This is a genomic window from Desulfosporosinus cupriresistens (assembly GCF_001707885.1).
Taxonomy (GTDB): Bacteria; Bacillota; Desulfitobacteriia; order Desulfitobacteriales; family Desulfitobacteriaceae; genus Desulfosporosinus.
On sequence record NZ_MASS01000007.1, the window covers coordinates 1 to 57671 of the forward strand.

The 57671-nt window shown below is 42.1% G+C and carries 54 protein-coding genes and 3 riboswitches (1 of these 57 running past the window's edge); of the genes, 45 read left to right on the plus strand and 9 right to left on the minus strand.

Going from position 1 to position 57671, the window contains the following annotated elements:
• The first annotated feature begins 338 nt into the window (after nucleotides 1-338).
• The 31 genes from DSBG_RS04125 (at nucleotide 339) to DSBG_RS04280 (ending at nucleotide 37561) form a co-directional block, all read left to right on the plus strand.
• The gene (locus DSBG_RS04125; protein WP_068962960.1) at nucleotides 339-632 is read left to right on the plus strand and encodes an STAS domain-containing protein; all 294 of its coding nucleotides are present in this window, start codon (nucleotides 339-341) and stop codon (nucleotides 630-632) included.
• A gap of 430 nt (nucleotides 633-1062) precedes the next feature.
• Complete coding sequence (locus tag DSBG_RS04130; RefSeq protein ID WP_068962961.1) at nucleotides 1063-2775, plus strand: methyl-accepting chemotaxis protein; 1713 nt, start codon at nucleotides 1063-1065, stop codon at nucleotides 2773-2775.
• Complete coding sequence (locus DSBG_RS04135; protein WP_068962962.1) at nucleotides 2772-3074, plus strand: STAS domain-containing protein; 303 nt, start codon at nucleotides 2772-2774, stop codon at nucleotides 3072-3074. The genes DSBG_RS04130 and DSBG_RS04135 overlap by 4 nt, the downstream gene beginning before the upstream one ends.
• A gap of 290 nt (nucleotides 3075-3364) precedes the next feature.
• Complete coding sequence (locus DSBG_RS04140) at nucleotides 3365-6094, plus strand: PAS domain S-box protein (protein WP_068962963.1); 2730 nt, start codon at nucleotides 3365-3367, stop codon at nucleotides 6092-6094.
• Nucleotides 6095-6282: 188 nt separating this feature from the next.
• Nucleotides 6283-6453, plus strand: a complete 171-nt coding sequence (locus tag DSBG_RS04145; protein ID WP_009618635.1) for an aspartyl-phosphate phosphatase Spo0E family protein — start codon at nucleotides 6283-6285, stop codon at nucleotides 6451-6453.
• A gap of 206 nt (nucleotides 6454-6659) precedes the next feature.
• The gene (locus DSBG_RS04150; RefSeq protein WP_068962964.1) at nucleotides 6660-7484 is read left to right on the plus strand and encodes a 3'-5' exonuclease; all 825 of its coding nucleotides are present in this window, start codon (nucleotides 6660-6662) and stop codon (nucleotides 7482-7484) included.
• A gap of 85 nt (nucleotides 7485-7569) precedes the next feature.
• Nucleotides 7570-7750, plus strand: a riboswitch (cobalamin riboswitch).
• A 157-nt stretch (nucleotides 7751-7907) separates the two neighbouring features.
• Entirely contained in the window at nucleotides 7908-9185 is a 1278-nt protein-coding gene (gene thiC, locus DSBG_RS04155; protein WP_242877404.1) for a phosphomethylpyrimidine synthase ThiC, read from the plus strand.
• Nucleotides 9186-9385: 200 nt separating this feature from the next.
• Nucleotides 9386-10684, plus strand: a complete 1299-nt coding sequence (gene bzaB, locus DSBG_RS04160; RefSeq protein WP_068962966.1) for a B12 lower ligand biosynthesis ThiC-like protein BzaB — start codon at nucleotides 9386-9388, stop codon at nucleotides 10682-10684.
• Between the two features lie 24 nt (nucleotides 10685-10708).
• Nucleotides 10709-11209, plus strand: a complete 501-nt coding sequence (gene purE, locus DSBG_RS04165; protein WP_068962967.1) for a 5-(carboxyamino)imidazole ribonucleotide mutase — start codon at nucleotides 10709-10711, stop codon at nucleotides 11207-11209.
• Complete coding sequence (locus tag DSBG_RS04170; protein WP_068962968.1) at nucleotides 11206-12741, plus strand: DUF2284 domain-containing protein; 1536 nt, start codon at nucleotides 11206-11208, stop codon at nucleotides 12739-12741. Before purE (DSBG_RS04165) ends, DSBG_RS04170 begins: the two co-directional genes overlap by 4 nt.
• Nucleotides 12742-12746: 5 nt before the next feature.
• On the plus strand, nucleotides 12747-14069 hold the full coding sequence (gene bzaD, locus DSBG_RS04175; RefSeq protein ID WP_068962969.1) for a B12 lower ligand biosynthesis radical SAM protein BzaD: 1323 nt from the start codon (nucleotides 12747-12749) through the stop codon (nucleotides 14067-14069).
• Nucleotides 14070-14073: 4 nt separating this feature from the next.
• Complete coding sequence (locus DSBG_RS04180) at nucleotides 14074-15570, plus strand: B12-binding domain-containing radical SAM protein (protein ID WP_068962970.1); 1497 nt, start codon at nucleotides 14074-14076, stop codon at nucleotides 15568-15570.
• 235 nt (nucleotides 15571-15805) lie between these two features.
• On the plus strand, nucleotides 15806-16990 hold the full coding sequence (locus tag DSBG_RS04185; protein ID WP_068962971.1) for a pyridoxal phosphate-dependent aminotransferase: 1185 nt from the start codon (nucleotides 15806-15808) through the stop codon (nucleotides 16988-16990).
• A 450-nt stretch (nucleotides 16991-17440) separates the two neighbouring features.
• Nucleotides 17441-18922: a putative sulfate exporter family transporter gene (locus DSBG_RS04190; RefSeq protein WP_068962972.1), complete on the plus strand. Its 1482-nt coding sequence runs from the start codon at nucleotides 17441-17443 to the stop codon at nucleotides 18920-18922.
• 35 nt (nucleotides 18923-18957) lie between these two features.
• Nucleotides 18958-19137: a hypothetical protein gene (locus DSBG_RS04195; RefSeq protein WP_068962973.1), complete on the plus strand. Its 180-nt coding sequence runs from the start codon at nucleotides 18958-18960 to the stop codon at nucleotides 19135-19137.
• Between the two features lie 426 nt (nucleotides 19138-19563).
• Nucleotides 19564-20901 (plus strand): TrkH family potassium uptake protein, encoded by a 1338-nt coding sequence (locus tag DSBG_RS04200; RefSeq protein ID WP_242877402.1) that lies wholly within the window; start codon nucleotides 19564-19566, stop codon nucleotides 20899-20901.
• Nucleotides 20902-20914: 13 nt separating this feature from the next.
• Nucleotides 20915-21565: a potassium channel family protein gene (locus DSBG_RS04205; protein ID WP_068962974.1), complete on the plus strand. Its 651-nt coding sequence runs from the start codon at nucleotides 20915-20917 to the stop codon at nucleotides 21563-21565.
• A 200-nt stretch (nucleotides 21566-21765) separates the two neighbouring features.
• Nucleotides 21766-22410, plus strand: coding sequence for a TetR/AcrR family transcriptional regulator (locus tag DSBG_RS04210; RefSeq protein WP_068962975.1), 645 nt, complete (start codon nucleotides 21766-21768; stop codon nucleotides 22408-22410).
• A 12-nt stretch (nucleotides 22411-22422) separates the two neighbouring features.
• Nucleotides 22423-23127, plus strand: coding sequence for an ABC transporter ATP-binding protein (locus tag DSBG_RS04215; protein WP_068962976.1), 705 nt, complete (start codon nucleotides 22423-22425; stop codon nucleotides 23125-23127).
• On the plus strand, nucleotides 23121-25499 hold the full coding sequence (locus tag DSBG_RS04220) for an ABC transporter permease (protein WP_068962977.1): 2379 nt from the start codon (nucleotides 23121-23123) through the stop codon (nucleotides 25497-25499). The genes DSBG_RS04215 and DSBG_RS04220 overlap by 7 nt, the downstream gene beginning before the upstream one ends.
• 16 nt (nucleotides 25500-25515) lie before the next feature.
• Nucleotides 25516-26832: an efflux RND transporter periplasmic adaptor subunit gene (locus DSBG_RS04225; protein WP_068962978.1), complete on the plus strand. Its 1317-nt coding sequence runs from the start codon at nucleotides 25516-25518 to the stop codon at nucleotides 26830-26832.
• Nucleotides 26833-27230: 398 nt separating this feature from the next.
• A riboswitch (purine riboswitch) is annotated at nucleotides 27231-27332 on the plus strand.
• Between the two features lie 207 nt (nucleotides 27333-27539).
• Nucleotides 27540-28061 (plus strand): 5-(carboxyamino)imidazole ribonucleotide mutase, encoded by a 522-nt coding sequence (gene purE / locus DSBG_RS04235; RefSeq protein WP_068962980.1) that lies wholly within the window; start codon nucleotides 27540-27542, stop codon nucleotides 28059-28061.
• Nucleotides 28062-28086: 25 nt separating this feature from the next.
• Entirely contained in the window at nucleotides 28087-29382 is a 1296-nt protein-coding gene (purB, locus tag DSBG_RS04240) for an adenylosuccinate lyase (protein WP_068962981.1), read from the plus strand.
• Between the two features lie 132 nt (nucleotides 29383-29514).
• Nucleotides 29515-30228, plus strand: a complete 714-nt coding sequence (purC, locus tag DSBG_RS04245; RefSeq protein ID WP_068962982.1) for a phosphoribosylaminoimidazolesuccinocarboxamide synthase — start codon at nucleotides 29515-29517, stop codon at nucleotides 30226-30228.
• A 21-nt stretch (nucleotides 30229-30249) separates the two neighbouring features.
• A complete protein-coding gene (gene purF, locus DSBG_RS04250; RefSeq protein WP_068962983.1) occupies nucleotides 30250-31668 on the plus strand; it encodes an amidophosphoribosyltransferase in 1419 nt (472 codons plus the stop codon).
• 46 nt (nucleotides 31669-31714) lie between these two features.
• Nucleotides 31715-32728 (plus strand): phosphoribosylformylglycinamidine cyclo-ligase, encoded by a 1014-nt coding sequence (gene purM, locus DSBG_RS04255; protein ID WP_068962984.1) that lies wholly within the window; start codon nucleotides 31715-31717, stop codon nucleotides 32726-32728.
• Nucleotides 32725-33342, plus strand: coding sequence for a phosphoribosylglycinamide formyltransferase (gene purN, locus DSBG_RS04260; RefSeq protein ID WP_068962985.1), 618 nt, complete (start codon nucleotides 32725-32727; stop codon nucleotides 33340-33342). The genes purM and purN overlap by 4 nt, the downstream gene beginning before the upstream one ends.
• Nucleotides 33339-34883 (plus strand): bifunctional phosphoribosylaminoimidazolecarboxamide formyltransferase/IMP cyclohydrolase, encoded by a 1545-nt coding sequence (purH, locus tag DSBG_RS04265; protein ID WP_068962986.1) that lies wholly within the window; start codon nucleotides 33339-33341, stop codon nucleotides 34881-34883. The genes purN and purH overlap by 4 nt, the downstream gene beginning before the upstream one ends.
• Before the next feature lie 43 nt (nucleotides 34884-34926).
• Entirely contained in the window at nucleotides 34927-36186 is a 1260-nt protein-coding gene (purD, locus tag DSBG_RS04270; RefSeq protein WP_068962987.1) for a phosphoribosylamine--glycine ligase, read from the plus strand.
• A gap of 457 nt (nucleotides 36187-36643) precedes the next feature.
• On the plus strand, nucleotides 36644-37198 hold the full coding sequence (locus tag DSBG_RS04275; protein ID WP_068962988.1) for a manganese catalase family protein: 555 nt from the start codon (nucleotides 36644-36646) through the stop codon (nucleotides 37196-37198).
• Nucleotides 37199-37225: 27 nt separating this feature from the next.
• Nucleotides 37226-37561 (plus strand): hypothetical protein, encoded by a 336-nt coding sequence (locus DSBG_RS04280; RefSeq protein ID WP_068962989.1) that lies wholly within the window; start codon nucleotides 37226-37228, stop codon nucleotides 37559-37561.
• Between the two features lie 175 nt (nucleotides 37562-37736).
• On the opposite strand, the gene DSBG_RS22295 is transcribed toward DSBG_RS04280, so the two are convergent.
• Nucleotides 37737-37916: a hypothetical protein gene (locus DSBG_RS22295; protein ID WP_207647214.1), complete on the minus strand. Its 180-nt coding sequence runs from the start codon at nucleotides 37914-37916 to the stop codon at nucleotides 37737-37739.
• Between the two features lie 92 nt (nucleotides 37917-38008).
• Nucleotides 38009-38884: a LysR family transcriptional regulator gene (locus DSBG_RS04285; protein ID WP_068962990.1), complete on the minus strand. Its 876-nt coding sequence runs from the start codon at nucleotides 38882-38884 to the stop codon at nucleotides 38009-38011.
• A gap of 118 nt (nucleotides 38885-39002) precedes the next feature.
• On the opposite strand from DSBG_RS04285, the gene DSBG_RS04290 reads away from it, so the two are divergent.
• Both DSBG_RS04290 and DSBG_RS04295 read left to right on the plus strand, forming a co-directional pair.
• Nucleotides 39003-39719, plus strand: a complete 717-nt coding sequence (locus DSBG_RS04290; protein ID WP_068962991.1) for an AzlC family ABC transporter permease — start codon at nucleotides 39003-39005, stop codon at nucleotides 39717-39719.
• A complete protein-coding gene (locus DSBG_RS04295; RefSeq protein WP_068962992.1) occupies nucleotides 39709-40014 on the plus strand; it encodes an AzlD domain-containing protein in 306 nt (101 codons plus the stop codon). Before DSBG_RS04290 ends, DSBG_RS04295 begins: the two co-directional genes overlap by 11 nt.
• 91 nt (nucleotides 40015-40105) lie before the next feature.
• On the opposite strand, the gene DSBG_RS04300 is transcribed toward DSBG_RS04295, so the two are convergent.
• Complete coding sequence (locus tag DSBG_RS04300) at nucleotides 40106-40426, minus strand: CC/Se motif family (seleno)protein (protein ID WP_068962993.1); 321 nt, start codon at nucleotides 40424-40426, stop codon at nucleotides 40106-40108.
• A gap of 248 nt (nucleotides 40427-40674) precedes the next feature.
• Between DSBG_RS04300 and DSBG_RS04305 the strand changes: the two genes are divergently transcribed.
• The 3 genes from DSBG_RS04305 (at nucleotide 40675) to DSBG_RS04315 (ending at nucleotide 43273) form a co-directional block, all read left to right on the plus strand.
• Nucleotides 40675-41733 carry a PocR ligand-binding domain-containing protein gene (locus tag DSBG_RS04305; protein WP_068962994.1) on the plus strand — a complete coding sequence of 353 codons (1059 nt, stop codon included), beginning with the start codon at nucleotides 40675-40677 and terminating at the stop codon, nucleotides 41731-41733.
• A gap of 35 nt (nucleotides 41734-41768) precedes the next feature.
• Nucleotides 41769-42230, plus strand: a complete 462-nt coding sequence (locus DSBG_RS04310; RefSeq protein WP_068962995.1) for a chemotaxis protein CheW — start codon at nucleotides 41769-41771, stop codon at nucleotides 42228-42230.
• Between the two features lie 113 nt (nucleotides 42231-42343).
• Entirely contained in the window at nucleotides 42344-43273 is a 930-nt protein-coding gene (locus tag DSBG_RS04315) for a 3'-5' exoribonuclease YhaM family protein (protein ID WP_068962996.1), read from the plus strand.
• 56 nt (nucleotides 43274-43329) lie between these two features.
• Here the strand turns inward: DSBG_RS04315 and DSBG_RS04320 are convergent, their stop codons facing one another.
• The 6 genes from DSBG_RS04320 to DSBG_RS04345 all read right to left on the minus strand — a co-directional run bounded on the left by DSBG_RS04320 (nucleotide 43330) and on the right by DSBG_RS04345 (nucleotide 47768).
• Nucleotides 43330-44028, minus strand: a complete 699-nt coding sequence (locus DSBG_RS04320; protein ID WP_068962997.1) for a hypothetical protein — start codon at nucleotides 44026-44028, stop codon at nucleotides 43330-43332.
• 165 nt (nucleotides 44029-44193) lie between these two features.
• Nucleotides 44194-45048 (minus strand): energy-coupling factor ABC transporter ATP-binding protein, encoded by an 855-nt coding sequence (locus DSBG_RS04325; protein WP_068962998.1) that lies wholly within the window; start codon nucleotides 45046-45048, stop codon nucleotides 44194-44196.
• 2 nt (nucleotides 45049-45050) lie between these two features.
• Nucleotides 45051-45824, minus strand: coding sequence for a cobalt ECF transporter T component CbiQ (cbiQ, locus tag DSBG_RS04330; RefSeq protein WP_068962999.1), 774 nt, complete (start codon nucleotides 45822-45824; stop codon nucleotides 45051-45053).
• A complete protein-coding gene (locus DSBG_RS04335) occupies nucleotides 45821-46117 on the minus strand; it encodes an energy-coupling factor ABC transporter substrate-binding protein (RefSeq protein WP_068963000.1) in 297 nt (98 codons plus the stop codon). Before DSBG_RS04335 ends, cbiQ begins: the two co-directional genes overlap by 4 nt.
• Entirely contained in the window at nucleotides 46114-46932 is an 819-nt protein-coding gene (locus tag DSBG_RS04340) for an energy-coupling factor ABC transporter permease (protein ID WP_083236724.1), read from the minus strand. Before DSBG_RS04340 ends, DSBG_RS04335 begins: the two co-directional genes overlap by 4 nt.
• A 125-nt stretch (nucleotides 46933-47057) precedes the next feature.
• Nucleotides 47058-47252: riboswitch (cobalamin riboswitch) on the minus strand.
• A 72-nt stretch (nucleotides 47253-47324) separates the two neighbouring features.
• The gene (locus DSBG_RS04345; protein WP_141694235.1) at nucleotides 47325-47768 is read right to left on the minus strand and encodes a Fur family transcriptional regulator; all 444 of its coding nucleotides are present in this window, start codon (nucleotides 47766-47768) and stop codon (nucleotides 47325-47327) included.
• Between the two features lie 248 nt (nucleotides 47769-48016).
• On the opposite strand from DSBG_RS04345, the gene DSBG_RS04350 reads away from it, so the two are divergent.
• The 9 genes from DSBG_RS04350 to hisZ form a co-directional block, all read left to right on the plus strand.
• The gene (locus DSBG_RS04350; protein WP_068963002.1) at nucleotides 48017-48955 is read left to right on the plus strand and encodes a metal ABC transporter substrate-binding protein; all 939 of its coding nucleotides are present in this window, start codon (nucleotides 48017-48019) and stop codon (nucleotides 48953-48955) included.
• Nucleotides 48952-49770, plus strand: coding sequence for a metal ABC transporter ATP-binding protein (locus DSBG_RS04355; RefSeq protein WP_068963003.1), 819 nt, complete (start codon nucleotides 48952-48954; stop codon nucleotides 49768-49770). The genes DSBG_RS04350 and DSBG_RS04355 overlap by 4 nt, the downstream gene beginning before the upstream one ends.
• Entirely contained in the window at nucleotides 49754-50611 is an 858-nt protein-coding gene (locus DSBG_RS04360; RefSeq protein WP_068963004.1) for a metal ABC transporter permease, read from the plus strand. Before DSBG_RS04355 ends, DSBG_RS04360 begins: the two co-directional genes overlap by 17 nt.
• 156 nt (nucleotides 50612-50767) lie before the next feature.
• A complete protein-coding gene (locus tag DSBG_RS04365) occupies nucleotides 50768-52576 on the plus strand; it encodes an ABC transporter ATP-binding protein (RefSeq protein ID WP_176716166.1) in 1809 nt (602 codons plus the stop codon).
• Nucleotides 52577-52733: 157 nt separating this feature from the next.
• Nucleotides 52734-53192 carry a pyridoxamine 5'-phosphate oxidase family protein gene (locus DSBG_RS04370; protein WP_068963005.1) on the plus strand — a complete coding sequence of 153 codons (459 nt, stop codon included), beginning with the start codon at nucleotides 52734-52736 and terminating at the stop codon, nucleotides 53190-53192.
• Nucleotides 53193-53228: 36 nt separating this feature from the next.
• Nucleotides 53229-54593 carry a citrate/2-methylcitrate synthase gene (locus DSBG_RS04375; RefSeq protein ID WP_068963006.1) on the plus strand — a complete coding sequence of 455 codons (1365 nt, stop codon included), beginning with the start codon at nucleotides 53229-53231 and terminating at the stop codon, nucleotides 54591-54593.
• Between the two features lie 303 nt (nucleotides 54594-54896).
• A complete protein-coding gene (locus DSBG_RS04380) occupies nucleotides 54897-56822 on the plus strand; it encodes a PAS domain S-box protein (protein WP_068963007.1) in 1926 nt (641 codons plus the stop codon).
• 212 nt (nucleotides 56823-57034) lie between these two features.
• The gene (locus tag DSBG_RS04385; protein WP_068963008.1) at nucleotides 57035-57334 is read left to right on the plus strand and encodes a YerC/YecD family TrpR-related protein; all 300 of its coding nucleotides are present in this window, start codon (nucleotides 57035-57037) and stop codon (nucleotides 57332-57334) included.
• Nucleotides 57335-57434: 100 nt separating this feature from the next.
• Nucleotides 57435-57671, plus strand: the 5' end (the start) of a protein-coding gene (gene hisZ / locus DSBG_RS04390) for an ATP phosphoribosyltransferase regulatory subunit (protein ID WP_068963009.1). Its footprint extends 912 nt past the window's final position; only the first 237 of its 1149 coding nucleotides appear in the window; the start codon lies at nucleotides 57435-57437; its stop codon lies off the right edge, out of view.

Below are 57671 nucleotides of genomic sequence, written 5' to 3' on the forward strand. Positions count from 1 at the left end.
TGGTGAAAGTCTACTATGGGATAAAAATATTACTATTTTACATTATTCTGTAGTTAAGCAGGAATATAGTTATTGATGCCGAAATGGTCAATTTGGGGGAATTTACTTTGAACTTAAAAACTACTGGATGGGAAGTTCGAACGTATAAGAACAAACTACTTATGTAGCATCGGTATTATCTGCCAACTTATATGTAAATAAGGTTGGTATCAATTAGTTGCGTTTTCTATAATGGTCTGGTTGAAGTTTGCGAATTTTGTTCGAGAAATTTCAGACTCATATATTTTTTTCTGTAAGTTTAAAATTAGTTGAACGAAAAAAAGGGGAAATGCATAAGTATGAAACATTCGATTAACATCAGCGGAAACCATGCGACGGTTTTTTTAAAGGATAAAATACATGTTAGCGACGCCTCGTTACTAAGGGATGATCTATTAGATATTATCGACCAAGGAGTTACTGACCTTAGGATTGATCTCTCAGAACTCACTTATATCGATAGTTCGGGACTAGGAACCTTAGTGACTATTAATAAACGCACTCAGGGCCGGGTAGTGTTGGTGAGTGCTCAAGGGTTACCATTAGAGCTGATCAAACGTACGCGGCTCGATAGGGTCTTTAATATTGAATAAACAGCTTTTACCTTATACTTAGGAATACAGAATAAGATACGAAAGAACGTTCACATCTTTAGTCAGGGTTACAAGGGTTAAGTTGTTGAGACGTGTGAATCAGGAAGAGAAAAGAAGCTCCCATGGAAAAATATAGGGAACATCTTTTCTCGCTTTTTTTGCACCGAAATGGATTTTTCTTTCTTTAAATATCAAATAAAAAGTCTGAATATGGTGATTAAGAGACTAATCAGGCAATTATTTTCTGTTATTCGTGGAAACTGCAGAATAAAAGAAGGAATATTGAATAGTTATGTCAAATAAACAGTGTAAGAATTTCTCCTGAATAAGTGTTTTAGAACATGCGGCAAAGATGTATAGAACTATGAGTTTTCAGCACTAAATTGTAAGGGAGGAATCTGTTTTCTACTTACGTAGGATCAGGAAATGAATGAAAATGACATTAGCAAGAAAAATGGTGGCCTATTTTCTCCTAGTAATCTTAGTAGCGACGGCAGGATTCGTGTATACCGTTTATAGCTGCACTCAAGCACAAGTGTTTGTCAATAATCTTAAGGGATATGAGATACCGTGCCTAGAGAAAACCACTGAAATCGCGTATAATGCCTTGGGAGAATCCTATAATATTAAAGCCTATTTGCTCTATGGAACAGATCAGTATCTTGATGAATTTAAACGATTAGCCGATATGAATGCAAAGTTGGAAGATGAGCTTATTAAAGAGGCACGTACAGAAGATTCACGTAGTCTATATGTGGAGATTAAAGCACTGAACGATGAATACACAAAGGGTGACGATGAAAAACTAATTCCTTTATGGAAGGCAGGAAACAAGGACGCGGCAATGGAAATTGCAACCAACGAATTAGCACCGTTGGCTACGCAATTGATAAATAAAGTTGATGAAGCGAAAACTCGTCAAAATAATGCAATTAACCAAGCAATGGATAATACGTTTAAAGCCACGAAACAGGCAAACATGGTTGCCATAGCTTCTGCAATCCTAGTTGTAATTTTAGGAATTATAATTGGATTGTTTGCTGCCCGCAAGATTACAGCCCCGATCAAGGTGCTACAGGGGTTAATGGCTGAGGCGAGCGAAGGAAATCTTATGGTAAAGGCAGCTGTTCAGACCAAAGATGAAATTGGACAGCTTTGCGAATCATTTAATACTATGATTACAGCCCAAAAGGAAATAGTACAAGCGGTGAACAGTAGTTCGATTGAATTGGCTGCAGCTTCTCAGGAAATGGCGGCTTCTTCAACCGATGTGTCGGAGGCGACAACAAACATTTCCCAAAAGACTCAGACGGTGGCACGGTCGATGGAGGAAGCATCTAACTCGAGTATTGAAACTTCACAGGTACTAATCGAACTTTCAGCTCTTATTCAGATTGCTAAGGATAAAGCGGCTTCAGCTAGTATTAAATCAGAAGCTTCAATTAACGCAGCTAAGGAAGGAAAGGCCACTGTAGACGAAGTCAGGCAGTGCATGAACACTATTTATAACAAGACAAGAGAAGCAGAAAAAGTAATCACGCTTCTGAATGAATACTCTCAACAAATTAGCATCATTAATGAAACCATTACAGGGATTGCCAATCAAACCAATCTGCTGGCACTTAATGCGGCTATTGAAGCGGCTCGGGCTGGTGAGTCAGGTAGAGGATTTGCCGTTGTTGCGGAGGAAGTCAGAAAACTGGCAGAACAATCCAATGCAGAAGCCGGAAATATTCTACAACTTGTTTCCAAGATTACGGAGAATACGGATAGTGCGGTTGTAGCCATGAAGCATAGCCTAGCCGAGGTTGAAGTAGGTGTGGAAGAGGTCAACAAGGCAGGAAAATCGTTGGAGAACATTATGTTGGCCGTTACAGAAACAGTAAGTGATATCGATGGAATTGCTAAGGTAACCGACGATGAGGTTGCCTCATCTGATAAAATTGTGCAATTAATTGAAATTGTGGCCGAAGATATTGAGGGCACAAGCAGGGAAGCCCAAGAAGTTTCAGCAGCAATCGAAGAGACTACAGCAACCATTGAAACCGTAGCAGCAAGTTCTGAGCAGACAAGTGCGATGGCACAAAATCTGCATAATCTTATTTCTAGGTTCAAAGTTGACGCGTCAGGAGAAAAATCATGAAACATTCTATAAAAGTCTGCGGCAACCAAGCGATGGTATTTTTAAATGATAAAATTTACGTTAGTGATGCCGCATTACTGAGGGATGATCTATTAGAGTTAATTGACCAAGGAATCACAGAGCTGAGGATAGATCTCTCCAAACTTACCTATATTGATAGCTCGGGATTGGGAACATTAGTGTCTATTAATAAACGCACTAAGGAAAAGAAAGGTAGACTTATATTGATAGGCGCTCAAGGTCTGCCAATGGAACTGATCAAACGTACGCGGCTGGACAAGGTGTTTATTATTGAATAATTAATCATCACACTGGCGATTAGACTAATTCAAAAAACCGAAAATAATATTCTTGAGGCTCTAGGCAAGATGGATAATCTTTTAGTCTAGAGCCCCAGTTCTATTAAGAGCAATGCCTTAAGCGCTAAGAAGATCATTAAAGTTTGGAGAAGAGAAATGTTACAAAGGTTTCTAAGTATAAAATGACAGCGGAAGAATAATGCCTGTCTGCAATACAGGAGGTAGCCGTTATAATTATTAAAAAACATGATCACTCTGCGCCGGATCAACAATATAAAGGCAACTTTAATTTGCTATTTGACCAAATAGATGAGTATCTTATCCTCTTAGATGAAAAGGGTAGAATCATTCGGGCGAACCAAGCTGCTAGAGAAAATTTGGAATATACCCCTGAAGAAATGAGAGACATGAACGCTGAACTTCTGTATGGAAGTACAGAGGCCCAGGAATTTGTAAAAGCCATGTTGGAAGGAGAGAGCTTCCAATGTTTGATCTCACTATGTACTAAATTCGGAAGGCAAATACCTACGGAAACTCGAGTTATCAAAGACAAGTGGGATAATAGCAATGTATTATATGTTATAAGCAGGGATGTTTCGGCGGTCAAGAAGGCTGAGAATCAGTTAAATACAGCTTCATTATCCCGAACAACCCTCAGAAAATTGGATACAGGCGAATATGTTAATGTAAAAGATGGACCCGTCCACACGCTCGGTTATGAATGTCCGGAAATATTGGGGATCGTTAGAGATATTACGGAGAGGAAAAGACTTGAAAAACAACTAAGGGAACAGGTAAAATATGCGGAGTTGCTGTTTAGAACCGTCCCTAGTGCTGTTCTTTCAGTAGATAAGCATCGAAAGATATTTAGATGGAATAAAATTGCCGAGGAGATAACGGGTTATACTGCTGCAGAAGTAATGGGAAAAGAATGTTCAGTGGTACTACATGGAGTAGGTATCGAGGGTTGCGAGTTGTGTCGTAACGCTACTGACTCACCTCTAATCACTGAAAATTGTAGAATCGTGACTAAAGATGGTCAAATCAGACATGTGTTAAAGAGCGTAGCAATATTGAAAGATGAATACGGCCAAATTAGTGAAAAAATGGAGTGTTTCGAGGATATCACTGAGATGATTAATATGGAGGCGGAACTTAGGGAAAGCAAAGAACGATATGCTGCAATTGTAAACAATGCTCCTCAGATTGTAGTTATCCATAAAAAAGGTATGGTTGAATTTGTAAATAATACCGTCATAGGAGTATTAGGGTACAGGGAAGAGGACTGTATCGGTCGTCATATGAAGGATTTTATGACAGAAAGTTCTTTAATGCTCGTTAACTCAGCTTTGTTAGATAGATCTGAGGGAAAAGCTAGCCTCCCTTATGAAATAGAACTTATCAAAAAGTCCGGCGAAATCGTTAATGTGCTTTTGAAGGGGACCAATGTAACCTTGGAAAGTGAAGAGGCTACCTTGGCAGTAATGATGGATATAACGGAAAGAAAAAAATTGTACTCCAAGCTGAGAGCGAGCGAAGAGAAATTTAGGCAGTTTGCCGAAACGGTCAATGAGATCTTTCTGATTACTAATAAGGAAAGAATTGTCTATGTCAGTCCGGCCTACGAAAGAATTAGTGGGATGTCCTGTCAGAGTCTACTGGACAACCCACATTCCTTGGTCGAGTTAATTGATCCGTTTGACCGTCTAAGAATGCGAAGTTCTTTCCCCCGGAATTTTCTGGATATGAACCTAGTAACAAACGAAGAGTTTAGAATTATTAGACCTGACGGGGAAGTACGCTGGCTCTGGCTTCAAAGTTATCCTGTGCAGGATGAAGCAAACAATAGTCCCCTTAAAGCGACCAGTATCGTAGATATAACTGATCGGAAGAAAATTGAAGAGCAGCTTTTGGACCGGGAACAGGAAACTCAGATGGAGCTCTTGTTGGCGTCGCGAGTACAGCTGGATTCCCTACCCCACCCTTTTACTGGTGACATGGTACGGGTCTGTACGATCTTTGAGCCCTATAGAACAGTCAGTGGAGATTTTTTTAACTACAAGTGGTTTGAAGAAGACAAAAAATTGTGTGGATACATTATTGATGTCAGTGGACATGGCGTAGCAACAGCTTTGCAAACTGCTACCTTTAAAATGATGCTGGACAACGTCCTGCTCAATGGAGAAAAAATTGAGACGAGTGTCCTTAAAAATATAAACAAGAAAATAATGAACTATTTATATGAGGATTCTTTTATAGCCTTGCTGTACTTCGAATTTGATTTACAAGCTTCAATGCTTAAACTTATCTCTGCAGGGATAACCTTATTTCTAGCTGCCAAGCCACAGGAGTGTTCTTTAGTCCCCATATCGGGTTGTTATCTTGGTGTTATAGATGATCCTGATATCGAAATGGTGACCCTACCTCTTAAAGCAGGGGAAATCTATTGTATGATGAGCGATGGGGCTTCAGATCTAATAGAATTACAAGGAATACGTAAGCATGGAAACTTTATGGAATATAAGAACTGGCTTGAGTTACTGGCGGAAAGTCCGGAAAGAAATGATGATTTTTCAGTTATTTGTATTGAAATTCTCCAAGAAAATAAGCAAGAAATCATGCTGGATGTAAAAAATGAAGTGGACCTTGCAAATGCTCAGATAATTATTAGTGAATTCCTAGAACGGAACACGCCAAGCAATGTATCAATGTTAGAGGTAGCCATCAACGAAGCTATGAACAATGGCTTTTATGCCGGTGGGCGAGTTAAGGTTAAGACAAGACGAATTGGTGATAAGCTAATAATAAGAGTCAAGGACTATGGTCCTGGTTTCAATACTAAAGAAGTTGATACTCAATCAAAAGAAAATATGTACGAAGAAGAGTTTGATAAACTACTAGAGTCAGAAAGTGGACGAGGTGTTTTACTGATGAAATCATTTTGTGACAAAGTGATCTATAATGCTAAAGGTAACGAAGTGCTCTTAATAAAGAATATAAAAAGCTCAATAAGCTGTTAGCAATGTTACAAGCGGGTGCTCGGAGTAACGTGAAAAATCTAATGGATTATATTGTCAATATGGAAATTTTAAGTGATAATTTCCATATTACGACAAATGATTACCTATTATTGGATAATATATTCTTGCCATTTCAGCAAAATAGCAATAAAATTCTTCTTGAGAATGACATTTCAGGAGGAATCCAAATGGAAAAGAAACTTTTGAAAAGAATAGAGGGACTACGTAAGAGACTCAATAAAGTTGGTCTAACTCGTAACCTAATTGATAGTGAGGTCGTGGAGGTTAGTCAGCAGTTAGATCGCTTGCTTAACCAATACCAAAAGATAACTTCTTACCAGCAGTTAAGCTTTTGGTAATCATGAGAAAAGTAACAACCACTTATGGTTATGATTCGCCTAGGTTTTGGTGAAATCATAACCTTTTTTATCATATTAGTTCACTAATGTTCTCGCGCGAGCATCTCAGATGAAAGAAAAAAGCCTAACGCGAATAAAGGATCAAACTTTTATGTGCGTTTAGTTTGAGGAGGGATTATAATAGACAAATGATATAGGAGGTTAAAATGAACTACATTGTATTTGATTTGGAATTTAATATGTTCTTCAAATTCAAAGAAGGCGATTCTGCTAATTCTGATCTAAAAAACGAAATTGTCCAGATCGGAGCAGTTAAATTAAATGAGAAGTTAGACGTCGTTGGTAAATTCGATTTATTAATTAAGCCCGTAATTTATAAGAGAATGAATCCCTATGTTAAGAGGAAAACCAATATAAATACAAGTCGGGTGCACCACGGAATACCTTTCGTTAAAGCGATTGAGAGCTTTAATTCATGGATTGGTGAGGAATATATTTTATGCTCTTGGGGGCATGATGATATTTTAGCTTTACATGATAATTGCCAGTTTTTCGGTGTTGAATCGTTAACATTTAACAAGTTCATTAATATCCAACAAATTTATATGAAGTTAAAGAGCTTAACCAAACAACCCAGTTTAGAAAGCGTCGTAGAAGATCTAGAAATTGAAATAAATTCTCCTTTTCACGATGCCTTCAGCGATGCCTCCTATACCTCTGACATTTTCAAAAAAGTATATAATTTTTCTGGGGATGCAGTCGTGAATTGGGAAAAAGAGCAAAAGGAAAATGAGTTAAAGATAGAAAAACTAAAAACTCTAATAAATAAAGCAGATATTTGGTGTCCCGAGTGTGGTGCTTTTGTGCAAAAAAATGGGGAGGTAACTAAAAGGAAAAAGTATTTTGCATTTGGATATTGTGCATTATGTAATATTCGGATAAGACATATCTCCAGAATTACACATAAGAACGGCGAGTATAATATTGTTTCGAACAATACGATCTATAGTAATGAAGAAGTATCAGATTAGGAATTTATGTAAGGGGTAGTAAAAATAAAGAGAATTTTTTGAAAAAGGCCTTGTCAAACTTACATTTATTGTTTATACTATGCTTAGAAAATTTCAGACTACAGGTGCCTCACTTAAGAGGAGAATAAGGGAAGTCGGTGAAAGTCCGGCGCGGTCCCGCCACTGTAAACGGGGAGTAAGAAGTGTAACCACGGGGTTAGTCCCGGAAGGTACTTCAGATGTGATGATCCGTAAGCCAGGAGACCTGCCTGTAGTCAAGCTAAAAGCCTACCTTGTCGAAGAACCAAGAGTAGTGTGGACGAGATTATGGAAAAGTCTCTAGTCACTTTGTGATTAGAGGCTTTTTATTTTTTTGCTACTTCAAATGTTCTTTTCAAGGTGCTCGTAGTCCAAGCATTGAAAGGAGAGTTTCGTTTGACATTAATGGAAATGGCCCAAAAGGGTCAAGAGAACCCGATTTTTACAAGGATTTCTCAAGATGAACATATGAATGTCCAACTCCTTATGGAACGGGTTGCTAACGGACAGATTGTGATACCCTATAATATTCATCACCAGCCCAAAAAACCTCAAGGATTTGGGATGGGCCTAAGTACCAAAGTTAGTGCCAGCATCGGTATCGATGCAGATGAGGACCGGTTAGTTGACGAACTATTTAAAGTAGACGAGGCTATGAGAGCAGGAACGCATGCTGTCATGGATTTGAGTACTGCGGGTGATATGGATGAAGCAAGAAGAACGATCATTGAAAGAGTACCATTACCGTTAGGTTCTCTACCTATTTATCAGGCTTTTGCCGAAGCTGTGCGCACGAAGGGCTCAGCCTTAGCGCTTGAACCGGAAGATTTTTTTCAAGTTATGGAGCGTCAAGCAGCAGATGGCGTAGACTTTATGGGCTTGCATTGCGCTTTGCACAGCGGATTATTACAAACGGCCAAGGCGGATCAGCGGGTCCTAAATCTGGTGAGTCGAGGTGGATCCTTACTGATGGGTTGGATGCTCTATCATGGTAAGGAAAACTTTTTGTATACCATGTTTGACCGCATCCTTGAAATCGCTAAAAAACATGAGGTTACCTTAAGCTTAGCAGATGCAATGCGACCCGGTGCAGGGGCAGATTCATTATGTCGTTCACAGGTTGAAGAACTGGTCATTTTAGGTGAGTTAGTGAAGCGTAGCAGACAAGCTGGAGTACAAATCATGATTAAGGGACCTGGTCACACTCCACCAAATCAAATTGCCACAACCATTAAATTAGAAAAACAAGTGTGTCAGGGTGCCCCATATTTTGTCTTCGGCCCGGTATCGACAGATGTAGCGCCAGGCTATGACGAAATCACCGCTGCTATCGGTGGGGCTATGGCAGGCGCAGCTGGGGCAGATCTACTCTGTTACGTTACACCGGCTGAACATATTGCTTACCCGAATGCCCAGGATGTTTACCGGGGAGTAGTCGCTTCGCGTATTGCTGCTCACGTGGCCGATCTGGCAAAAGGATATCCTGGAGCAGAGAATTGGGATTTGCAAATGAGCAAAGCACGGCGAGAGCAAAATGTAGAAGCGCAGAAAATGTTAGCGTTATCCCAGGAAAGGCTTGCTGATTTCCACTCAAGCGAAAAGCCTCTCTGTAATAAATGTCAAAAGGGGTGTGCTATGGCTGTGGCTGGTGAGTTCTTTCAAGAACTACCGTGGGAGTGCTAAAGCGAGGTTCGAATATGGGTAGGGGCTAATGCGAGGTTCGAAGTTCGTGGATCGGAGTTCGAACATGAGTAAGGGCATAAGCGAGGTTTGGGTTCGAATATCGGTAGGGGCACGTGATTAAAGGTGAGAATGCAAGCAAGACAATGCTAGAGACCTAAAATAAAGAACTAAGAATTTAAATGAAGAATGGAGAGATTGAGATGACCCAATTGATTAAAGCGAGACAAGGAATTATTACCCCTGAGGTAGAGAAATTAGCCAAAATAGAAGGCTTTAGAGCGGAAGAATTATGTGAGAAGGTAGCCCAAGGTCGAGTAGTGATCATGAAAAACAAGCTACGCAAGAATTCGGTCGGGGTCGCAGTTGGGGAAGGACTTCGTACTAAAGTAAATGCTAACATCGGGACCTCACCAGACTGTGTGGACTTTGAGGATGAGCTTCACAAAATAAGAGTTGCCGAAGGTGCAGGTGCTGATGCGATTATGGAGTTAAGTACAGGCGGCGATATTGATGCTTTCCGCCGTAAGGTTATTGCTTCTACCACATTACCTGTCGGCTCTGTCCCAACTTATCAAGCAGGGATGGAGAGTATTTTTAAAAACGGAAGCGTTGTCGGCATGAAGGTTGAGGATATGTTCGAAATGATTGAACGTCAAGCAGCGGACGGAATTGACTTTATGGCAATCCATTCAGCTTTAAACAGATCGATCTTGGAAAGGCTAAAGAATCAAGGCAGAATCACTGATATTGTAAGCCGGGGTGGGGCCTTTTTAACAGGTTGGATGTTTCACAACAACCAGGATAACCCTCTTTATACCCAATTTGATCGTGTGCTGGAAATTTGTAAAAAGTATGATGTAACACTTAGCATTGGAGATGCTATTCGACCGGGTTGTATTGAAGATTCTCTGGACCGTGCCCAAGTCCAAGGGGTGATTGTGGCCGGAGAGTTGGTGAAGCGGGCCCTGGAAGCTGGTGTTCAAGTGATGGTAGAAGGCCCGGGCCACGTACCGTTGGATCAAATCCCGCCAACTATCTTGCTCCAAAAACAACTTTGTCATCATGTCCCGTATTATATACTTGGTAATTTAGTTACAGATATAGCCCCGGGTTATGACCATATCACAGCAGCGATCGGCGCCACAACGGCTGCCATTTCCGGAGCCAATTTTATTTGTTATGTAACACCTGCCGAACATCTCCGCCTGCCAACCGCAGAAGATGTTCATGCTGGGGTCATAGCTACGCGCATTGCTACACACGCTGCAGATATTGTGAATGGAGTTAAGGGTGCACGAGAATGGGATTTAGCTATGGCTCGAGCTCGTAAGGCCTTGGATTGGGATAAACAAATTGAATTGGCAATTGATCCTCCAACGGCGCGGCGGATCCGCGGAGAGCGTAATGAGGAGGGGGATGTAGCTTGCTCGATGTGTGGTGGCTTCTGCGCCATGAAAGTGGTTGGAGAATACCTTGGAACAACGGAAGGCAGCTGTTAAAAACTAGACGAGGGAGGGGCCAGAATGAACCAAGTTGGGATCATTATGGGAAGTGATTCGGATTACCAAGTCATGGAGGAAGCTCTGGAAATTCTGCGTCAATTTGAAGTTTCCTTCGATGTTATAATTTCCTCCGCTCAGAGGACGTTGGATAGAACCGTCAATTGGGTGAAAGGTTTTGAGACCCAAGGAGGCAAACTGATTATTGCAGCGGCTGGTTTAGCGGCTCATTTGCCGGGGGTTGTAGCGGGGGCGACGATTTTACCTGTCATCGGTGTGCCGATGAGCAGTGGTGCTTTAGAAGGAATCGATGCACTTTACTCCATTGTGCAAATGCCTACAGGGATTCCAGTTGCGACTGTAGGGATCGGTGGGGCACGTAATGCAGCCTTGCTTGCGGTTCAGATTCTGACGATTCAAGATAGGGCCTTAAGCATTAAGGTTAAAGACTATCGTGCTCAGATGTTGCGGGATATTGAGGCTAAGGACGAAGCGCTCCAAAGACAGTTGAGTGAAGTAAGTTGAAGGTTGATACAGGCGCTCAGTACTTAGAAGATCTGGCAACAGGGTACTGGTTTTCCGAGGTGCTGTTTACGGCAGTGGAATTAGAAGTCTTTAATTTGCTTGAGCCTAAAGGCCTGACGACTGCTGAACTAGCAAGCGTGTTGGATATGCCTAGCTCTGGTCTCGGGCGTTTTCTTCAAGCACTATGTGCCATTAACTTAGTGGCTTGCGATAGCGGTAGCTATTTTAACACCAAACTGGCTAGTGACTATCTTGTGATTGGCAGGCCTAATTATCAAGGGGATTCGATCCTCTGGCGCAAGGGTCTACGGCTAGGGTGGCAGGACCTGGCAGGATCCCTTAAGGCCGGTGGCAGAGTGAATTTTCCAGCCGAAGAAGAGGATGCAAAGCAGTTTAGCCAGCGGATTCGCAAATATATCAAAGCTATGGATAATGTGGCCAGGACTAAAGTAGAGGAAATCTTACCATTCTTCCAGGGGCTTGACCTCAAGGGAGAGCTTCTGGATGTGGGAACCGGTTCAGGGGCGATTGCCAGTGGTTTTCTGGAGAGCTTTCCAGTCCTATCGGCTACCTTGCTAGATATTGGAGAGGTCCTTAACTATACGCGAGAGTTGTTGGACAAGCAGGAGTTCGGAAAACGGGTTTCCTACCTACCAACTAATATATTAGAGCCCTGGACTGTAGAACAAGAGCGGTTTGATTTAGTTGTTCTTTCCAATATTATTCACGCTTATTCCGAAGAGGAAATTCCATTGATCCTAGACCGAGCTGCAAATTGTCTCAAACCGGAAGGATTCCTGGTAATTCATGATTTTTTCCCCGAACACTCCCCAGAAAAAGCTGCTCTGCTGGATCTAAATATGTTCATTAATACCTACAATGGCAGAACCTTCTCCCAAGCTTGGGTCAGAGAGCAACTTGCCATGTCTAAACTCCATACAACTGAGCTCATTCCCTTAGAGACGGACACTGCTGTAATCTTTGCCGCGAAGGACGCAACAAAATTTGCTACTCTTCGCTTGGATGCCAGGACCCGACTGATCGCGAGGATCAAAGCTATGGGATTTAGCCAAGTTCTTCCGGTATCTACAGCAGATATTCATGTCTCAGATTGGACGGACCTCCGTTGCCAGTATGGTTGTGATCGGTATGGACATCCCCACTGTCCGCCTAATAGTCCCACCCCGCAAAAAACTAGAGACGTGCTAAAAGATTTTTCGCAGGCGCTTCTGCTAGAGGGGGAGCCTCCAGGAAAGATATTTCAAAAACGGGTTTTGGCTGCTGAACGAGAAGGTTTTTTGGCGGGATTTCATAAAGCCTTCTCTTATTGGGCTGGCCCATGCGTGCTTTGTGATACCTGCGCTGCAACTTTTCCGAACGGGAAGTGTTGCAATACACGGGATGCCAGGCCCGCCATGGAGGGAGCGGGTATCGATGTCTTTGAGACCGTCAGACGGGCGGGACTTAAACTTGGGATTTTGCGCAACAAGGGCGACTATGTTAGATATTTTGCTCTGTTGCTATTGGAGTGAATTACGTGCGTGTTCTAATGATCCAAACTCCTTCAGTTGAAGAAATATCTCAGGAACGAGTCTATCCCATTGGAATTGTTCTTCTTGCTGGTCTTCTGCAAAGCCATGGCCATGAGGTAGATATCTTGGACATGAACTTGGAACGAGATCCTTTTGGAGCGCTGAAGGAGAAACTCTTAGCGTTCCAACCGGAGGCCATTGGTTTATCCCTGCGCAATATTGATCCCTTAGGCAATAAAACTAGCTCGCTGATTGCCCCCTTTATTGTCACGGTTCGCTTTATTGCCGCCGTTTTGCCCCAAGCTAAGCTAATTGTTGGTGGTACAGGTTTTTCCCTTTTTCCAGAACGGCTGATGCTCGAACTACCGGAACTGGATTATGGCATTGTCGGAGAAGCAGAAGTCTCCTTCCCAGCTCTTCTCCGTTCGATCAATAATCCCCCCCCAATGCCCGGGCTGTGCCTTAGAGAGGGTTCGAGGGTGCATGTTTCACCGCCCGCCACGAATTTTGATATGGCCAACTATGTTCCGGCAAATAGGCTTTTACTGGACCCTGCGCTTTATCAGGGGATTAACAACTACGTTCCAACGATTGGTATTGAGGCTAAACGGGGATGTGCGCTAAATTGCGCCTATTGTGTCTATCCGCAACTTCAGGGGAAGCGATTGCGGTGCCGACCAACCACCGCCGTCGTGGACGAAATGGAACTTTTGCATAAGGACTATGGGATTCAGAGTTTTCATTTTACCGACCCTGTACTCAACGTTCCTCACGGTCATCTCGAGGCAATCTGTGAGGAGCTACTGCGCAGAAAGCTTAAAGTTCGGTGGGACGGATTCCTGCGGGAAGATCAGCTCAATGACAAGAATGTTGCTTTATATGAACGGGCTGGGTGTGAATGTTTTTCCTTTTCCCCCGACGGTCTATGTCAGGAATCACTGGATGTCTTGGGCAAAAACCTGAGCGAGGCGCAAATTTTAAAAGCGGCAAACCTCGTCGCTCAAACCGACGTGGTTAGCGTTTATCATTTTATGGTTAATGTGCCAGGAGAGACGGAAAAGACCTGTGAAAAAAGTATTCAGTTTGTTGAACGGCTTTATGAAATGCATAGCAAGAAAAAGAATCTGGGAACGATTATCTTGAATAATATTCGAATTTTACCAGGAACGAAGATCGAAAAAATAGCTAGGGCGCAAGGGGTAATCGACTCAGAGACGGATCTGCTCTATCCGACCTATTATAATCCGAAACCGTTTAGTGCCTTCCGATACAAACTAGAAACAATTCAGCAGTGCAGAAACGTGTTTATGTGGCAGGGAGTTGAGTAGCGAAATGAAGATACTTTTATTAGAGCACCCGCGGACCATCCGCTCGGAACGGTGTAACGACATTGCCAATACTCCTCTGGCCTCATGCCTCCTTTCTGGTTATACTGCAGGCCTGCTAGCCAGCGTGGGGCATGAGGTAGAAATCATCGAAGGATTCTTGGAGGGACTCGATTACCAGGAAATTGAACGCAGGGTAAGAGAATTTGAACCAGACATGATAGGGGTTCATATGGTCTATCATTGGCAGACAGACAAAGTTTTGTATGATTTTCTTCGCAAGCTTAAAGCGGAGCGGCTTGCTGGTTATATCACGGTATATGGGTACTATCCAACCACAGACTTCGAAGACGTGTTGTTGCAATGCCCGGACATCGATTCTGTGGTCCTAGGCGAACCGGAACTAACCTTTGCCCAGTTAGTCAAAGCTGTTAATTGCCAGGATTGTCTGGAGAACATGCCTGGTCTGGCCCAACGGGATGACTCAGGTACAATTGTTGCCATGCGCCGCGAACTAATAGGTGATCTAGACGCCCTGCCTTTTCCCGTGCGAACGGAAGCCCTGTTCCGTTTGCCTGAGGTAAACCTGCAGGGAAGTAGGGGATGTTATGGTGGGTGTACTTTTTGCTACATCAACCCTTTTTATGGACAGGGTTCACGGTGGCGGGGGCGGACTCCGGAAAATATTATAGCGGAAATCGATCAATTAATTGCACAACATCAGATAAAATCTTTTTATTTTACTGATCCTAATTTTTTTGGCCCCGGTGAAAGGGGCCAGCGACGGGCATTGCAGTTGGCGGCCTTACTTAAATCCAGAAACATTAAGTTTGGGATTGAGGCTCGAGTCAATGATATCCATGATGAAACTGTTAAGGCGTTGGTGGAAGCTGGTCTGAACAATATTCTCATTGGACTGGAGAGCGGCAGTGACCGTTCGCTGCAGCGGATTAATAAGCTGACGACGGTTGCCCAGAACGAGAAGGCTATCCGTATCCTCCGCAAATATGGGATCGAACCGAGTGTTGGGTTTATCATGTTTGAGCCTGATTCATCCTTAGAAGATATCCGGGTCAACTTTGAATTTTTGAAGCGCAATGACTTAGTAAAAGATCTTTCTATTACGGCTAACGTACTTTACCATCATTTAATTGTTTTAAAAGGAACCAAGGCTCACCAAGATCTGAAGGCTGCTGGACGTCTGGAAGTCCAAGCATCAACTTATGAAAGTATCGTGACGCTTACGGATCCTAAAGTAGCGGTTTTGGCCATGATCATGAGGCAAATTACGAACTTCCTTTTTGACATTATGTCTGGAATTTGGGGTGGGAAGGTTGCGGAACCCGAGAATGCCCAGGAACGATATACAAAAACAAATAAGGTGTTGGTCACTTTATTTGAGAATACATTAAAAACGATGGAGGCCGGGGGACAGTTTACGGAGGAACGGGTAGAGACTCTGGTTAGAACCACTGAAAAAGAGATTAATAAGATTTTGGCATGAGTGTCATAACCGCTCCACCTTCTCGAAATAATCGATGAAGGTGGAGCGGTTTTTTTGCGTAAAATACCTCGTGTCAAAGTCGCAATTGTGAACATTTTCTGCTTATTACAAAAAGAAATGCGAGTTATGGTATAATGTATATGATTTCCATTGCGCAAATTACATAGGGGTTTCATAACATCAGAGAATTGGTCTGAGCTGAAAATATAAAGTTATAGAAGAAAGGTTGAGTGCTATGATATCTATAAAAATGCAAGAGCAGGTAAAAAGCAGTTCTGTTATTCGAGCCATGTTTGAGGAAGGAAAAAGGCTGGCCGAAATTCACGGAGCGGAAAATGTATTTGATTTTAGCATCGGGAACCCCAATGTTGAACCGCCGGAGGAAATAAATAAGGCAATCTTAGAGATTTTAAACACCGAACATCCTATGAGTATTCATGGGTATATGAATAATTCGGGTTATGAAGAAGTAAGAGCTACAATCGCCAAGTCCATCAATGATAAATTCGGTACTGCTTTTACCCAAAAAAACATTCTTATGACCGTTGGCGCAGCAGGTGGTTTAAATGTTATTTTCAAAACGTTACTTAACCCTCTCGATGAGGTCATTACTTTCGCACCGTTTTTTGGAGAGTACAGAAACTATGTGAAAAACTATGAGGGTGAGTTGGTAATAGTCTCCCCTAATACAGTTGATTTCCAGCCTAATCTAGAGGAATTCAAGGCGAAGATCACTCCAAAAACAAAAGCAGTGATCATCAATTCTCCTAATAACCCTACAGGGGTTGTCTATTCGGAAGAAACCATCATCAAGCTTTCTGAAATAATGAGAGAGAAGCAAAAGGAATTCGGAACAGATATTTATCTCGTTTCGGACGAACCCTATAGAGAGCTTGCTTATGATAATGTTGAAGTCCCATATCTAACAAAATATTATGCGAATACGGTAATCGGGTATTCTTTCAGCAAATCTTTGTCGTTACCCGGTGAAAGAATTGGCTATTTAGTGATTTCAGATCAGGCTGCAGATTATGAAAATATTATTTCAGCAGCAAATATTGCCAATCGCATTTTAGGTTATGTCAATGCGCCGTCGTTATTCCAGCGCGTCGTTGCCAAGTGCTTAAATGCCAAGGTAGATATTGATACCTATAATAAGAATCGAGAACTTCTTTATAATGGACTCTCATCCTGTGGCTACGAATGTATTAAACCCGAAGGCGCTTTTTATTTGTTTGTGAAAACTCCGATTGAGAATGATGTTGAATTCTGCAACCTGGCCAAGAAGAAAAATATTCTCATTGTCACGGGCACAGCCTTTGGTTGCCCTGGTTACGTTCGAATTGCTTATTGTGTTGCTTATAAAACGATTGAGAAGGCATTGCCGGGCTTTAAGGCTTTAATTGATGAAGTTAAATAGATAAGATGTTAATGGATGAAAAGTTGAAATACAGTTAAATGTACAAAGAACCTTTTCCTGAAATATTAGGAAAAGGTTCTTTGTTGTTTTGGCAGCAGTATTGTTATCTAAACTACTAACAATTATATGATAAATTATAACACTAAATTCCGGATTATCTCAGCACCTTTCTTAGGACTTCGACATTGTACGAGCATTATACTTTTATCAGAATACAATATACAGCAATGGGTTCACGTTATATCAAAGGATGATTTGGCGTGTAAATTGTATAAAGCTCAAATAAACGAAGAAAGAAGGATTTCCAATATCTTATGAATCCTTGTAATAATGATACCTAAATATTCTTGTGATATTTCTAGCAAATAAAGAATAGAAAATGGTAAGGAGGTGGTGTGAAAATTGCCTAAGTTTAACGTGTCTGAAAATTAATTGCAGGAAGGTGAAAACATGATCTCAGAAGGTGATGAGCTTTTTCGGAAAAAGTCAATACTCAAAAGTGAAGACTGGTGGGCGGTCTGGCTTGGGTTATTCGTCTTTTTACTAAGCCTGGGTCCCGTTATTGGGATAGACCTGCTTGGTTGGGTGGTCAAATTCAATGTTTGGATCGATTCATCCAAAGCTCTGGCTCCAGTGTCCAAAAGCTTTCAAAGTATGTCGGGCATTAATGCAGCCTTGTTAACGTATCTATTCTTGCTAGTGATTACGACTATCGGCGCGGTAGCTATGGGAGCAAAGCCATTCAAATACCTCGTCGGCTTTAGTATCATTTACTGGATTACCTTTGGCTGCCTAGTCTTGGGTAATAATGCTTTCATTGCTGCTACCCCCGATAAACAAGCTAGCCTTAAAATACCCTGGTCGTTGAGCCTGGGAGAGATGGGCTTTGTTTTTGCTATGATCATCGGTCTAATCATAGGAAACTTTTTTCTTGGTTTTGCGAAATTCTTGGAAGAGGCTGCTAAGCCGGAATGGTTTATTAAAACCGGTATTGTAATATTAGGTGCTGCCATCGGTATTAAGACAGTTGGTGCTCTGGGTTTGGCAAGCACAGTGATTATCCGGGGACTTTGCGCTGTGGTTGAGGCGTACTTAATTTATTGGCCGATAGTCTACTTTATTGCACGCAGATACTTTAAATTTACACCGGAATGGGCTGCCCCTTTGGCTTCAGGTATCTCTATCTGTGGAGTTGCGGCAGCGATAGCTACTGGCGGAGCAATTCGTGCCCGTCAAATGATTCCCGTTGTTTTGTCTGCAGTCATTATTGTCTTTGTAGCTGTTGAATTGCTCTTTTTGCCTTGGCTCGCTCAGTGCTGGCTATTTCGCGAACCAATGGTGGCTGGAGCTTGGATGGGCTTAGCCGTGAAGAGCGACGGCGGGGCTGTTGCTAGTGGGGCGATCACTGATTCGTTGATCCGAGCTAAGGCCTTAAAAGAACTAGGTATCAATTGGCAAGAAGGCTGGATTCTGATGGCAGCCACTACTACTAAAGTCTTTATCGATGTATTTATTGGTATATGGGCATTCATTTTGGCGGTCATCTGGTCTGTTTTTAGAATTGATAAATCAAAGACCTCAAAAGCAGGAAGTAAGGTTTCAGCGGGTGAGATATGGGAACGTTTTCCTAAATTTGTCATAGGCTTTGCTTTAACTTTTCTGATTCTGCTGATAATGGGCTTAAATAATCCTAGTATTGTAAAAACCGCGACCGTAGGATCTGACCAGGCAAACGCTTTGCGGACATTCTTCTTTGCGTTATGTTTCTTCTCGATTGGTTTAGTTACTAATGTTCGCAAGCTATGGGCAGCTGGCATGAGTCGTATTGTGGGAGTATATGTTGTCTGTCTATTTGGTTTTATTCTCTGGATTGGTCTCTTTGTTTCCTGGCTTTTCTACCATGGCATTACACCACCGATAGTTGGCGGTTAGCTCAGTAGGAAAAACTTGGTAAGGAGGTTTTGAATATGGCAAAAGAGCAACTCGGTAAAGCTGGACAGTTTGTAGTAAATGCCCAGCCTGAGCTCGAAGAAGCTGATGAATGGTATGACTTGCTACCTATTGAGAAAAAGCTTATCTCCTTCAGTTTAGGGTTAGGTTTGATATTACTAGCGATCTTTATCGTATCCTTTGGGGTATTTAAGTAAAAGAGAGTATAAGTAATTGTAATAAAATTTGAATGAGGCTTAAACCTTAAACAAACCCACTGGATATAAGGTATAATCCAGTGGGTTTGTATTCGTTCCTTGGGTGGGCAGTCACTCGTGTTCAGAGCTATTCGAGATTGTTTCCGTGGGTTGTTTCGCTTTAATAATCAAGTAAATACCACCCATTATTAGGCTGCAAAATAAAAACATAACATCTCGTTGAACTGCTTTCAACGGGATGTTATATCCCAGTCATCATGATGACAAAAATCAAAAGGTCGGATGATTTAGGTCGTAGATAAACTCAAACCGAACAAAATAGGATGTGTCCCAGCGATAGTCATTTTCTATGCTGGATGTCGCGTAGGGGTAGTGTTTGTATGATATAATATTTTTTGCTCGAATAAAGTCGTGGAGGAAAAGGGCTTGAATGCATTAGGAAAACTAATGACCCCATCGCGAGTTTTGGTTTTAGGTTTTGCTATGGTCATCCTATTTGGAGCGCTGCTACTCACCTTACCCCTGGCAACACACGATGGGCGTGGTTTATCTTTCTTGAATGCGCTTTTTACGGCAACCTCAGCAGTTTGTGTTACGGGCTTAGTAGTCGTCGATACAGCGACAACCTTCACGGGTTTTGGTCAAGTAGTCATTATGTTGATGATCCAAGTGGGTGGGCTTGGTTTTATGACCTTTGCCACGATGTTTGCCTTCATTCTGAGAAAAAGGATTACATTTAAGGAACGTTTATTGCTGCAAGAGGCTTTGAATCACGTTTCAGTCGAAGGTATTGTGCGACTATTTAGGTCAGTCATCCAGATTTCCTTTGCAATTGAAGCAATTGGTGCCTTGATCCTAACGATGCGCTGGTCCTTCGATTTCGGTTTTAGCAAAGCTCTTTATTATGGTATCTTCCACTCGGTTTCAGCGTTTAATAATGCAGGTTTTGATCTTTTTGGGAATTTTTCTAGTCTTACAGGTTACGTTGGCGATCCTATCGTAAATATAACAATCATGCTTTTGATTATCTGTGGAGGCTTGGGTTTTATCGTTTTAGCAGATCTGCTGGGCAATAAGGGAAGAACGATTAAATTACATACAAAAATCGTTGTGCAGGTGTCCGCAATTCTTATTTTAGTGGGAGCAGTAATAATTTTTGTTATTGAATTTGCAAATCCCAAGACCTTGGGGCCTCTTCCGCTAGGGACAAAGATCTTAGCCGCCTTTTTTCAATCGGTCTCGCCACGGACAGCTGGTTTTAACACCCTTAACATTGCAGGCATGCATGAAACATCACTACTCTCGATGATTGGACTTATGTTTGTTGGAGCTTCTCCCGGTTCAGCTGGAGGGGGAATTAAGACAACGACTTTCATAGCGATTATATTATCTGTATTGAGTACTTATCGTAGTCAACCGCATGTTGTTTTAAAGGGAAGGACCTTACCTAAGGATGTTATTCAGAAAGCGTGGGCTATCACGACTTCGGCAGCCTTCTTAATCTTTATAGTAATCTCGATCCTTTCACTAACTGAAAGGGTCGATTTACTGACCGTTCTTTTCGAAGTGACTTCTGCCTTTGGGACAGTGGGTCTTTCGATGGGAATGACGCCTGTTCTTTCTGAAATCGGAAAAATGGCCATTATTTTAACCATGTTTATTGGGCGCGTCGGGCCGCTGACTTTGGCGTTTGTGCTTTCTCAGAAAAGACATAATGGAGCAGACCATATTAAATATCCGGATGAACGAATCATGATTGGTTAAGGGGGACAAATCCGTGCGCAAACAATTTGTGGTGATTGGATTAGGTCGATTCGGGACAAGTGTAGCCAAAACCCTCAATGTATTAGGACATGATGTCCTAGCAATGGATAAGAACGAACACGCCGTTCAGGTCATAATGCATGATGTGACCCAAGCAGTACAGGCTGATGCACGCGACGAAGAGACACTCCGGGCCCTAGGTGTACGAAATTTTGATGTGGGAATTGTAGCAATCGGAGATGATCTCGAGGCGAATATCCTGATTACACTTATGCTCAAAGAAATGGGAATCCCCTATGTTGTGACTAAGGCCCAATCCAGCCTACACGGTAAAGTATTGGAGAAAATCGGCGCGGACAAAATTATTTATCCGGAACAAGATATGGGCATTCGTCTAGCCAATAACTTAATTCGAACGAATGTTATGGATTTCATCGAGTTGTCCTTAGACTACAGTATTTTTGAGATCATTGCTTCTGCACGCTTTGTCAATAGAACACTTGGCGAGTTAGATTTAAGAGCAGTCTATAAAATCAATGTGGTGGCGATCAAAAAAGGAGCAGATCAGATTATTATTGCTCCTGGCGCAGATGCTGTAGTTGAAGATAAAGACATTTTGGTTGTTGTTTGTAATAAAAAAGCGCTTTCCAAATTGCCTGACTAGTGCTGAAAAAACTATTCTAATCAATAGTCCGTTAACGCGGGCTATTTTTGGTTTAGCTTAGGTATATCACGAGAGCTAGCACAGCCAGCTAGACGAATGCATTTCGATTGACCATGTGGTCAATGGAGTGTATAATTTGGTCAGAGAATCTCGCAAGATAATCTGTAACGGTAGCGAGTTTGATTAAGGAGAGATAAAATGTGTACTCTAATTTTGAAAATCTGAGTGAAGAAAAGCAGAAAAACATTTTGGATGCCTGTATCCTTGAGTTTGCCGAGAAAGGATATGAGCAGGCTTCAACTAACACGATTGTAAAGGAGGCAGGTATCTCCAAGGGGATTTTGTTTCATTATTTTAAGAACAAGCGAGGGTTATATCTTTATGTTGTGGATTATTGCTTCCGAACTCTTGTCGAAGCGTACAATCAATACCCTCTGCAAGAAACTAAGGATATCTTCCAAAGATTGAGCGAAGTGAGTGTGATCAAGCTCAAATTAACTCATGAAAACCCGGAAATGAGCAAGATAATTGTAGAAGCTCTGGTGAATTCTCAAGCAGATATTGGATCTGAAATAGAGAATAAGTATCGTAAGCTTTCAAATGAATATATGTCTGCGTTTTTTCAGGAGATTGATTATTCCAAGTTTCGCAGGGGGGTTAATCCTTCAAAGGCGATTGAAATTATGATGCTCTTTCTAAAAGCCCTGGGAGATAAATATGTGATGAATTATCAGGGGAAGGAGCAAGAGCTATTACAGAACTATGATCAGTTGATGGAAGAGTATAACGAGTATATGGAGATCTTAAAGTATGGAATGTATTCGTCTTTGAGAGATGAAACATAGGAGGGATTTGGGATGGGTGTTCTCTTAGAGGGAAAAGATCTCCGCAAGTCTTATCGCACCGGTGAAGTCGAAGTAGAAGTCCTAAAAGGGATTGACTTTCAGATCTTTCAAGGAGAATTCATTGTTGTCTTGGGTCAAAGTGGCTCGGGTAAAACAACCTTACTAAATATTATTGGAGGAATGACCAGGGCTTCAACCGGCGAGCTTTATTACAAAGGACAACCTCTTCATACCATTGACGAGCAGCAGCTTACCCTTTATCGCCGGAACGAGGTAGGCTTTGTCTTTCAAAACTACAATTTAATGCCTAATCTCACAAGCTACGAAAATGTCAAGTTGGCAGTGGAGATAGCGCAAAATCCACTCTCGGTATCTGACGTCCTCCGTGAAGTTGGTCTGGAAGCCTGGTCAGATCACTTTCCATCCCAACTCTCAGGAGGACAGCAACAACGGGTTGCTATCGCTCGGGCAATTGTTAAAAACCCCGAACTTCTCCTCTGTGATGAGCCGACGGGTGCCTTGGATATTCAAACGGGCATTCAGGTTCTAATTTCGTTACAGAAATTAAACCGTGAATCCCACAAAACAGTGATGATAATTACTCATAATGCTGAAATCGCTAAAATGGCAGACAGAGTCTTCTATTTAAAAGACGGCTTACTTGATTACGTGAAAGTCAATGAGCGACCACTTTCGCCGGAGGAAATATCATGGTAATGCTCAGAAGAAAGACTTGGCGAGATATTAAAGAGAATAAAGGAGTCTATCTGGCCTGTATCGTGGTTATTGCCATCGGCTTAATGATTTACACATCGATGTCAATTGTCGTAGAAAATATGGATAAGGCTCAACAAGCTTTTTATAGCGAAACACATTTTGCTGACGGATTCATTGATGTTACGGGGTATCCGGAAAACAAAGTAAATTCTCTCACGTTTATACCTGGAGTTGATCAAGCGGAAGGTCGGATTGTCAAAGACGTTCGCCTATTAGATCAACAGAAAGATTCTAATCGCTATTTGAGAATGGTCTCCGTTAATATGACCAACACCCCAAAAATCAACCAAATCCGTCTCTTGACAGGACACCTACCAAACGAGAACCAATCGGAAATATTAGTCGATCCTCAGTTTTTTGCGGCGAATCATTTGTCATTAGGCGATAGCATTAAAGTTATCTTAGAAGGGAAACAAGCTACCTTCTATGTGACAGGAACAGCTCAAAGTCCAGAATTTATTTACATTATGAGAACTGCTCAAGACCTTTATCCTTCGCCAGAAGATTTTGGGATTGCTTATGTCCCTTTAAGTTCGCTTAAGGCTCTGGTTAAAGAAAAGGGGCAGGTCAATGATCTGGTGGTCACGCTAAAGAGCGGAGTGAGTTTTGATTCAGTTAAAGATAGCCTGCAATCCGAGTTAAAACCTTATGGTCTACAAAGTATTGTCCCTCGTAAGGATCAAATGAGCAATGCCATCTTGACCAGCGAAATAACCAATATCAGAAGCATGACCAAAACTCTTCCCGTGGTCTTTTTAGGAGTCGCTGCTATTATTCTATACACGATGTTGAGACGGCTAATCGAACAGCAAAGGGTTGCCATCGGGACACTTAAGGCCTTTGGCTTTACTGATCGAGAGGTCATCAGGCATTATCTTACCTATCCCTTGCTCATTGGAACGATAGGGGGATTACTTGGAGGATTATCTGGGGTTGCCCTATCCTTCCCTCTAACCACAATGTATAAACAATACTTTGCTCTGCCGGGACTTCAAAGCGAATTTTCGTTCAAGTATCTGCTTATTGGTTTGGCGCTAGCACTTTTCTTCAGCTTGATTAGTGGCATCAGAGGGAGTCTAGACATTTTACGTCTAGAACCAGCTCAAGCGATGAGGCCTCCTGCTCCTGTTACAGCGAACAAGACTCGTTTGGAGAAAATCACCTGGTTTTGGAAACGACTAACTTCACAAGCCCAGATGGGAATTCGGGATGTTTTTCGTACTCCAACTCGAAGCATTTTTAATGTCCTGGGTATTGCTGTTGTTTTTAGCTTAATGACGGTATCTTGGTCAATGCAAAACATGACCAACTTATTAACGGTTGTTCAATTGGAACAGGTTCAAACCTATGACGTCAAACTATCTTTGACCCATCCTGCCGCGACTGGTGCCACAAAGCTTGCTCTTACCCATGAAGCAGGAGTTTCTAAAGTGGAACCCGTATTGGAAGCGCCTGCTACCTTGAAAAGTGGTTGGTTAAAGAAAGAAGTATCGCTAATGGGTCTCGCTAAAGATTCTACGCTCTATAATATTCTCGATAAAAACGGTCGACGCATCGAGGTGCCTGATCAAGGAATTTTGCTTTCCGAACATTTAGCAAAATCTTTAAATGTCCAAGCAGGAGATACTATTTATGTGGAAAGTCCCTGGCGGAAAGATCCACTGGGTCAAAAGGGTGAGAATTTGTTGGTCATAGGTGTCGTTCCCCAATATGTCGGACTTAATGCCTTTATGGAGGAAACAGAACTGCAGCGTTTTCTCCGGCAAGGAGAAATTAGCACATCGATGCTTGTGAAAATGGATCAGTCTGAAGTAGGGCAAATGAAAAGCAAGTATCGCAACGCAAGTAATGTCACCTCGATAGAATCCCTTAAAGATACAGGGGATAAAATTCGAAAAATGATGGATTCCTTCGGGTTTACCACTTGGTTGCTGGCCATTCTCGGCGGAATTACGGGCTTTGCCCTCATCTATAATTCTAGCATTATTTCTCTGTCTGAACGAAAACGTGAATTGGCTTCCCTGCGTGTTTTAGGTATGACTCCGCGAGAGGTATTGAGAGTAATCACCTCAGAACAATGGACGTTATATATATTTGGAATCCTTCTAGGTATCCCTTTGGCCTATGGGTTGGAAATTGGTATGGCTCAAGCCATGAGTAATGACCTGTACTCCCTTCCGGCAGAACTTCCGCCAGTAGCGTTACTTGGTGCAGCTGTTGGAACGGCCGTTTCCGTAATAGTAGCCCAAAGCTGGGCTTTCAAGAAGATAAAGTCGCTTCCGTTTGTCGAAATTCTCGCGACGAGAGACTAGGTAGGAGGATGAAAAGATGACAATTGAAAAGACAACCCTCAATCAAACGCCTAAAACGTTTAAATTACACAACTTCAATCTTCGGAACCCCAAGAAGAGAAAGTTCTTAATTGCAGGGGGGCTGGCTGTCCTCATTATTATTGCTGTAGCAGTATCGAAAGCAATGCCTTTGTCAGCCGGAGTATATACTCTTCAGCCTAAAGATTTTACAAAAGGCTTTACCGAGGAAGGGGAAGTTATCGCCGCTCAGGAGTGGCCCATCTTTAACCCAGTGGAAGGGAAACTGGAATCCCTCAAGGTTCAAAATGGAGATAAAGTCCAGAAGGGCCAAGTGCTCTTTGTGATGAGTACTAGCGACCTGAACTATCAGTTGGAATCCCTCAAGGCTCAATACCAAAGTTTAGAAGGTCAACGCTTGCAGAACCACAAAAACCCCAATGACGCGCAGGTCGCGCAACAGAACTTAATTATTGAACAAGCGGAGAAGGATGCTCAGACGGAGGAACTTAACCTGACTCGAATGAAAGCTTTGTATGAAGCGGGTTCGATTTCTGCTGTGCAATATGAAGAGGCTCAGACGGCGTCTGAGAAAGCAGAAAATTTCTTAGAGCAGCAAAAAGAAGGGTTGAAGCTGATTAACGAGCAATATCAGTCTTCTCAAGGTACAGAAATCTATTATATCAATCAAAAAAATGCTCTGCAGGCACAAATCGACCAACTGGAAGATAAGATCAGCAAAGCCACGGTCGTTGCCCTACAAGAGGGTTCCGTCAAAGATCTTTCTTTAAAAGAAGGAAATGTTATTCCACTTGGCCAGCAAATTATGACTATCTATGGAAACAAAGGCTATAAGTTAGAGAGCTTTGTCCTAGCTAGTGATGCCCTCGACATCAAAGTGGGGAGTCCAGTGCAAGTTATTCAAGCTACCAGTGTTGGCAATAAATCTTTAACGGGTAAAGTTGAAGCGGTTGATCCCTCAGCCGTTGAGAAGATTTCTCCACTCGGCCTTAAGGAAAACCGAGTGAAAGTAACGATTCTGCTCGATGATCGTTCTCCCGCTGTTGTCCTAGGGAGTAGTGTGGATGTGAAATTTACTACTTTGGAAGTTCCTAATAAACTTCTCATTCCTAAAACAGCCCTTTTCCCGTATCAACAAGGGGATGCTGTCTGGGTAATTCAGCAAGGTCAAGCTAAAATTCAGCCTGTGAAAAAGGGCCTGGAGAATGACAGCGACGTGATCATTGAGCAAGGCTTGTCAGCAGGAGATGTAATAATTTTAGACACTAATTTAACAAACCTGAAGGAAGGAAAGCGAGTTAAAGCGGTGATTTAGGTTATCTTTCATCAGTTGTCTAACCAAGAGTGATTTGCTAGACATTGCAATGCCTATATCCTCCTTCACTTGGACAGAATGTTTTAGCGTCCGAATGAGGGGGGATGTTATTTGAGCATGATCGTACGTAGTATACGATGTCGGGGAACGGCGCGTTACTTAAGTTCTTAAACTGTGCAGGATGCCTCCATCTCATATTTATAAAATTACTCAGAAGCGGAAAAGATAGGACAGAAAATCGATTTACTTTTCTCATTTTTGGTAAGAAGAGAAAGGAGCAAGAAAAGCTATTAGCAAGGTCTAATATCTTTGGGTTTAATTTCGAACATTTTCAGCAAGAAATATATTAATGTTCGGTTTTTCTATTGACCTTCATTGATCCTTCTTGTAAAATGAACTTAACAAATTCATAGGGAGTTCATATAACCGCGGAGATATGGTCCGCAAGTTTCTACCAGGCTACCGTAAATGGCCTGACTATGAGCGAAAGTGTACCTAGGGCAAGTGAATTGTCCGAGTGGTACAGGTTTGATTGAGAAAAATCAAACTACACCGAAGGGATAAAAGCCCAGGCGGGTAGGTTTCACTCTTATTAAAGGGGGAAATTTGCCCTTCCTGGGCTTTTTTATAAATATGACTTGGTCTAGTCAGGCTTCAGGTTACTTAGAAGTTGGCAAAGCAAATAGAAACAGAAGGGCGGAAATAATATGAGCCAGATTGGGGTCATTATGGGAAGTGACTCAGACTACAAAATTATGGAAGACGCTATGAAAGTTCTCCGTCAATTTGAACTTGAATTTGAAGTTAAAATTTCTTCTGCCCACAGAACATTGGATAGAACTGTAGATTGGGTAAGAGCTTTTGAAGCTCAAGGCGGGAAACTTATCATTGCGGCGGCAGGGTTAGCTGCCCATTTGCCGGGAGTTGTAGCAGGAGCTACCATTTTACCAGTGATTGGTGTTCCGTTGAGTAGTGGTGCCATGGAAGGCATCGATGCTCTTTACTCCATCGTGCAAATGCCCCCTGGAATTCCAGTTGCGACCGTAGGCATAGGTTCGGCACGCAACGCGGCTTTGCTTGCTGTGCAGATCCTAGCCATTCAAGATGAAGCCCTTAGTGTAAAAGTAAAAAACTATCGAAATCAGATGTTAAAGGATATCGAAGCGAAAGATGAAGCATTGCAATTAAAGTTAAGCGAAGGAATTCAAGGAGCAGTAAAAGGAAACTAATAATATTTAGGTAAGGGGACTACGTATGATTGAACGGTACACGCTTCCTGAAATGGGAGGAATATGGACAGACGAGCATCGCCTCACTCTCTGGTTGAAGATTGAAATCGCAGCGTGCGAAGGGTGGGCCAAACTAGGAAAGGTTCCGAATGAGGCGGTTGAGGTCATTCGAGAAAAGGCATCTTTTTCCTGGGAAAGGGTACAAGCCCTTGAAGAAGTGACCCAACATGATGTGCTGGCTTTCTTGACCAATGTTGCAGAAAATGTGGGAGATGAAGCAAAATACATTCATCTAGGCCTTACTTCTTCAGATATACTTGATACCGCGTTGTCATTGCAATTGGTAGAAGCATCGGATATTTTGCTGACTAAGATGGAAGCTTTGGAAGCTGTCCTGCACCAAAGGGCGTTGGAACATCGCGACACCATCATGATGGGTCGAACGCATGGGATTCACGCTGAACCGATCACCTTTGGATTGAAGTTGGCTTTGTGGTACGATGAAATTAGACGTCAAAAGAGGCGTTTAGCGTTTGCTCGTGAAGAGATACGGGTTGGGAAAATTTCAGGCGCTGTGGGGACGTTTGCCAATGTAGATCCTCAAGTTGAAGCCCATGTTTGCCAAGCTCTTAACTTAGAGCCCGCTCTGATATCGACCCAAATACTCCAACGTGATCGACATGCCTGTTATATGACGACTCTTGCGGGTATCGCTAGTTCACTCGATAAAATGGCAACCGAGATCCGCAACTTACAGCGAACCGATGTTCATGAAGTGGAAGAAGCCTTTGGCAAAGGGCAGAAAGGATCCTCGGCCATGCCGCACAAAAAAAATCCTATCACACCGGAACGTATTTGCGGGATGGCCCGAGTGCTTCGTTCGAATGCCCAAGTTGCTTTGGAAAATGTGGCCTTATGGCATGAACGAGATATCTCCCATTCTTCTGCCGAACGCATGATTTTGCCAGACAGCACCATTGCCTTGGACTATATGCTTTATAAGATGACCCAGCTTATCGATCGTTTGCAGGTTTTCCCGGAACAAATGCAAGTAAACATTGATAAAGGGTATGGGTTGATATTTTCTCAACGGGTGATGTTGGCTTTAGTAGAAAAGGGTGTCAGCAGAGAAAATGCGTACGCTTTAGTTCAACGCAATGCCATGGAAGCCTGGAATACGAAAGAACAATTTCAAAGCTTGATCAATCGGGACGTCGACGTTCGAGAATACTTAGATGAGACAGAAATTGCTGCCTTGTTTGATTATAAGTATCACACTAAACATGTAATAGATATCTTCCAGCGCTTAGGACTTAATTAGATGAAAAATATTAACCCAGATATCTCGGAAGAATGACCAGGAAAGACTAGCCAGAGGAAGTTTCTTAGCTTAGAGAGCACGGATTCTAAGAAACTTCCTCCCACTGACGACTATTGAAAGGGGATTAAGATTATGGAAAAGTTAGAATTACGCTATGAAGGAAAAGCAAAGAGAGTTTATGCGACAGATCAAAGTGAGTATTTTTGGGTCGCTTACAAAGATGATGCAACTGCTTTCAACGGTGAGAAAAAAGGACAAATCGTCGATAAAGGTGAGGTCAACAACCAGCTATCGGCACTCTTCTTTGAAGAAATAGAAAAAGCAGGCATTCCGACTCATTTTGTGAAGCTTTTAGGAGATCGAGATATGCTTGTGCGCAGCTTAGACATGATTCCCCTCGAAGTTGTTGTACGCAATATTGTAGCTGGAAGTTTAGCAAAGCGCCTTGGAGTGGAAGAGGGCTATGTTCTCTCGCAACCAGTCGTGGAATTATATTATAAAGATGATGACTTGGGAGATCCGATGGTTAATGAATCTCATGTTGCCGCAATGGGCTGGGCAAGTGAGGCAAATACTAAAGAGGTTCAAGCCTTAGGCCTTAAAATAAACGACATCTTGCGAACCATATTAGTTAAAGCGGGAATCGACTTGATTGATTTTAAATTAGAGTTTGGGGTTGCGGATGGAAAAGTCTACCTAGGCGATGAAATCTCACCAGATACTTGTCGTTATTGGGATATGGAAACACGGGAGAAGCTGGACAAGGATCGCTTCCGACGGGACTTGGGACAAGTTGAAGAGGCGTATCAAGAAGTTTTTCGGCGAGTAAAAAAAGCTCTTGCTTAGGATGGGATAGGGGGGCCGAACGTGTTCGAATTTGGAGAGGACAAGCCAAAAGAGGAATGTGGCGTCTTTGGGATTTATGCTCCCAATCAGGAGGTAGCCCGTTTAACTTATTACGGGCTTTATGCCTTACAGCACCGCGGGCAGGAAAGCGCGGGAATCGCGGTTTCCGATGGGCATAATATTGATTTGCATAAAGGAATGGGTTTGGTATCGGAAGTATTTTCTGACCGTGTTGTAGAAGGCTTGAAGGGTAAAATGGCGATCGGGCATGTTCGTTATTCTACCACAGGGTCAAGTCTGCTCGCGAATGCCCAGCCCTTGGTAGTACACTACCAAAAAGGGATGATGGCTTTGGCGCATAACGGTAATTTAACCAATGCTGCAGATTTGCGAGAAGAACTTGGCAAAAACGGAGCGGTATTCCAAACGACAATTGACAGCGAAGTAATTATAAACCTTATTACTCGCTATCGCCGGGAGTCCTTAGAAGATGCGCTGGTCAAGACCATGTTGGATCTTCGTGGGGCATATGCCCTAGTGATCTTGGCGGAGGACAAACTCTTTGGGCTGAGAGATCCTCATGGTGTCCGTCCCTTATGCATTGGGAGGATGGGGGATAGGTATTGTCTGGCCTCAGAAAGTTGTGCCCTTGATACCATCGGTGCGGAGTTTATTAGAGATGTGGAACCTGGTGAAATTGTCGTGATTGACGAAGAAGGGTTGCATACCTATATGGGGCTCGCTAAAACTGAACGCGCTTCTTGTGCCTTTGAATATATCTATTTTGCTCGGCCGGACAGCACGATGGATCAGTTGAACGTATCCGAAAGTCGGCGCAGGATGGGTATTGAACTGGCCCGGGAGTGCCCGATTGAGGCGGATCTTGTGATCGCAGTTCCAGACTCAGGGACTGCTTCGGCCCTTGGGTATGCTACGGCACTGGGCCTTCCTTTTGGAGAGGGACTTATTAAAAACCGTTATGTCGGCCGAACGTTCATTCAACCTACTCAGGCAATGAGAGAAGTGGGTGTTCGTCTTAAACTCAATGCTAATGCGAGTGTCTTGAAAGATAAACGTGTAGTTATGATTGATGATTCAATCGTTCGAGGGACCACCAGTTCTAAACTAGTGGAAATGGTTAAAAAAGCAGGTGCCAAAGAAGTTCACTTTTTGATTAGCTCCCCTCCGGTTGCTTTTCCGTGCTATTACGGAATTGACACAGCAGAGCGGGAAAAACTTATCGCCAATCAATTAGATATAGAGGGAATTCGGAAGTTCTCTGGAGCCGACTCGTTGCACTATATCTCGGAGGAAGGCTTACTTCGGGCCTTAGGCACGGATGCTGTTTGTTTAGCTTGTTTTAACGGAACGTATCCGATTGCAGTTTCAACCTTGAACCAGGGTAAAAATAATTTTGAAACTCGAAATTGTTGCGGCTAGGGCCGTCGACTCGAGGAGTAGCAGAAAAAATAAGGAGGAATGAACGTTGGGATACTCTTACCGAGACGCGGGCGTCGACATTCAGGCCGGGAATGATGTAGTGGAACGCATTAAACCTGCGGTTGCTAGGACGTTTCGTCCGGAAGTCATCGGCGGACTAGGAGGGTTTGGCGGACTTTTTAAACTGGATCTCGATAAGTATCCGGACCCGGTTCTTGTTTCCGGAACGGATGGCGTGGGAACCAAGCTACGTCTCGCTTTTCAGATGAATAAGCATGATAGCATTGGGCAAGATGCCGTGGCGATGTGTGTCAATGATATTTTAGTTCAAGGCGCAGAACCTTTGTTTTTTCTCGATTATCTGGCCGTTGGAAAGGTTGAGCCAAATCGACTCGCTGAGGTCGTAGGTGGGGTTGCCGGTGGGTGTGAAATGGCTGGCTGTGCGTTGATCGGGGGAGAAACAGCAGAGATGCCGGGTTTTTATGCCGAGGATGAATATGATATCGCCGGGTTTTCAGTGGGCGTTGTAAATCGGAATCAGCTAATTGATGGGTCAAAAATTCAAGCAGGGGATGTACTGATTGGCTTGCCTTCCACCGGACTCCATAGCAATGGCTACTCCTTAGCCCGGAAAGTATTTGAACCATATTCTTTGGATCAGGTATTTCCCGAGTTAGGTGAGCCACTTGGGGAGGCACTTCTTCGTCCGACGCGGATTTATGTTAAGTCAATTTTACCACTTCTTCCGGGAGGAGAAATCTTAGGAATGGCTCATATAACGGGGGGAGGATTAACGGATAACGTTCCCCGGGTTTTGCCACCAGGTCTGGGAGTTCGGATCGATACATTGACTTGGGAATGTCCCCCGATTTTCTCATTGCTGCAACGTCTTGGAGATGTAGCTTGGCCAGAGATGTATCGGACCTTCAACATGGGCGTTGGGTTTGTCATCATTGTCCGTCCTGAACATGAAGCTTCTGTGCGTTTGAGGCTCAATGAGTTGGGAGAAAAAAACTTTGTGATGGGGAGTGTTGTTCCCGGAGAAGGTGTATCTTATTGAGAACTGCGATATTAGCTTCAGGTCGGGGGAGTAATCTTGAAGCTTTAATTAAGGCCAGCGAAAGTGGCAGTCTCCCTATTGAAATCGTGGCTGTAGGGTCAGATCAATTGGGGGCCGCGGCGCTGGAGCGCGCCAAAGAGGTTGGAATTTCAACTCGTGTTTTTCCGGTTGGAGATTACCCGCATCGTCAAGCACAAGAGGAAGATCTTCTGATCTGGATGCGGGAAAATCAAGTGGAACTTTTACTCCTGGCGGGGTATATGAGGGTGTTAGGTCCGAAGTTTCTTCGCCAGGCCAATTTCCCGGTTATGAATATCCATCCTTCGTTACTTCCAGCTTTTCCAGGGCTCCACGCCCAGCGTCAAGCTCTGGAATATGGGGTTAAGGTGAGTGGGTGTACGGTACATTTTGTTGATGAAGGTTTAGATAGTGGGCCTATTATTTTACAAGAAGCGGTGTCGGTGTTGCCGGGGGATACGGAAGAGAGTTTAGCGCAGAGAATTTTAGAGGTAGAACATCGGCTGTATCCCGAGGCCGTTCGCAGGTTCGTCTCAGGAAAGGTGGAGCGAACCGGGCGCCGGGTTCAGATTTTGCAGCAGGAGGGGTTAGAATGAAGCGAAGAGCTATGATCAGTGTTTCGGACAAGACGGGGATTATCGATTTTGCACGTGGTCTTGTGGAGTTAGGTTTTGAATTAATTTCCACTGGGGGGACATTTAAAGCCCTGGACGAGGCTAATGTTTCGGTTAAGTATGTTAGTGAAGTCACCGGATTTCCAGAAGTTTTGGATGGCCGAGTGAAGACACTTCATCCTTTAATTCATGGCGGTATTTTAGCGATGGATTGTGAGGAACATCGGGAGCAAATGGAGCGAAACGGAATTAACTTTATTGATTTGGTTGTAGTCAATCTTTATCCGTTTCGGGAGACGATCGCCAAGCCTGGAGTGAGCTTTGAAGAGGCGATTGAAAATATCGACGTTGGTGGTCCGACGATGGTTCGCGCTGCAGCCAAAAATCACGGGCGCGTTGTTGTCCTGGTCAATCCAGAATCCTATGGGGAAGTTTTGAGTGTTCTGCGCGAAGCAGGAACTGTTTCAGCGGGGATGCGCAAGCGTTTGGCAGCGGAGGCCTTTGCCCACACAGCGGAGTATGACCGCCTTATTGCTGGTTATCTGGAACGACAGGTTGAATCTACCAGCAGTTTTCCGACGACACTTCGTTTAACGGCTCAAAAAGTTCAAGAGTTGCGTTATGGAGAGAATCCGCAGCAAAAAGCAGCGTTTTACATAAATGCGGAAGCAGAGGAAGGAACTCTAGCCAATGGAAAACAGCTGCAAGGGAAAGAACTTTCCTACAATAATTGGGCGGACATGGATGCTGCTTGGAAGATTGCGCGTGAGTTTGAATCCTGTGCGGCGACGATCATCAAGCACTCGAATCCTTGTGGAGTCGCTATGGGTACGACGCCCTTGGATGCTTATGAAATTGCCTTCGCGGCCGACCCCATTTCCGCTTTCGGTGGGATAATCGCCTTTAACCGGGTGGTAGATGGGCCCTGCGCAGATGCTATTAAAGAGTGTTTCTATGAAGTAATTATTGCACCGGAGTTCAGTCCTGAAGCTCGCGAAATCCTTAGCGCGAAAGCAAATCTCCGGCTCTTTGTGGTTGGAAGAGGAGATGCTAGTAAAACGAATCACGGCTGGATGATGAAAAGCGTCGATGGGGGATATCTTGTCCAGGAGGTTGATCGAGGCACAACGCCTGTCAGCGAATGGGATGTTGTGACAGACCTTAAGCCGACTGAAGAGGATCTATCAGCACTTGATTTTGCTTGGCGAGTTGTTAAACATGTAAAGTCAAACGCTATTGTAGTTACAAATCAAAAACAAACTCTGGGTGTTGGAGCTGGTCAGATGAATCGGGTAGGATCCGTCAATATTGCCCTTGAACAAGCTGGGGATAACGTTAAAGGAGCTTATTTGGCCTCCGATGCTTTCTTTCCTTTCCCTGACTCTATTGAAGCAGCAGCCAAGGCAGGAATCCGAGCAATTATCCAGCCTGGTGGATCTCTCAAAGATGCTGCGGTCATTGAGGCTGCTAATCGTTTGAACATAATTATGGTCTTTACGCATCGACGTCATTTTCAGCATTAAATATTATGAGCGTCTTTTATAATTAGGGAGACGAGGTGAAAGAGTGAAAAAGCTTCGTGTGTTAATCGTAGGCAACGGAGGACGAGAACATGCTTTGGCCTGGAAAATTGCCCAAAGCACCGAACTAGAGCGTCTGTTTGTTGCGCCGGGTAATGCAGGGACCGTATTGTGGAATGTTCCTATTTCGTCTAACGATATTCCTGCCTTAGTGGAATTTGCGCTCCAAGAGAAGATCGATTTAACCTTGGTTGGACCAGAAGATCCTTTGAGTTTAGGGATTGTAGATGCCTTTCAAGCAGCCGATCTACGAATTTTTGGACCGACTCAAGCGGCGGCTCAGTTAGAGGGAAGTAAATCCTTTGCTAAAACCATAATGGAAAGTGCCAAAATCCCAACGGCGGAATGGGAAATTTTTGATGATTCTGATCAAGCGAAGGCTTATGTCAGGACCATCGGGGCCCCCTGCGTTTTAAAGGCGGACGGGTTGGCTGCGGGTAAAGGTGTCATTGTAGCAATGGACTTGGAAACGGCTCTGCAGGCTGTCGATGAAATAATGGACGGCGGATTTGGTTCAGCTGGCAAAAAGTTGGTTATTGAAGAATTCTTGGAGGGGCAAGAAGTGAGCTTGCTTTGTTTTTCAGACGGAGTAACTGCGTGCCCTATGGTTCCGGTTCAAGACCACAAGAGGGCTTTAGAGGGCGACCTGGGGCTTAATACTGGGGGAATGGGGACGTATAGCCCACCTCCTATTTGGACAGCTGAACTTGAAGCAAGCGTTATGAAAGACTTCGTTTCGCCGACCTTACAGGTTATGAGAGAAAGAGGGACCCCATTTCAAGGTGTGTTATTCTTGGGTCTGATGCTCACGCAACGAGGCCCCAAAATTCTGGAATACAATGTCCGGTTTGGTGATCCAGAAACCCAAGTGGTAATGAAACGACTTAAATCTGATCTCTTGCCGATCCTTTGGGCATGTACTGAAGGCCGTTTGTCTGAGGCCCGGCTGGAATGGAAAGAAGAGGTCGCGGTTTGTGTTGTGATGGCTGCGCCGGGTTATCCATTGGCTTACGAAAAAGGGGTTCCAATCCATTTGCCTGAGCTAAGTGGTCAGGATTCGGTTATATTTCATGCCGGAACGGGAATCAGTGAGGGACAGCTGTTGAGTACCGGTGGCCGGGTGTTAGGGATCACAGCTGAAGGAAAAACGCTGCAACAGGCCCGGGAAAAAGCGTATGAACTGGTGGAGAAAATCGATTTCCCGAAGGCTCATTTTCGAAGAGATATTGGTGTTAAAGGGCTCTAGTCCTCTGGAATAGGGGAGCTTAGATATAGAGATTCTCGCCGGACACTTTTTAAATTTTAAAAAAAGACATCCCATTAATTCATAGAATTTCTGGGATGTCTTTTTTTTACTTATCAAAAAATATAACTTCGTTACATACTTTCTGTAGTAATGCAACTAAGGCGGTCGCCTGCGCTAAGGCTGCAAGAAGGCTAATACGTGCGAAGACAGTGTCTTCGTGGGTGCCAGCCGATTTTCTTTACATTCGAACCAAACGCTTTTAGCTGGGAATCTTCTAGCTAACTACTATCTTCTTGGGCACATGTGCCTTTATTCTATTATCAAAGCCAGAGGACATTGGCCATCATCACCCTTCCCTTCTTTACTCCAGTTTAGTGGAAAAAGTCTCCCTTTGTGACCGCTGAGATTTTTCCTTCATATGATATAGGTAGGGTGCCCTATCTAAGGGGGGATGAAAATGTTTAATTATCGAAAGCGTTTATTTTATCCGGTTCATGTTGAACGTCAAGATCCGATCTTTGCAAAGGTGTTACTCGAACATTATGCAGGAAAAGATAGTGAATTATCATCGAGCATTCAGTACTTAAGCCATCGCTCCAATATGTCAAACCGGTATGTTAGAGAACTGCTAGGGTTAATTGCTGCAGAGGAATTAGGGCATATGGAGATAATTTCTGTAGCAATCAACAAATTAGGGGGGCAATCGCTTACCTGTACAAATTCTGAAGGGGTTCCATGGACCATAGATAATATTGACCCAAGCGTTGATGCCATCGACATGCTGCAAGTGGATGTGCAGGCAGAAGCACGGACTAGTCATCTTTATCATCAGCATTTAGAGAAGACAAGTGACCCAAACATGAAGCGGATGATCAATTTTCTAATTGGCAGGGAAGAGGTTCATAAACGTTTGCTGCAAAAAGCACTGACGTTAATCCGTGAAACTGGTTCGTCGGAGGAATTCAATGCATTAATTTACGACTACAAGATGAGTCTGCAGATTTTAGAATAAGGTAATCACAGAAAAGCTATCATATATGTGTTAAAAGAACGTTCCAGAAAGTATATAACTGTCAGCAATGCTTTCTGTATTGACAAAAAAGTCGGCCATACGGTAGATCTTTCGGAAATTAAAAGTGTGCAATTAAAAGCTGACCTTCCGGTGATTCAATCAAAGATTAATGGTCTTGGTTTAGGTTCTATTCAGAAAGGAAAGTTCTCTTCAGATATTGGTAATGTGACTTTATATATCGACACTTCTAAACCACCATTTATTTATATAAAGACTACATCTGAACTAATTATTCTAAATGATCAATCCGAATCAAAGACGGAAGCACTATTTGATGAGTTGAATTCAGATATTAAGAAATAGAATTATAAAACCAAATAAAAAAGAAGATTACCCATTAGATTCTAGGGGGCAACTTCCTGTCGACCTCTAGATATAGGGGCGCGACTTGTATCATTTTTGAAAGTAGTAATGATACCGGCGATATATCGATGGATAGACTGCAGTACAGTCTAATGCTGGCAAAATGGTCAAAGCTTTACAAGTGTGAGATAGCTTCCAGTGTTGTCCAAGTAGCACTGGCAAATGCTTTGTAATTGGTAAAGGCTGCTTGAAAATCCCTTTCACTTATCGTTGCAGTGGCATCGTATACAACAGCTATTTCAAACCATTTTCGATTAAATGCCTCATATGTGATCCTGCTTCCTTGAGACGACATATCGGTTCAATATAGCCTAATTGGAATGAGCGGCCTGTTCAATCGTATACGTGTACGATTGAACAGGCCGCTCATTCCATTCCACAGACGACTCAGGAAGTCCTTCCATACTGCTCGACAATGAAATCCATAAAGTACCGGCTGGCAATGGGCAATACCTTCTTGTTTTTAAAGGCCAGGGAAATGGTACGGACAATCGGTGGGGACAGCTCTAAGGTTGCGATATGATAAGGGGATCTGCTGATGATTAATTTCGGCAGAATAGAAATTCCCAAGCCGCTTTCAATCATCGACATAATCGTATAGTCGTCATGAACACGGTATTGAATGTTGGGGTGCAGATTTTCCCGTTTAAAAAACTCTAAGGGCACGCTTAATTGTCCTTCATCCAAGAGGATAAAGGATTCATTGACTAGGTCCTGGAGTAAAATTTTCTTTTTGTGCGTTAAGGGGTGGTTTGTAGGCACAACCACCAGCATTTCGTCCTGTTGGAGGGGGATTGTCTTGAGTTCGGATACAGCTTGGGCGTCTGGATTGACAAAGCCGAAATCCACGCTTCCTTCCTTAATCAACTGGGCAATGCTGGTGTACTCGCCCTGGTGAAGTTCAAAGCATACCGAAGGGTACCTGGTTTTAAAATCCCTAATTAAATCAGGCAGCCAATTACTGGAAACACTGGAAAAGGTGCCGATGCGAATAATCCCTTTTTGCAGTCCTTGCATTTCCCGGCGTTTTTCCTCAAGCTCCCGGTGGGAATTATGGATTGCTTTGATGTAGGGCAGGAATTCCTCGGCATCAGGCGTCAGGGTGATCCCTTTGCGTGAACGCAAAAAAAGCATGGTGGAGAGTTCCTCCTCCAGGGCGCGGATCATCTGGCTGATGGCGGATTGGGTGTAGCCGAGTTCCTCAGAGGCTTTGGTAAAACTTCCTGTTTCGATTATTTTCATAAAGGCTTTATAGCGGTTCATTGATTACCTCATTTACATTAGAAAATCTTATATATTCATTATAAAAATTCGTTTTACTTATGTCAAGAGGGGGGAGTATGATGAAAACAAATAAGATGACTGATTCGAGGTAAGTTTCATGAGCAACAACAATCTCTCCTGGAAAAACGGGATCAAAGACGGTATACTTATCGCGCTCGGCTACTTCGCGGTTTCTTTTACCTTTGGCATTATGGCGAAGAAGGCCGGGATGACTCCCTTTCAGGCTGTGTTCATGTCCGCAGCCAACCTGGCATCAGCAGGACAATTCGGAGCACTGGCTTTAATCGGGACTTCCGCGACTTATCTGGAAATGGCGCTGATCCAACTGGTCATTAATTTACGATACTGTCTGATGTCCTGTTCACTATCGCAAAAATTTGAGGCAGGATCAGGCTTTCCCCATCGCTTATTGGTTGCCTTCGGCGTTACGGATGAAATATTTGGGGTATCCGTTTGCAAAAAAGGTAAACTGAACCCTTTCTACAATTACGGTTTGATGAGCGTCAGTATACCGGGCTGGATGCTGGGTACATTTTGCGGAGTTGTTTCAGGGGGGATTTTACCCGCAAGAATTATCAGCGCCTTAAGTGTTGCCCTGTACGGGATGTTTATCGCGGTGATTGTTCCGCCGGCAAAGGGAAACAAGCTGCTGGCGGGAATCATTTTGTTCTCTATGCTGTTGAGTTTGTTATTTGCCCAACTACCCATCCTCAGTCAAATTTCGCAAGGATTCAAAATCATTATTTTAACGGTATTGATAGCAGGAATCGCAGCACTCCTGTTTCCGGTGAAGGAGGTTGCCGATGAAGGGTAATATCTATCTCTATATTCTGGTCATGGCGGGCGTTACTTATTTGATCAGACTCATTCCTTTGATTTTCATGCGTAAAGAAATTAAGAATGTTTATCTCAAATCTTTTCTATACTATGTACCCTATGTCACCCTGGCGGTGATGACATTTCCCGCGATCTTAAGCGCGACGGCAAGCCTATGGTCCGCCCTGGCAGGATTCAGCGCAGCCTTAATCCTGGCTTATCGCGGCGGCAGTCTGTTCAAGGTTTCAACACTGGCCTGTCTTTCGGTCTTTATTTTTGAGTTGATGGTTTAAACCTGTCTATTGCTTCCAGTACGGATTACAACAGCAATCCTGTCTTTGTATGTTTCTGTATTGACAAAAAAGTCGGCCATGAAGGTCGACTTTAGTATTTTATAACCCAATCTGTAACGATGAGCCCTTTAATAAAGCCAAACCCTTGAGCATCAATAGTAACTTCCGATTTGCTAATAAGATTACGATCATAATACACCGTAATTCCGTCGACTTCGAAGGCATAAAAATTTTCAGGCTTGAGAGGGCGTCCTTTGCGTACGGCAGGAGGCGTGGAAAGCGGGACACAGCAATCCGTAACTACAAAGCGTTCAATGTATAGTTCGATTTTTTTAGCTTTTTGAAGGAGTTCTAAAGCTTTCTGGGTAATGTTAATTTTCATCTTCGTGCTCGTTGTATGGTTAAGATCCATGCAGATTCATGATCCTCCTCATCGTTCAACTTTATCTCATTCTAACATCTTTGGATTCGGTTGCAAGTCATTGGGGGTAATCAATTAGATAATGTTAACTTCAATCCGAAAATCAATAAGCAAATAAGAGAAGAAATAAAACTCGGAAATGTCGAAATATAAAGAGAAAAGAAGGAATATTTGCCTTAATATCGAATATAAGCGAATGTATAATTTTTGGTTAAAGCGATTTAGTAGGAGGAAAAGTAATGAGTCAATATCACGAGGCAAATGGAAAAAATGTTGGTGATAACTTGGATATAAGTACAGTGAAGCTCAAGGATGTTATAGACATTGATTTTTTGCAGCGATTCCAAGATGATTTTGCTAAAGGGGTTGGTTTGGCAAGTGTAACGGTTGACCCTGACGGTACCCCTATTACAAATCCAAGTAGTTACACTCGATTTTGTATGGATTATACCCATTCTACTGAATGCGGTGACAAACGGTGTGCTGAATCACATCGCAAAGGTGGAGAAGAAGCCGCCCGGACAGGTAAACCAGTAATCTATGAATGTCATGCAGGACTGATAGACTTTGCTGCACCGATTATGCTGGAAGGGCGGCAGATTGGTACTATTTTAGGAGGACAAGTATTAACGGATGTTCCTAACGATAAAAAGTACCGTAAGATTGCCAACGAAATCGGTGTGGATGAGGAAGGATATGTCGAGGCAGTCCAAGAAGTTCGAAAATTGTCGCGCGAGAGCATTGAAGCTGCGGCTAACGTATTGTTTATTGTTGCTAATAATATGTCGAGCACTGCTTATCAACAGTTAAAGCTTAAATCAGTAACAACGATACTTGACGATGGATTGGGACAAATTTCTGCAACGATGGAACAATTGGCGGCTTCTGCAAGTGATATAAGTAATAATCAGGCGAATTTGAATCATGAGATAAAAAATGTTAATGCGATAACCGGCAAAATTGATGAGGTAATGGATTTTATTAAGGAAATTGCAGATGAAACCCGCTTATTAGGTTTAAATGCAGCAATCGAAGCAGCACGAGCGGGTGAGGCTGGACTAGGATTTGGTGTTGTAGCCCAAGAAATCAGGAAACTTTCGGCCGATTCGAAAGAAACAGTTGGTAAAATCAAAGATTTAACCACAATCATTAAGGATTCGGTACACAAAACAGTAACCATGGGAAATGAAACAACGTCTACTATTGAGCAGCAAACAGCTGCCATTGAACAAGTGACAGTAAGCGTCATGGAAATTGCAAGTCTTACAGAACAATTAAATGATCTTACGAATGCCTAGAAAGTGGGGATTTTATAGAGGGGAGGCGATCATTGATGAGTGTCCAATTAGTTGTATTTGAATTAGATAATAAAGAATATGGTATTGATGTTTTAGCTGTTAACGGTATTTTGCGGGCAAGAAAATATAAAGTGCAGAATTTGCCTGGTACAGATAAATCGATAGAAGGCATGATAAATTTGCGTGGGAATGTGAATTATATTTTCAATCTACGGATTAAGTTTGATTTAATAAACAAGGAAATTTCCAACGAAAGCAAATTTATTATGTTAAATGTCAATAAATCAGCTACAGGTTGTCTTGTGGATGAGGTTACAGATATAGTTAAGTTGAAAGATGAAGAGGTGCAGTCAGTGCCAAGTTTTCTCAGTGTCGGTAATGAAAATTACATCACTGGTATTGGAAAACTTGAAGACCGGATGATTATTATCCTTGATCCCCAAAAAATGTTTGCTCAAGAATATGCTAATCTTCAGGATGTTGCCGTTAATAATTAATAAGTCCGCAGAGTAACGACCGAAACCTCACTCGTATAACGGGTGGGGTTTCGGTGTCTTTGCGATTTGTTATAATGGTTGTAATATGAGCGGTAAAAGAAAGGATGAATTCAATGCTGAAAGATTGTAAAAATGGGGAACGATTTGAGGGGACTCTTCTAGTTACCGAATGGAAAGAGGTCCCCTTTCGACAAAAGCCGGGAGCATACCTCTCATTGATTTGCCAGGATCGTTCTGGGACGATTCAAGGGAAAATGTGGGATTATAAACCACAAGTTCTTATGTGGTTAAAAGAACAGGATATCTTCAACGTCAAAGGAGTTGCTTCAGAGTACCGTGGCGCCCTGGATCTGACCATTGAGAGCATCCGAATGATTCCCAAGGAAGACGTAGATTTAGGTGCTCTTTTGCCGAGTTCGCTCGTCACAGCTGAAGAGTTAGAAAATCGTCTAAAGCTTATCTTGGCTAAGATAAGCCATCCTAAGCTTAAAAACCTGTTAGAACAGTTCCTAACCCATCCGGAATGGGGAACGGCCTATCGGCAAGCTCCTGCTGCTATGAAAATTCATCAGGCCTATCTTCGTGGTCTTTGGGAGCACAGTGTTAGAGTAGCTGAGATCGTGGATGGGATTGCGGGGCATTACCCAGCAATTAATCGCGATTTAGCCTTGACTGGGGCCCTTTTGCATGACATGGGAAAAATTGGGGAGTACACATACGATAGAGGGATTAAGGTTACAACGGAAGGGCGCCTTCTGGGCCACATTATCATAGGCATCGAAATTTTAACGGAAGGGATCGCGCAAATCCCTGATTTCCCACGTGAATTACGATCTAAGTTGGTGCATATTATTACCAGCCATCATGGAAAATACGAATGGCAGTCTCCTAAACGACCGAAGCTAATGGAAGCGTTGGTGATTCACTATGCGGATGTTATGGATGCTGATCTTTTCCAGTTTGAGCAAGCAAAAGAGAATCATCCGAATGATGAATGGTCCCCGTATATTCCAAGTATGGAACGCTGTATTTACTTAAAGTAGGAGTCACTACCGTGTTCACACACTCTGCATTGCTATTTACTTGACGATGTTGAGCATCAACATTCAGCCATTAATTTATACTCCCAAAAGCGATTGGCTATGAGGCGTAGGCAAAAGGGGTGTTTTGCCCAGATGTCGGGGTTATCAAGAGATAGCATGAGAGCATAAGCTTGACGGCAAGTAGCTATTAGGGGGTAAGCCTTGGCAATATGAGCCAGAACCGATAGGATGGCTTCACGCCTTTCAGGGTGAAATAAGTTTTGGATATAGCGGCGACTGTGAGGAGTCAGGCGAAAACGTGTCAAATCAAAAGCCAGGGGGTTTATCTCATCCAGCGAAAAGCACACTACCCCTAATTCTGGAAGGTCAGCTATGACGTCGGATGTTTGTAAAAATTGCATGAGGTGTTCTTGAATCTCAAACGGCGGAAATGAGAAGATGCCCGGCGTTGAGGATAATATTCGAATGCGCAGCAGGTTGGCCTGAATCATCTTTTCGTTTTTCATAAAGCGAGGGGAGCGCTGAGTCATGTACTGAATCAGCGTTGCTAAAACCACGTTTCCTTCGCAGGCTTGCTGTTCCCAATACGGCAATAGGCCCAAAATATCGTCTGCAAGGGGTGGACAGGGTTGATCAAAGAGTTGGTATTCAATTATCGTACTCAAGGATTCACGAGTTGGGTTCGCAAGTAAGATGCGCCTCAGTTCGGGATGGAATGCTAGTGAAGTTGATTTTTTATTATCTGTGCGATTCATCGAAGGCGCCTCCTCCGCAGATTAAATAGTAAAGCATATTGAGTTGTAGTTTATGTTATTTGCTGCGTTCTATCCTTAAGAATGCCCTCTTTCGATAATAAATAAAAAAGAAAGGACAGCTTTATCGGCTGTCCTAGGGAGCGGTTTCTATAGTTTAAACTTGTTTTATGCACTTTGCTGATCGCTCTTTGGCGGAATCTTGAGAAGTAGATCTTCTTTTGTTTTAGGCAAAGGAGTAGATGGAGGCAACCAGCCCTTTTTCACCAACTCGCTATGCATTTCAATCAGCCAAGGAAGTGCCAAATCAGCACGTTGAATAAGGTCTGATTGCAGGAAAAGTTCGCTCGGTTCTCCATGGCCGATGATCTCGCCACTGCACATAATAGCTATCCGGTCTGAAAACGAATAGGCTAAATCGACATCATGAGTGGAAATGATAATTGTCTTACCGCTGTCCCGCAATTTTTTCAGAAGCTGCATAAACTCGAGAGCATGACGAGGGTCCAGTCCCGCTGTTGGTTCATCAAATATAATTACCTCTGGTTCCATTGCTAGAACGCCGGCGATAGAAACACGCTTTTTCTGTCCGTAACTTAATAAGTGAGTGGGCTTGTCGACAAGGTCTGTGGTTTCTGTATCGATCAAAGCTTGTTTAACTCTAGCTGCCACTATTTCTTCGGAAAGTCCAAGATTGAGAGGGCCAAACGAGATATCTTGATAAACACTAGCCGAAAATAGCTGACTGTCTGGATCTTGAAAGACAATTCCCACTTTTTTGCGTAATTCTATCAAAGCCTTGTTGGAATACGTAATATCTCGTCCCTGGTACTTTATACAGCCTGAATTTGGACGATAGATTCCATTAAACTGCATAAATAAAGTGGATTTTCCGGCACCGTTTGATCCCAGAATGGCAAGCCTTTCTCCTTTTTCAACTTGCAAACACACTTTGCGTAATGCATTCGTACCATCAGGATAAGAATATTTTAAATCTACGGCTTCAAGTATAACTTCTGGCAAATTCATGACCTCCCAAGCAAATTCAACAAGATCAAAGGAAGTTCAAACACAATGATAAGAATGTAATTTCTGAAGCTAATAGGATACTTCTTAGTTAGGACTTTAATTTCTCCCGTGTAACATCGTGCTGCCATAGCATTGTAGAGTTCTTGAGATTTCACAAAAACTTTCCCCAGAAGCGAAGTAAAAAGGCGACTGAGAGAGCGATAAGAACTTTTCATGGACACGTAACCTAAACGGGAAGACTGGGCGCGTCGAATGGTGGTGGCTGTTTCCATAAAGACAAAGATAAAACGATAAATGAGCACCATTAATTCAGTAATGATTACGGGGACTTTCATTTTATGAAGTACGGTAATTATCTCAGTTATAGGAGTAGTAAGGGCTAGAAAGTATAGACAAGAAACAGCTCCTAATGATTTCAGAAACAGATGAATCGCGGTGATTAAATCCGGATAATGGATCCCAATGGTTAGTCCCTTAATGGTTTGAGCAAGCCAGAATCCTGAAGGATTGGTTGAGATTGAAAAAGCAATCGTTAAAACGCTAATAAAGAGAAAGGAAAGAGGAACGAACATTAGGTTAAGAAAAACCCGGATTGGGATACCAGCTCTAATGATTATCCCTCCAGCCATGAAGGCTAAGACGATAAGAGGGGTGATCACTGTCGTAGAGGTTAGACAGACTAGCATAGTGCTCATTGCAAAAAGAGATTTTTCGACGGGGTGAACCGTTTTTAAATTATTGCTATAAGCGTAACAATCAATGTTGATCATGTCTGATCCTTCTTGCTCGCAGTGGATTTTCCTTTAGAATAGCCCAAGTAATAAAAGACGAACCCGCTTCCTATGGCAGCCTGCAAGGCAAACAAGAAAGATTCAACTTCTCCGCTTGGTGGTTGCCATAAAGGTTTAAACCAAGGTTTATAATTGGCATCGAGTGAGCTGATCGTTTTTTCTGCCTGATCATCTGCTCCAGCAAATTGGGCACCGCGTGTCATAAAAAGTGGAGCAAAGGCTAGGACTGCTACTATTACCAGTAACAGTCCATTCTTGGCGATTGGTTTCATGCTTTCACCCCCCGTTTTCTGGTGGGCAATTCTTTTCCCGTAAATACAGCCAAAATTTGCAATTCTTTTTGACTATAAGAACTAAGGATATTAATCACCAATACTGTAAGGATACCTTCACTTATAGCTAAAGGTATCTGAGTAAAGGCAAAAATACTCATGAATTTTAGTACGGAAGCCATTACTCCGCCCGAAGCCGCAGGAAAAGCAAGCCCTAACTGGAAAGAGGTCGTTACGTAGGTCATTAAATCGCCTAGGGTAGCCGATAGAAAAACAGATAGCCACAGGGGAGCTCCAAGTTTCTTAGTAACCTTATAGATACCATAAGAGACAAACGGTCCAACAATCCCCATGGAAAACGTGTTTGCTCCTAGAGTTGTTATCCCGCCATGAGCAAGTAGAAGCGCCTGAAAGATTAAGACAATCATACCCAATACCGTCATGGCAGTAGGTCCGAACAGAATTGTACCCAAACCTACTCCTGTCGGGTGTGAAGAGCTACCGGTTACTGAGGGGATTTTCAAAGCTGACAAAACGAAAGCAAACGCGCCGGCCATACCGAGCAACATCTTCAAACTAGGGTGGAGGGTCACTGTTTTCTTAATTGATCTCACCCCGGCAATAACAAACGGGATCATAACTATCCACCAGAAGGCTGCCCAATTATACGGCAAAAACCCTTCCATAATATGCATAGCATAGGTATTATCTGGGAATGCTATGTATATAGTAAGAATGCAAGCTACGAATAGAACGATATTTTTGAACTTATGGAGATTCAAATCAACAACTCCTTTGCCAAAGTTAAGCCTCATTATAACGATAGCCTCCTTTCCCAGCTGAAAAAGAGAAACAATAAACCTCCTGCACCCAAAAGCAGGAGGTTATAAATATGTCTATAACATAAATACCCATACCTTCTCATCCATCGTGAGTGCTAAAGGTGAATTTCAAATGAGCAGGTTTCCTGGCTTAGGTTCATCATAGCCTTACGTCTTCCCGGACAAATCCAGTGACATATTGTAAGGCTACTCCTTATTACAGTGGCGGGACCGCGTCAGAATTAAACTGACTTCCCTTTTAAACACTTTCTTCAAAGTAAGAAGGAAAGTGTACTCATTTTTGTATTATTCAATTACTTTTTTTAAGACTAGCATAGATAAAATTGTCTGTCAATGATTTGTTAGGCACTAGCAGATTTTGTCGTTCAAGAATGAATCCTTTGACAATTATGACAATATCCATATATTTCCAAATTGTGTCCGGTAACCTCGAAATCCAGTTTCTTTTTTAAGGTCTGTTGGAGTTCTCCTATTGGGCACTCTTCCAGAGAAATCAACTTGTGACAACCGACGCAGAAAAGATGGTGTTTGTGTTCATGCTGATTTAGCTCATACCGCACTTTACCATCGTCCACCCTATTTGATTTAATAACCAGGTTTTTAGACGTAAACGTGTCAAGAGTCCTATAGACAGTAGACAGATTTATCGAAGCTGTCTTCTCCCGTAGCAATATAAACAGTTGTTCTGCCGTCACTGGAGATTCAGACTGTTCAAGTAGTTCTAGAATGGCGAACCTGTGCCTAGTGCTTTTAACACCTTCTCTTTTAAGGACTTCCTTATATTTAAGGTTTTGTTCCAACAAGATCATCCCTTTAATTTTAATAGTTCTCTACAATCACTATGTTCATTCTAATCCTTTTAAATTTTTTAGCAACATTTCGCGCCTTAAAACTTGTCGAACGTTGGGTATTTAGTGTGTTACAACCACGACATAAATTTGAAATTCAATGATTAAGAAGGAAAGTAATGGTTTACAATTATGAGTGAAAGAGTATAATGTGTAGAGGAGATGCAAATGGGTTGCATTTGCAAATGCGAAAGAGGGTATATTGATCAATGCATTCAAAGTTCATTAAATTTCTAAGCCTAATTCTATTAAGCTTGTTAGTCCTAAGTGGGTGTGGACCTAACAACGAGTCAAAGACGACTGTTAGTCAAACCACAGGTTCAAGTCCAGTTATCAACACCAGTGAAAAACCAATAACAATCGCTGCTTCATTCTATCCGATGTACATTTTTGCTTTAAACGTTACCAAGGATATGCCCAATGTAAAGGTTATCGATATGACCCAGCCGACGACAGGCTGCCTTCATGATTATGTAGTGACACCTGACGATATGAAGAATCTCGAGGGAGCACAATTCTTGATTACCAACGGAGCCGGAATGGAATCCTTCATGGATAAAGTTACGAGTCAAATGCCGAATTTGCAAATAGTTGATTCCAGTAAAGGAATTCAGCTTATTAAAGGTGAAGGTGATGAAGGAGACAATCCTCATCTATGGGTGAGTATCACTAATGCCATTACCCAGGTGGGTAATATTGGAGAGCAACTCTCTGCGTTGGACCCTACTAATGCTGCTAAATATAAAGAAAACACTAATGCCTACATTAAAAAGCTCGAAGTGGAAAGAGACAAAATGCACCAAACATTAGACAGTGTGAAAAACCGGGATATCGTTACCTTCCATGAGGCCTTCCCCTATTTCGCACAGGAATTTAATTTGAACATAGCGGGAGTCATTGAACGTGAACCGGGTTCGGAACCTAGTGCCAAAGAATTGGCAGAAACAATCGACGAAGTAAAAAGCCTGAATGTAAAAGCTCTCTTTGCTGAACCGCAATATCCCACTAAAGCGGCAGATACAATCGCGAAAGAGACTGGTGCTAAAGTTTATACGCTGGACCCAATCGTAACGGGACCTATGGACGCTGATGCCTATATCAATATTATGGATAGCAATCTAAAAACATTACAAGAGGCCTTAAAATGAAACATCACAATTGTGCACAAAGTTGTCAAGGTTCCTGCGAATGTGGTTTGTGTTGTACCAAAATAAAAAGTTTTGGTGTTACACGAAGCGGAACAGAAATATTAAGAGATGTCAATCTCCACATACACTGTGGAGATTTGACAGCGATTATCGGGCCCAACGGCGCAGGGAAAAGCACTTTGCTTAAAGCTATTCTGGGAGATATTCCGCACACTGGAGAACTCCAATTTCTTGATGCCAAAGACGAAGGAACAATTCGACCGTCCATGGGTTATGTTCCGCAAAAGCTTGATCTGGACTCTAGTTCTCCGACAAGCGTACTTGATTTATTTGCCGCAGCTCATACAAAAATACCTATTTGGTTTACTTACCCCAAAAAGATACGTGAACGTGTTCGCGAAAGTCTTGCAAGAACTCAGGGAGAACATTTAATCAATAAACGATTAGGAGCTTTATCAGGAGGGGAGTTACAAAGAGTTTTGTTAGCACTTTCCCTCGATCCAATTCCTCACATCTTACTGCTGGATGAACCCGTATCCGGTATTGACCAAAGGGGTTTAGAGTTATTCTATAAAACAGTTTCTACACTTAGAGAAAACTACGATCTATCAATTATCTTGGTCTCGCATGATCTGAATTTAGTAGCGGAATATGCTGATCGTGTAGCATTTGTGAATAATAAAACGATTGAGTGTGTGGGAACTCCGCAAGAGGTATTTAGTAATGAAAAAGTAATTCAAACGTTTGGCCTAGATTGGTCAAAACGTAATTTAAACGATGAGAAGGATAGGGTAGCTAATGCACTTTTGGTATAGTTTGGTCGACTTATTGCTGCCTTTCGGATGGTTACAGCATGCTTTTATGAAGAATGCGCTGTTGGGCGTTTTATTAGTAACGCCAATTTTTGGATTGTTAGGTACAATGATCGTCAATAATAAAATGGCTTTCTTTTCTGATTCGTTGGGACATTCTGCATTAACGGGTATTGCCATTGGTGTTATTGTGGGTAAAATATTTCCCCTATTAGGCATAAAACCTATTTGGTCAATGCTTTGCTTTTCAGTATTGATTACGATCGCAATTCTAATTGTCAAAGAAGCAAACACAGCTTCTACTGATACGATCATCGGTGTGTTTTCGTCCACGGCTATGGCGCTTGGGATAGTGTTACTTTCGCGCAATGGAGGATTTACAAAATACTCCGCTTATCTAATTGGTGATTTGTTGAGTATTAGTTCATCCGATTTGTTGACCCTCGGAATCGTGTTTGTTGTTGTTATTGTTCTATGGGCCGTTATTTTTAATAAACTTCTTATGGCCAGTATGAATCAATCTCTAGCAAGCAGCAGAGGAATTAATGTTCGACTTTATGAATACCTATTCGCTATGATTATGGCAGTTATCGTAACCATTTCGATTCAATGGGTGGGGATACTTATTATTAGTTCACTCCTGATTTTACCAGCCGCTTCTTCTCGGAATATAGCTAAAAACATAAGGCAATATCACGTATACTCTGTTTTGATTGCCCTTATTTCAGGAGTATCCGGATTGATCCTATCTTATTTTTGGGGGACTGCTACTGGGGCAACTATTGTTCTGATATCATCAGCATTTTTTGCGGTTACCTTTATTATGAAATTAAGACTTGGGTGAAGTCTAGTTGGATATAATTCACGTTGTATAGATATGATTAGACCACGGAGGTTGCCCTTAGTAGGCTCAACTGCGTGGTCTTTTTTAGTATAAAACAACAATTATGATATAATTATTAAAGTCTAGTAGCTGTTATAGTTATAGGAGTTGACCAACTTGAGACAAGGGATAGGCAGATTGAGATTTGCGAATGAGAAAATAGAAATGCCTAAAGTTACTAAAAAAATGCTCGCTAGGATATTGAGCTATTTTAGGCCCTTTTGGCTGAGACTGCTTCTTGTTATTGGCACAATAATACTGGCTTCGATTTTGGGGCTTGTTCCGTCAATACTCATTAAAAATATATTAGACAAAGCTTTGCCACAAAAGGATTTGAAACTTTTAAGTCTTTACATTTTTATTTCCATAGCTATTACGATAATGCTGGGACTTTTACAAGTAGCCCAATCGTACTTAAGTGTCTGGATTTCAAAACATATAATTCTAACCATGAAAAATCAAATGTATGCTCATTTGCAGAATATGTCCTTAACTTTTTACTCCGTGGCCAAGCCTGGGGAGATCATTACCAGAATAACTTCTGATATCGATGGAATTGAAGATATATTTAACTCTACGGTGGTAAATGCTTTAAGTAGTGTTGTCGTTCTCCTATCTACAGCTACAGTATTGATCATGATGAACTGGAAACTTGCCGTAGTAGGTATGATCATCTTGCCGACATTTATAATCCCCACTAGGAAAGTTGGCAAGATGAAATGGAAAATTGCAACAAAGAGTCAGAAAAAAAGAAGTGATCTTAACCAGATCATTCAAGAGACCCTGAGCATAAGCGGGGCCATACTTTCCAAAATATTTACGAAGGAAAAGGATGAATATGAAAATTTTAAACAGACGAATGAAGAGGTTGTAAGTCTGCAAATAAGGGAATCGGTTGTAGGTAGATGGTATAGAATGACAATAACTACCTTTATAGCGATTGGGCCAATGCTGATTTACTTTTATGGAGGATATTTATATATTAAGGGCGAGATGTCTATAGGAGGCATAATTGCTTTTGTAGCGCTGTTAGTAAGACTTTATTCGCCAGTCTCACAGCTGTCCAATATTCATATTGATGTTACACGGTCGTTGGCCTTATTTCAAAGAATCTTTGAGTATTTTGATCAGCGACAAGAGATAGAGGATAAACAGGATGTTATTAGTTTAGGGTTTATAAAAGGCAAGGTTGATTTCGAACATGTTTATTTTTCTTATAACAATATGGTTCAGGTTTTAAAAGATATCAGTTTTTCCGTAAATCCGGGAACTATGGTTGCTCTAGTTGGTTCTAGTGGTGCGGGCAAAACCACCATTACGAATTTAATACCGAGACTTTATGAAGTGATCAAGGGTAGCATTAAAATTGATGGCAGGGATATCAGAGATGTAACTTTAGAGTCGCTTCGCCAGCAGATAGGCATCGTTATGCAAGAACCATATCTTTTTAATGATACGATAGAAGAAAATTTAAGATATGGGAAAGCTAATGCTACGGAGGAAGAAATCATCGAAGCTTGTAAAGCAGCCTATATTCACGACTTTATTATGACGTTGCCGGATAACTATAAAACAGTAGTAGGAAATAGAGGCATTAAGCTTTCCGGTGGAGAAAAACAAAGAGTGTCTATTGCTAGGGTGATCTTGAAAAACCCAAGAATTATTATTCTCGATGAAGCGACGTCCTCGTTAGATTCAGTATCTGAGATGTATATTCAGAAGGCTATGGTCCCTTTGTTAAAAAATAGAACAAGTTTTGTTATTGCTCATAGATTGTCAACGGTTCTCGCATCGGAACAAATTTTTGTAATTGAAAATGGAATGGTCGCAGAAATTGGCAAACATGATGAATTAATTAGAAAAGAAGGTCTCTATAAACAGCTTTATGATACACAGTTCAAATCTCAGATAAAATCGTCATATTAGTTCGAGATGCATGGGTAAAGTATAACGTATACAATATAAAGTTTATTTTTTCCTGCTTCTAGGAGGAATTCTTCAACCTTTTGTGTAATGTAACTCTTCATACTTTTTTAAGACTAAGATTCGTGGCTCAAAAAAACAATCGAGAAGAGGTAATAAAATGCGTAGGAAAGATAAGGAAATCACTGAGCAGCAAGATTTAGATGCGATTATGAAGAAGGCTCAGGTATGTCGATTAGCTGTGTCTTATGAAGGAATGGCTTATATTATCCCAATGAGTTTCGGTTATGCTAATCGAGTATTATATTTTCATTCCGCGCACGAAGGTTTAAAACTATTGATTCTTCGAGAAAATGCCAAGGCCTGCTTTGAAGTTGAGATCGACACACAGGTTGTTCCTGGTGAACAAGCATGCGACTGGACGATGCGGTATCAGAGTGTTATTGGTTTCGGGGAGGTTGAATTCATCGAAGAGTTGGAGGGTAAGCGTGAAGCTATGAAGATGATTATGCAGCAATATTCTAACCAGGAAAAGCCAATCGAGGATTCAGCCTTGTCGAACGTCACTCTTTTCAAGTTAAATGTTAATACAATGTCGGGCAAGAAGTCAGGTTATTAAGTGTAAAAATTCAAAAATAATGAAAGAGGGGTATTTATGAAACATGGTGACTTAGAGGAACTTGAAAATGTGCTTGATGAATTGAGCAGCATGGCTGAAAAAAGTAGTTTAATCAATCCCGAGTTGTTCAGTAAATATAATGTGAAACGTGGACTTCGAGACCTAGATGGAAAGGGAGTACTTGTTGGTTTAACTGAGATTGGTGAAGTGCATTCCTATATTCTTGATGAAAACGAAATGATACCTGTTCCAGGGAGATTGATTTATAGGGGTATCGATATTCGTAATCTTGTAGACGGGTTCACTATGGATGATCGCTATGGTTTTGAAGAAACTTGCTATCTATTGCTTTTTGGGGATCTTCCGGATAGCGATCAACTCCAAGAGTTTGAACAACTGCTAGCCCTTAATCAAACGTTGCCTGAAGATTTTGTCCGGGGTATGATTATGAGTTCACCAAGTAAGGATATCATGAATGTCTTGGCAAGAAACGTCTTGGATTTATACAGCTTTGATGATGATCCCGATAATACCTCCATTAAAAATGTACTAAAGCAATGCATTCGTCTGATTGCCTGTTTCCCACTACTTGCAGTTTATGGCTATCAGGCATTCACTCATTATCATGGCAAGCAAAGTCTATATATTCATAGTCCAAGACCGGATTTAAGTATTGCTGAAAATATTCTCCACATGCTGAGACCGGATAGTAAGTTCACAAAGCTGGAGGCTAAACTACTCGATCTGGCGCTCGTGCTTCATGCAGAACACGGTGGGGGCAACAATTCATCGTTTGTAACCCATGTTGTAACCTCCACTGGAACAGACACGTACTCGGTCATGGCCGCAGCATTAGGAGCTCTGAAAGGTCCAAAGCACGGTGGGGCGAACATTAAAGTTGTGCAGATGTTTGAAGAGATGAAACGGGATTTGAGTCATTGGGATGATAGTGAAGAAATTAAGGATTATCTTGCCAAAATACTCAAGAAAGAAGCTTTTGATCGTTCAGGCTTAATTTATGGTATTGGCCATGCTGTGTACTCAGTATCTGACCCCAGGGCGGTAATTTTCAAAGAATACGTTGCTCAGCTTGCAAAGGAAAAAGGCCTAGAAGATGAATACAAGCTTTATGCAAAGGTAGAGGAACTAGCCCCAGAAATGATAGGCAAATCCAACAAGATGTACAAGATTGTCAGCGCAAATGTCGATTTTTATTCGGGATTTGTGTATAGAATGTTGGGCATTCCAGATGAAATGTTTACGCCGATCTTTGCCATTTCGAGAATAGTCGGTTGGAGTGCGCATCGTATTGAAGAAATTGTCAACGCCGGTAAAATTATTCGACCGGCCTATAAGAGCGTTGCCCAAAGACGTGATTATACGGCTATGGATGAGCGATAGGCTAAATATCATTATTAAAGTTCATGAACCTGGAAAATAAGAAACAGCAGGGTCTTTATGTCCCGCTGTTTCTTTATGTCTTCATTAATGAGGGATTATTTGTCGGAAGAAATATATTCATTAAATATATTTCTCTAATTACTAAGATATTGTTATATCCTGTAAAAATAATGAGAGACTTTATTTCAAGGATAATCCAGTTAGTTATAGAATAATAGAATAAACATTTTAAGTATTCACTTGGAAGTAATAGTATAAAGCTTAGCACTAACTGCGATCTTATTGAAAAGAGTGGAATAAACAATGTCTACACACGAAGTGATCAGTGCAATGAAACAAAAGGTTTCTTTGCTAGAAGAAGCTTTAGCCGAGGCACGAGAAGATAATGATATGTGGGATCGGATTTTCACAGAGAACTATTGGGGTATGGTTATTTCTGATGTCCTCACCGGACAATTGATAAAAGTTAATCCACGATATGCAGAGATGCTCGGATATAGCGCTGACGAGTTGATAGGAAAATCAATCTATGACGTCTATGCGCCAGAATTTCATCAAAAACTTCCCGAAATCATGCGCCATATCCACGAAAGAGAACATTATGCCTATAACTCTGCGCATATAAGGAAAGATGGAAGTTCTTTTCCTGTACATATTGATACCTATGAAGTAACGATTAAAGAACGGCGCTTAAGGGTAGTTTCTATTTGGGATATTACTGAAAGTGAACGTAAAGAAAAAGAATTAAGTCATTATAGGAAAAACCTAGAGGAATTAGTTAAACTACGTACTAATGAATTGGTACGTATTAATAATCAGCTTCGAAGCGAGATCGCTAAAAAAGAGGCCGTTGAACATAAATTAGCGCAAACCAATCAAGAGTTGATAAATACACTTGAAAGTATTAGCGACGGTTTTCTAGCTGTAAATCGTCAAAGGGTAATAACTTATGCCAATCAGGCCTTTGTTGAAGCCCAAGGAAATAACATATCAGGTAATTTAATAGGGTCCGATTTTGAGGAATTTTATCAAAATGGAAGTAAGAAGATTATTGATTTTTGCCTGCAGGTGATGGAAGATGAGAAACCAGCACGATTGGAGACTTACGCACCACTCATGGGAAATTGGGTTGAAATTAGTGTTTATCCAACTGAGAGTGGGATTTCCATTTTTCTTCGCAATATTGAAGAACGAAAGAAAATGGAAAAAGCTGTTGAAGAAGAGCATCAGCGTCTCTATACACTATTTAATAGTTTTCCCGGTTTGATTTTTGTTCAAGAAGAAAACTATAAGATCCGTTTTGCTAACAGTCGTTTTCGAGACAAGTTTGGTCCATGGGAAGGAAAAAGATGTTATGAACTTATAGCCGGCTTAGCGAGACCTTGTGATGAATGCGTAACTTCAACAGTTTTTGGGAACGTTAGATCTCTATGGAAAGAAAGGCTGTTTGAAAATCGTATTTATGAGAAATTTATACAACCCTTTATTGACGCAGATGGGTCAAGGTTAATTTTCAAAGTGCTTATTGATATAACTGATCGAAAGTATGCAGATCGAGAGATGGCGCGATTAGATAGACTAAATATGGTGGGAGAAATGGCAGCGGGTATTGCCCACGAGGTGAGAAACCCGTTGACTACAGTTCATGGTTTTCTGCAATTACTCGCAGCAAAGGACAGTACCAGGGAATATCATGAATTCTACAAATTAATGATTGAAGAACTCGATAGAGCGAATTTGATCATTACTGATTTTTTAAGTCTGGCTAGTGACAAAACTTCTGACTTTGAATTAATTAATATTTCTGTGATAGTAAGGTCATTATTTCCTCTTTTATCAGCGGATGCACTCAATAAAGAAAAAGAAATATATCTTGAGCTTGAGCAGGTTCCAGACACAAAGGGGAATGAAAATGAACTTCGCCAATTACTCCTGAACTTGGCCAGAAATGGACTTGAAGCAATGCAAGGAGGCGGAAGGACTCTAACGATTCAAACTTATAAATTAGGAAACTATATAATACTTAGGGTCCGTGACCAGGGCGAGGGAATTGACCCGATGATACTCGAAAAACTGGGTACTCCGTTCCTGGCCACAAAAGTGCGAGGGACGGGGTTAGGCGTGGCGATATGCCAGAGTATAGCAGCGCGCCATAATGCGGTGATTAATTACGAAACAAATCCGGGAGGAACAACGGTTACAGTCAAATTTGCTGTTAGTAATTATTAAGGATCAATTGGTTTCTGAAGTATGAGGCGGCTGGGTAATGTAATCAATGGTTGTGGTAAAAGAGAGAGGAAAGAAACTTTGCTAGCAAAGGTTTTTAACCTCTCTTTAATTATGGAAAGTTTTCGAATGTCAATGTTTAAAAAACTATTGACAGCAGAAGAATGCTTTAATATATTAAAGGGGGAAAGTAACCCGTTCGAGGAGGTAAAATCATGTCAAGCGATGAACGTTTACACGATCCGTTGACTGACGCTTTATGCGAAGCCGTTTTATTGCTCAAAGACAAAGATGAGTGTTATCGATTTTTTGAAGATATTGCAACAATCGCTGAAATAAAGGCTTTGGCTCAGCGGTTAGAGGTTGCTAAGATGCTCCAGAGGAATGAGACTTATACAGCAATTGCGGAAGCGACAGGAGTAAGCACAGCGACGATTAGTAGGGTTAAACGTTGTTTGAATTTCGGAGCTGATGGGTATCAACTGATATTGCGACGTTTGCAAGAGCATAATTAACAAGAGCATAATTAATAAGATATTTTTTATAAACAAATACTAAGAGATTCAGTATTCGATATGCAGCAAAGCAGAGTGTATTAAAGAAGGAGAATTATAAATGTTAAGAACAAATTTAGGACAACGCATTCCAGATGGAATGCGTGATTTACTACCAGAGGAACTAGTCGTGCAGGAGCGTTTAGAAGAAGAGATACTTGCGCTTTTTCGACAGTGGTCATATCAAAAAGTGTTGACTCCAACCCTTGAATATACCGCATGCGTCCAACCGGATATTGAGCAAGACGACTCATTGTATAAATTCTTTGATCGTGAGGGTCGAATTCTTGCGCTGCGT

Bases quoted from the DNA above. Each gene is read 5' to 3' on its own strand.
- DSBG_RS04135 (WP_068962962.1), top strand. From the start codon at position 2,772: ATGAAACATTCTATAAAAGTCTGCGGCAACCAAGCGATGGTATTTTTA.
- purB (WP_068962981.1), top strand. From the start codon at position 28,087: ATGATTGAACGGTACACGCTTCCTGAAATGGGAGGAATATGGACAGAC.
- DSBG_RS04150 (WP_068962964.1), top strand. From the start codon at position 6,660: ATGAACTACATTGTATTTGATTTGGAATTTAATATGTTCTTCAAATTC.
- DSBG_RS04315 (WP_068962996.1), top strand. From the start codon at position 42,344: ATGCTGAAAGATTGTAAAAATGGGGAACGATTTGAGGGGACTCTTCTA.
- DSBG_RS04320 (WP_068962997.1), bottom strand. From the start codon at position 44,028: ATGAATCGCACAGATAATAAAAAATCAACTTCACTAGCATTCCATCCC.
- DSBG_RS04180 (WP_068962970.1), top strand. From the start codon at position 14,074: ATGAAGATACTTTTATTAGAGCACCCGCGGACCATCCGCTCGGAACGG.
- DSBG_RS04130 (WP_068962961.1), top strand. From the start codon at position 1,063: ATGAAAATGACATTAGCAAGAAAAATGGTGGCCTATTTTCTCCTAGTA.
- DSBG_RS04305 (WP_068962994.1), top strand. From the start codon at position 40,675: ATGAGTCAATATCACGAGGCAAATGGAAAAAATGTTGGTGATAACTTG.
- DSBG_RS22295 (WP_207647214.1), bottom strand. From the start codon at position 37,916: ATGTCGTCTCAAGGAAGCAGGATCACATATGAGGCATTTAATCGAAAA.
- DSBG_RS04385 (WP_068963008.1), top strand. From the start codon at position 57,035: ATGTCAAGCGATGAACGTTTACACGATCCGTTGACTGACGCTTTATGC.
- DSBG_RS04185 (WP_068962971.1), top strand. From the start codon at position 15,806: ATGATATCTATAAAAATGCAAGAGCAGGTAAAAAGCAGTTCTGTTATT.
- DSBG_RS04310 (WP_068962995.1), top strand. From the start codon at position 41,769: ATGAGTGTCCAATTAGTTGTATTTGAATTAGATAATAAAGAATATGGT.
- purC (WP_068962982.1), top strand. From the start codon at position 29,515: ATGGAAAAGTTAGAATTACGCTATGAAGGAAAAGCAAAGAGAGTTTAT.
- DSBG_RS04360 (WP_068963004.1), top strand. From the start codon at position 49,754: ATGCACTTTTGGTATAGTTTGGTCGACTTATTGCTGCCTTTCGGATGG.
- DSBG_RS04370 (WP_068963005.1), top strand. From the start codon at position 52,734: ATGCGTAGGAAAGATAAGGAAATCACTGAGCAGCAAGATTTAGATGCG.
- bzaB (WP_068962966.1), top strand. From the start codon at position 9,386: ATGACCCAATTGATTAAAGCGAGACAAGGAATTATTACCCCTGAGGTA.
- DSBG_RS04300 (WP_068962993.1), bottom strand. From the start codon at position 40,426: ATGGATCTTAACCATACAACGAGCACGAAGATGAAAATTAACATTACC.
- DSBG_RS04275 (WP_068962988.1), top strand. From the start codon at position 36,644: ATGTTTAATTATCGAAAGCGTTTATTTTATCCGGTTCATGTTGAACGT.
- purH (WP_068962986.1), top strand. From the start codon at position 33,339: ATGAAGCGAAGAGCTATGATCAGTGTTTCGGACAAGACGGGGATTATC.
- DSBG_RS04220 (WP_068962977.1), top strand. From the start codon at position 23,121: ATGGTAATGCTCAGAAGAAAGACTTGGCGAGATATTAAAGAGAATAAA.
- DSBG_RS04225 (WP_068962978.1), top strand. From the start codon at position 25,516: ATGACAATTGAAAAGACAACCCTCAATCAAACGCCTAAAACGTTTAAA.
- purE (WP_068962967.1), top strand. From the start codon at position 10,709: ATGAACCAAGTTGGGATCATTATGGGAAGTGATTCGGATTACCAAGTC.
- cbiQ (WP_068962999.1), bottom strand. From the start codon at position 45,824: ATGATCAACATTGATTGTTACGCTTATAGCAATAATTTAAAAACGGTT.
- DSBG_RS04335 (WP_068963000.1), bottom strand. From the start codon at position 46,117: ATGAAACCAATCGCCAAGAATGGACTGTTACTGGTAATAGTAGCAGTC.
- DSBG_RS04215 (WP_068962976.1), top strand. From the start codon at position 22,423: ATGGGTGTTCTCTTAGAGGGAAAAGATCTCCGCAAGTCTTATCGCACC.
- DSBG_RS04290 (WP_068962991.1), top strand. From the start codon at position 39,003: ATGAGCAACAACAATCTCTCCTGGAAAAACGGGATCAAAGACGGTATA.
- purE (WP_068962980.1), top strand. From the start codon at position 27,540: ATGAGCCAGATTGGGGTCATTATGGGAAGTGACTCAGACTACAAAATT.
- DSBG_RS04285 (WP_068962990.1), bottom strand. From the start codon at position 38,884: ATGAACCGCTATAAAGCCTTTATGAAAATAATCGAAACAGGAAGTTTT.
- DSBG_RS04380 (WP_068963007.1), top strand. From the start codon at position 54,897: ATGTCTACACACGAAGTGATCAGTGCAATGAAACAAAAGGTTTCTTTG.
- DSBG_RS04295 (WP_068962992.1), top strand. From the start codon at position 39,709: ATGAAGGGTAATATCTATCTCTATATTCTGGTCATGGCGGGCGTTACT.
- thiC (WP_242877404.1), top strand. From the start codon at position 7,908: ATGGAAATGGCCCAAAAGGGTCAAGAGAACCCGATTTTTACAAGGATT.
- DSBG_RS04375 (WP_068963006.1), top strand. From the start codon at position 53,229: ATGAAACATGGTGACTTAGAGGAACTTGAAAATGTGCTTGATGAATTG.
- DSBG_RS04350 (WP_068963002.1), top strand. From the start codon at position 48,017: ATGCATTCAAAGTTCATTAAATTTCTAAGCCTAATTCTATTAAGCTTG.
- DSBG_RS04195 (WP_068962973.1), top strand. From the start codon at position 18,958: ATGGCAAAAGAGCAACTCGGTAAAGCTGGACAGTTTGTAGTAAATGCC.
- DSBG_RS04145 (WP_009618635.1), top strand. From the start codon at position 6,283: ATGGAAAAGAAACTTTTGAAAAGAATAGAGGGACTACGTAAGAGACTC.
- DSBG_RS04345 (WP_141694235.1), bottom strand. From the start codon at position 47,768: ATGATCTTGTTGGAACAAAACCTTAAATATAAGGAAGTCCTTAAAAGA.
- DSBG_RS04190 (WP_068962972.1), top strand. From the start codon at position 17,441: ATGATCTCAGAAGGTGATGAGCTTTTTCGGAAAAAGTCAATACTCAAA.
- DSBG_RS04125 (WP_068962960.1), top strand. From the start codon at position 339: ATGAAACATTCGATTAACATCAGCGGAAACCATGCGACGGTTTTTTTA.
- DSBG_RS04340 (WP_083236724.1), bottom strand. From the start codon at position 46,932: ATGAGGCTTAACTTTGGCAAAGGAGTTGTTGATTTGAATCTCCATAAG.
- DSBG_RS04355 (WP_068963003.1), top strand. From the start codon at position 48,952: ATGAAACATCACAATTGTGCACAAAGTTGTCAAGGTTCCTGCGAATGT.